The following is a 54,820-nucleotide window of genomic DNA, read 5'->3' as shown; positions in this document are numbered from 1 at the left end:
CAAGCAGCGTGACCAGACCGTAGCGGATGACCGGCCATCTGCGCCCCGGCAGGTAGCCGGTGGACGGATCGTCTTCCAAGAACTGTGGCGCGGGTACGGCCGCGCCCTTCCTGATCCTAGCCACGTCTCTTCCCCCGGCCCAAGCAACGCGCATTTCCACTCGCGCCACCGTTCTGTCATAGAACTGTCATGCAAAAGCTAGCGCCTGTGGCGAAAATAAGAAGAGCCAGCAAACGATTCGTGAGCGGTTTTCATCAGGTGTGATCGGCAAAAAGCCTTTGGGAACAGGGACTCGAGGTCAGCTCCGGTTCAAGCGAGAGCGGAAATGCCGCCTCCGGGCTTGACTTGACGGTCCGCCTTGCGTCACAGGCAGGAAAAATCAGCCGCTGGAGAGCGCCCAAATGGCCGTCGCATTCACCTTTCCGGGACAGGGCAGCCAGGCTGTCGGCATGGGCAAGGACCTCGCCGACGCCTTCCCCGAGGCACGCAGGGCGTTCGAGGAAGTCGATGATGCGTTGGGCGAAAAGCTGTCGAAACTGATCTGGGAAGGCCCGGAAGAGGCGCTGACCCTGACTGCCAATGCCCAGCCGGCGCTGATGGCGGTCTCGCTGGCGGGAATCCGCTCGCTGGAAGCGCGCGGCTTTTCGCTGAAGGACAAGGTTGCCTACGTTGCCGGTCATTCGCTCGGCGAATATTCCGCCCTTGCCGCGGCCGGTTTCGTTTCGGTCGCCGATGCTGCCCGGCTGCTGCGCATCCGCGGCAACGCCATGCAGGCGGCGGTGCCGGCCGGCGAGGGCGCCATGGCGGCGATCATCGGACTGGAACAGCCCGACGTCGAAGCCGCTTGCACCGAGGCCGCAACGGGATCCGGCAAGGTCTGCCAGATCGCCAACGACAATGGCGGCGGCCAGCTGGTGATCTCCGGCGCCAGGGCGGCGGTGGAACTCGCCGCGAAACTGTGCACCGAAAAGGGCGCCAAGCGGGCGCTGATGCTGCAGGTCTCCGCACCCTTCCATTCGGCGCTGATGGCGCCGGCGGCCGATGTCATGCGCGAGGCGCTGGCGGGCGTGACCAAGAATGCACCGGTCGTGCCCGTCGTCTCCAACGTCACTGTAGCCCCGACCCGCGACCCCGACGAGATCGCGCGCCGCCTGGTCGAGCAGATCACCGGCCGCGTGCGCTGGCGCGAAACGGTGGAGTGGTTCGGCGCCAATGGCGTCGCCACGCTCTTTGAGATCGGCGCCGGCAAGGTGCTTTCCGGCCTGGCGCGGCGGATCAGCCGCGACATCACCACATCGGCCGTCGGCACGCCGGCCGAAGTCGAGGCGGCGCTGGCCGCGCTTGCATAATCCACTGGCGATTCAACCCCTCCCGTGGGAAGGGTGTTCTCTTAAGATCAGGAGACGAAAATGTTCGAACTGACCGGCCGCAAGGCGCTCGTCACCGGCGCATCGGGCGGCATTGGCGAGGCGATTGTCCGGGTGCTGCATGCGCAAGGCGCCATTGTCGGCCTGCACGGCACCCGCATCGAGAAACTGGAGACCCTGGCCGGCGAACTCGGCGACCGGGTAAAGCTGTTCCCGGCCAATCTAGCCGACCGTGACGAGGTCAAGGCGCTTGGCCAGAAGGCCGAAGCCGAACTCGAAGGCGTCGACATACTGGTCAACAATGCCGGCATCACCAAGGACGGCCTGTTCGTGCGCATGGCGGACGCGGATTGGGACAGCGTGCTGGAGGTGAACCTCACCGCCGTGTTCCGGCTGACCCGCGAGCTGACCCATCCGATGATGCGCCGCCGCCATGGCCGCATCATCAACATCACCTCGGTGGTCGGCGTCACCGGCAATCCTGGCCAGACCAATTATTGCGCCTCCAAGGCCGGCATGATCGGCTTTTCCAAGTCGCTGGCGCAGGAGATCGCCACCCGCAACATCACCGTCAACTGCGTCGCCCCGGGCTTTATCGAATCGGCCATGACCGACAAGCTCAACGACAAGCAGAAAGACGCGATAATGGCCGCGATCCCGACGCGCCGCATGGGCACGAGTGGTGAAGTGGCGTCGGCCGTCGCCTATCTCGCCTCCAACGAGGCAGCCTACGTCACCGGCCAGACCATCCATGTCAACGGCGGCATGGCCATGATCTGACGGGATATTGCCGGGTGATAAGAAGACATGGCCGGCTTGTGAAAAGAGACCATTTCGCCTTGGACCTCAGCCATTTTTCGTGTAATGCGGCCCGCAACCCGGCGGTTCGGGCAAAAACCGGTCCGGCATCGTTGCGTTTCCGGCAGGACCATCTTTCAGCTTGATTAGCGGCATTCTGCCCGCTAACGAAGACAGACAAACAAAAGACGAGGATGCCCCAAATGAGTGACACCGCAGAGCGCGTCAAGAAGATCGTCATCGAACATCTTGGCGTCGATGCCGACAAGGTGACGGAGCAGGCGAGCTTCATCGATGATCTGGGCGCGGACAGCCTCGACACGGTCGAACTCGTCATGGCCTTCGAAGAAGAGTTCGGCGTCGAGATTCCGGACGATGCGGCCGAGACCATCCTGACCGTCGGCGATGCCGTGAAGTACATCGACAAGGCTTCGGCCTGACACTATCCGCAGTCATCACCGGGGAGGACCTGCGATGAGGCGTGTCGTCGTCACGGGCCTTGGCCTGGTTTCGCCGTTCGGCATGGGCTTCGAGCACAGCTGGAAGGAACTTCTGACCGGCCGCAGCGCCGCCAAGCGCGTCACCGAGTTCGAAGTGGAAGATCTTGCCTGCAAGATAGCCCACGTCATTCCGCGCGGTGACGGCACCAACGGCACGCTCAATCCCGAAGCCGTGCTCGAGCCCAAGGAACTGCGCAAGATCGGCGACTTCATCCTTTACGGGATTGCGGCCGCCGACGAAGCGCTGAAGGATTCCGGCTGGGAGCCCAGCACCGAAGCCGAGCGCTGCGCCACCGGCGTCATGATCGGCTCCGGCATTGGCGGCCTCGAGGGCATCGCCGAGAACGCTATCATCCTGAAAGAGCGCGGACCGCGCCGTATCAGTCCATTCTTCATTCCCGGCAACATTATCAACCTGGTATCTGGCCAGGTATCGATCCGGCATGGGCTGAAAGGCCCCAACCACGCCGTCGTCACCGCCTGCTCGACCGGCGCGCACGCCATTGGCGATGCCGCCCGGCTGATCATCTTCGGCGATGCCGACGTGATGCTGGCCGGCGGCGCGGAATCGCCGGTGACCAGACTATCGCTTGCCGGCTTCGCTGCTTGCCGGGCACTGTCCACCGACCGCAACGACACGCCTGAGAAGGCCTCGCGTCCCTATGACCGCGACCGTGACGGCTTCGTCATGGGCGAGGGCGCCGGGGTCGTCGTGCTGGAAGAACTCGAACACGCCAAGGCGCGCGGCGCCAAGATCTATGCCGAGGTCACCGGCTACGGCCTGACCGGCGATGCCTATCACATCACTGCACCGGCCGAAGACGGCGACGGCGCCTTCCGCTGCATGACGGCGGCGCTGAACCGGGCCAAGCTGACGCCCGCCGACGTCGACTACATCAACGCGCACGGCACCTCGACCATGGCCGACACGATCGAACTCGGCGCCGTCGAGCGGCTGGTCGGCAACGCCGCCTCGAAAATCTCGATGTCGTCGACCAAGTCGTCGATCGGCCATCTCCTGGGTGCCGCGGGCGCCGCCGAGGCGATCTTTTCGATCCTCGCTATCAGAGACAACATCGCGCCAGCCACCATCAATCTTGACAACCCGGAACGCGAAACCGCGATCGATCTTGTTCCGAACACGCCACGGCATCGCCAGGTCGACGTGGCGCTGTCCAACTCCTTCGGCTTCGGCGGCACCAACGCTTCGCTGGTATTCCAGCGTTATACAGGCTGATTGCGGTATCGACCGGCGCGCCAGCGGTCTGTCGTCAATTTTGCCATATTCAAGCCTACTCTGCCGCTGGGGATTCGTCGCATCGGCCTGAAACCGAAGGCGCTTTTTTTAAAAGCACGATGCGTAGGCTTGAAATGTTAGGGCACGCTGTGCGTCCAATCGGGCGCATGGTCGCTCTAAGAGATCAGATGGTAGGGCGCTAATGAACACCAATCCGGGCGGCAGCGGACAATTCGGACAAAACCAGCAGACCGGCCCGATCGTGCCGAAGACCGCGGCCGAAGCTTTGCGCCCGGAAGCCGGCACACCACCACCAAAGCGCTCGCGCGCCTCGCGCAGCCAAGTCGTCGTGTTCATGAACTTCGTCATCTCCGCGGTGATGTTGATGATCCTCGCCGCCGGCGTTTCGCTCTATTTCGGCAAGCAGGCATTCAACGAACCGGGCCCGTCGGTGGCCGGCGACACCTTCCTGGTCAAGCCGAGCACCGGCGTCCAGGATATTGCCGACCAGCTCGAACGGCGTGGGCTGATCAGCGATGCCCGCATCTTCCGCATCGCCGTGCGGGTCTATGGCAATGATTCAGCGCTGAAGGCAGGCGAATACGAGATAAAGCCGCGCGCCTCCATGCGCGACATCATGGAGCTTCTGAAGAGCGGCAAGTCGGTGATGTATTCGCTGACCATTCCCGAGGGCCTGACGGTCGAGCAGGCGCTGCAGCGCATCGCCGAGCAGGATGCGCTGACCGGCGACATGCCGGCCGCCAAGCCGGCTGAGGGCAGCCTCGCCACCGACACGCTGCGCTTTACCCGCGGCGCCACGCGCCAACAGATGGTCGACAAGCTGCTCGCCGACCAGAAGAAGTTGGTCGACGAGGTCTGGCAGCGGCGCGCGCCCGACCTGCCTCTGGCCAATGTCGACGACTTCGTCACCTTGGCCTCGATCGTCGAAAAGGAAACCGGCCGGGGCGACGAGCGCTCGCGCGTTGCCGCCGTCTTCCTCAACCGTCTGGCCAAGGGCATGCGGCTGCAATCCGATCCGACCATCATTTACGGCCTGTTCGGCGGCAAGGGCAAACCCGCCGACCGGCCGATTTATCAATCTGACATCCAGAAACAGACGCCTTACAACACCTATCTGATCAACGGCCTGCCGCCGACGCCGATCGCCAATCCCGGCCGCGCCGCGCTCGAAGCCGTCGCCAACCCGTCGAAGACCGATGATCTCTATTTCGTCGCCGACGGCACCGGCGGCCACGTCTTTGCCACCACGCTTGCCGAGCACAATGAGAACGTTGCCCGCTACCGGGCACTGCAGAAGAAGCAGGCTGAAGACGCCGCCAAGGGCGCCAAGACTCCGGGCCAGACCGATGCGCCGGCGGATGGCGACGACAACGGTGACGCAAGTGGCGATGCCGCCGGTGACAGCGGTGATGCCGGCGATACGGGTGCCGCCCAGTAGCAGGCCGGCGCTTTCAGACGGATCGACCTTAAGCGATGCGGGACAGAGGCGGACGCGCTGCTGCTTTGAACGAGTAGCGCCGTTCGAAGCGTCTTCGGTCTTGCTCGGGTGCCTCTGCTTCGCTCGATTTCAGCCCCGCGAGATCGAAACGACACCAGAAATCAAGATCTTGCCGGTATTGCGATTCTGACATTCGCGCTGCCCGTGATATCGAACGCATGCGCAATTATTAGAATCGGACCATCAGGGAGACACGAGCCGCATCATGAATTTGCAGAGCATGACCGGATTTGCACGCAATGTTGCCGAACATGACGGCGCCTCGATCGCCTGGGAGGTCAAGTCGGTCAACGGCAAGAGCGTCGAGGTCAGGTTGCGGCTGCCGCAAGGTTTCGAGCGGCTCGAACCGACTGTGCGGCAGACGCTGCAGAAGCGCTTTTCGCGTGGCAATTTCCAAGCGACGCTGACCGTCGGCCGCGCCGCCGGCCAGCAGGCGCAGCCGGTGGTCAACGAAGCCTTCCTCAGGGATCTGGCGGGCTTGGCCAAGCGGCTGCAGGACCAGTTCGGTGTTGGTCCGGCAACTGCCGACGGTCTGCTTTCCCTGCGCGGCGTGCTCGATATCCCTGAAACCAGCGAAACCGAGGAGGTGCGGGCAGCACTCGACGCGTCAATCCTGTCCGCGCTGGAAACGGCGCTTACAGGTCTCGAGCAGGCACGCCAGAACGAGGGCGAAGCGCTGCGTTCGCTGCTTTCCGGCCATATCGACGCCATTGAGGCGCTGACGCTTCAAGCCGAGGCCGACCCGTCGCGCGAACCGGCGGCGATCCGCGAGCGGATCGCCGAACAGGTGCGGCTGCTGATGGATGCGTCGGCCAATCTCGATGCCGGCCGGCTGCACATGGAAGCGGCGTTCCTGGCCACCAAGGCCGATATCCGTGAAGAGATCGATCGGCTGAAGACGCATGTGGCGTCGGGCAGAGCGCTGCTGGCAAATGGCGGCGCCATCGGCCGCAAGCTCGATTTTCTGGCGCAGGAATTCAACCGCGAATCGAATACGCTGTGTTCCAAGTCGAACGCCGCCACTGTCACCGCCATCGGGCTGGAACTGAAGGCGGTGGTCGACCAGTTTCGCGAACAGGTCCAGAATCTGGAGTAAACCCGAATGGGTGGCAAGGAGCCGATGGTTGCCAGGGATCTCGGATCCCGCATTCGCCGCCGCGGGCTGATGCTGGTCCTGTCGTCGCCGTCGGGCGCCGGCAAGTCGACGATCGCGCGCAACCTGCTGGAAAGCGACGGCAGCCTGGAATTATCCGTCTCGGTGACCACCAGGCCACGCCGCGGCTCGGAGATCGAGGGCGTCCACTATCACTTCCGCACCACGCGCGAGTTCGAGCGGCTGCGCGATTCCGACGCGTTGCTCGAATGGGCCGAGGTGCACGGCAATTGCTACGCGACGCCGCGCGAGCCGGCTGAACTGGCGCTGGCGCAGGGCCGTGACATGCTCTTCGACATCGACTGGCAAGGCGCCCAGCAGCTCAAGGAGAAGATGCGCGCCGACATCGTCTCGATCTTCATCCTGCCGCCGTCGATGAAGGAATTGAAGTCGCGCCTCAAGCGCCGCGCCGAGGACCAGGAGCACGTGATCGAGACCAGGCTGAAGAACGCCCGCAACGAGATCGAGCACTGGAAGGAATATGACTTTGTCATCGTCAACGACGATCTCGACCGCGCCTTCGCCGAAGTGCGTGGCATCGTGACGGCGGAAAGGCTGCGGCGCGACCGGCGGCCCGGGCTGTTCGATTTCGTCTCGGGGTTGCTGGACGAGAAGACTGAGTAGCTCGTCCACCGCTGGCAATCTAAATTAGCCGCATCAGCTGCCTGGCAGATCGTCCGGCCAACGCAGCGCTCCGTGAAGCACGCGCGGGATTCGAATCGTGCTGTTGGTCAGCTGATAGGCCGCGACATATGGCGTGCCGACGATGACGATCTCTCGTGTCCCTGCACGCCTGCCGATCCGGCCGCTTTGGGGAAGTCCGAAGACGGTTGATTGCGGCGACGATCCGCTCATCGGTGGCGATCGCGGCCGCAGGATTGTCGGCCTCGATATGCGCGAAGATGCCGTCGCGATCTGAATGCGCGAATGGCGACCAGACGATCTTCAAGATTTAGGTTCACCCGAACGCCGCGCCGCGGCGCGTCTCTCGGCAAAATGCGCCTCGATTTGATCATCAGGAATGTCTGGTCGGGTGTCGTCGAGCGCTTCGCGAACCTTGGCGCGAAACCATAAATCATACGCCTCGTTGTTTGTGACGAGATCGATGGGCAGCGCACCCTCGTTGGCGGTTCGGGTGAGCAATATCCGCACCGCATCCGAGACCGTCAGCCCCATGCTTTCGAGCACCGCCGAAGCTCGATCCCGGATGTCGGCGTCGATACGCGTCTGGACCAGTGCATTTGCTGGCATGGCAATCTCCTTCGACGTCAATGCAATTCGTTTGAATGACGATTGCTAGGCCGCGCCAGTGCCGCCGGTCAAACCGCGTTTGTCAGCCGCACGAATTCCTCGACGCTGAGCGTCTCCGCACGCCGGGTCGGATCGATGCCGGCGCGCGTCAGCAGTGCCTCGCCACCCAGGCTCTTCACGCTCTGCCGCAGCATCTTCCGGCGCTGGCCGAAAGCGGCTTCGGTGACGCGGCCGAGTTTTTTCACGTCGGTTGACAAAGGGTTGGCGCGCGGCACCAGATGCACCACCGACGACGTTACCTTGGGTGGCGGCGTGAACGCTTGCGGCGGCACGTCGAAGGCGATCCTCGCCTCGGTCCGCCAGCCCGCCAGCACGCCGAGCCGGCCATAAGCATCGCTGCCGGCACCGGCGACAATGCGCTCGGCCACCTCGCGCTGGAACATCAGCGTCATCGATTGATAGAAGGGTGGCCAGTCCGCCACGGTCAGCCAACGGATCAACAGCTCGGTGCCGATATTGTAGGGCAGGTTGGCGGCAATCCTCACCGGGCCGTCTTGTGACGCGGTCTTGGCAAGAGCGGCAAAATCCGTCTTCAGCGCATCGCCGCTGATCACCTCGAGCCGGCCCGGATAGTGGTTGGAGACCTCGGCCAAGGCCGCAAGGCAGCGTTCGTCGCGCTCGATGGCGACGACGCGGCCGGCACCGGCAGCGAGCAGCGCCCTGGTCAGCCCGCCGGGGCCGGGGCCGACCTCGATCACCGTGCTGTCGCTGAGGTCGCCGGCGACCCGCGCGATCTTGCCGGTCAAATTGAGGTCGAGCAGGAAATTCTGGCCAAGCGCCTTCTTTGCCTGCAGTCCATGGCGCTCGATCACCTCGCGCAGCGGCGGCAGCCCGTCAATGCTCATGAATTTTGGGCTCATGATTTGGGCTCATGATTTTGGGCTCATGCAGCTGCGGGCTTTGCGCCGGTATCGGCCAGCCGGCGGGCCAGCTTCAGCGCCGCGATCAGGCTGTCGGGACGTGCGATGCCCTTGCCGGCGATGTCGAAGGCTGTGCCGTGATCGGGCGAGGTGCGGATGAACGGCAGGCCAAGCGTGACGTTGACGGCCTCGTCGAAGGCCAGCGCCTTGGCCGGGATCAACGCCTGGTCATGATACATGCAGACCGCCACGTCGTAGCCGGCGCGGGCGCGCGCATGAAACATCGTATCGGCCGGCAGCGGCCCGAAGGCATCGATGCCTTGCGCCCGCAACATGTCGACCGCAGGACGAATGATGCGCTCGTCCTCTGTCCCCATGGCGCCGCTTTCGCCGGCATGCGGATTGAGGCCGGCAAGCGCGAGCCTCGGCCTGGCGATGCCGAAACGGCGTGCAAGATCGCCGGCGGTGATGCGCGCGATGGCAACGATCAGCTCCGTCGTCAGCGTCTTCGGCACCTCGGCCAGCGCGATGTGGATGGTGACCGGAACGGTGCGCAATTCGGGGCCGGCGAGCAGCATCACCGGCGTCACCGTGCCGCCGGTGTGGAGCGAGGCCAGATGCGCCAGATATTCGGTGTGACCGGGAAAGCCGAAGCCGGCATCGTAAAGCGGCTTCTTGGCGATCGGGCAGGTGACGACCGCGGCCGCGTGACCGGCAAGGCAGTCGGCGACGGCGCGATCGATGGCCTCGATGATACCGGCGGCATTGGCCGGGTCGGGCCGGCCGGGATCGTCGGTGAAGTGGGCCGCCAGCGGCACCACGGGCAAGGCGTGTTGAAAGACACCAGCTGCTTGGGCCGGCACCGTCTCGGCGATTGCCACCGCCGCGCCGAGCCGGCGCGCCCGCGCGGCAATCAGCGCCGGATCGGCGAGAAGATAGAAGGGCGCGGCACCGGAACCGCGGGCGCTCTGCCACGCGGCAATGGCGATTTCCGGACCGACGCCGGATGGATCGCCGACGCTCAGCGCCAGCGGAAGCTCGGTCTCACGCACGGCTGGGCCGGTTCAGCGCGTAACGATCTTGGCTTTCGCCTTCAGCTCTTCGACATATTTGGCCGAGAGCTCGTCGGCGTTCTTGTCGCCGCTGCCTTCGCTCTGGAACACCATCTGGGCCGCCTTGTCGTCGGAAACCTCGCGCGACGAGCAGATGCCGATGAATTCAATGCCGCGATCGGTCTCGCGCACGGCCGTGGCGCCGCCCAGCTTGGTGGCCTTGATCTGCTCGGCCCAGTCCGGCGGCAGTTGCGGCGCCAGCAATCGGGGGAGGTCGCGAACGGTGACGTCGATCAGGCCCTTGGCGAATTCACGCGTGGTGTTGCAGCCATTGAAGCGGGCGCGCATGGCTTCAGCCTCGCGCTTGCGTTTGGCGAGTGTGGCACTGCGCTCGGCCTTCGGCACCACGAAGATCACCTGCTGCAGCATGTACTCGGTGGCGCTTGGCTTGGCGCCGCCTTTTTCGAGCATGCGCTTGACCAGATCCTGTTCGCTCACCTCCCCGCCGCCGCCGCTGTAGCGTGCGCTCAGCGCCTGGTTCCACGCCATCTGGGAGCGGATGAATTCCTTGAAATGCTCCTTGGTCACGCCGGACTGCGCCATGACACCGTCGAGCTGCTTGAGCTGCATCTTGTTGCTCGAGGCAAAGCGCTGATAGGCAGCCTCTACCTGGGCGTCGGAGATGCGGATGCCGAGACGCCTGGCCTCCGCCATACGCAGCGTCTGGTCGATCATTTCCTGACCCGCGTCACCCTTCTTGCGCTGCAGTTTCAGGAAGGCAGCCCGGTGCGCGATGTCGCCGGTGGTGATCGGCATGTTGTTGACGACATACTTGATTTCACTGGCGAAGGCCGGCGGTACCATCGTGGTGACAGAGACCGAGGTCGCCGCGAACAGGAGCGCGAATCCTGCCGAAAACAGGTATTTCCTCATCGAAAGCATCCCAATTCTAGCCCGGTTTTGGCCGATTCCAGCCCGATATTGGTGAAATCCGTGCCCGCTTTATGCGGCAAAACGATGTCGTCAGCCGGCTCTACTGGATGGAGTCGATCGAGCTTTGGGACGAGCCGAAATCGCCGAGCGTGCGGAACGACAGGTTGAAGCCGACATTCTGCGACACTTCCTTGGTGTTGATGTCGCGTGATTCCGAGTACGTCATCAGGTAGGTGAAGCAGGAATCATTGTAGGCAAAGCCGACGCCGTCCTTGACCAGCACGCTTTGTTGCAGGTCGTAGGTGCCGGTGCCGAAGACGCGCCAGTTTTCGGCCAGGTGTGTCGAGGCGCCGAGCGTGACTTCGTGGCGGTCGGTGGTGAAACCATAGAGCGGCTGCGCCTGGATGAAGGCGTATTTGGCGCTCAGCGAAACCGGCAGGCCGGAATAGGCGGCCTTCACCTCGGCACGGCGAACTTCGAAGGTCTGCTCGTCGAAGCGGCCGCTAAAAGAGCCGGAGAAGCCGCTGGGGCTGCTGAAGCCGATAAGGCCGACATAGTCGGAGGTCGAAGTCTCCAGGCCGGAATCGGCGCCTGCATTGACCAGATCGGGTGAATCGAAGGAGTTGCGGCCGCCCAACTGGTAGGATTGGCCGAAGATCGCGTTGGTGCCCCAGCCATTGTCATAGGCGCCGGAATAGCGGAAGCCGACATTGGCGCGGCTGCCGCCTTCGACGCGATCGTAGCCGGAGAACTTGTCGCGCTCGAACAGCGTCGTGGCGTCGAAGACGAAGCTCTGTGCATCCTCGTTGGGAACGGCGAGCCCGCCGACATACTGTTCGTTCGGGCGCATGAAGACCTGCGCCATCGGCTCGACGATATGGCTGGAGCCGGTCATCGAGAACAGCACCGGCCAGCGCATCTCAAGGCCGGCGGTTGCCATATAGCGGGCAAACGAGGATCTCATATCGGCGGTGGTGTCTATTCGATGATCGGCGGCCATCGCATCAATGGCAGCGAGCGAACTTGAGGATGCATTGAGATAGTCGACGTCTCCCTGCAGAGCCAGAAGCGGCGTCAGCTGCAGTCCGCCGTCGGTGGTGAAGGTGCGCTTCCATTCGGCTTCGGCGGTGAGGCGGCCGGATTCACCCTCGATGCCGCGCACGCGCTGGACGCCCGAGTCTGGCGCATTTGGTTGATAGGGGACGAAATAGGCCTGATCGAGATCGTCGCGGCGAATGACTCGCGCATTGACGTTGAACGACAGCTGGCCGCCGGCCACCGACATGTCGGGGACGTAGGCATAGTCGAGCGACGGCAACACCCAGGGCTGCTTGTCGCTGCGCGATGCGACGTTGCCGTCCGGTGTGTTCTCCTGAACCTGGAAGCGCATGGCGCGCACATCGAAATAGTTGCGGTCGTTTAGGCCGGTCAGGTAGACCGACGATTGATGCACGGCGTCGTTGTAGCCTTCGATCGTATAGGTACGCGAAAAATTCTTGTCGGTCTGAAGCAGGATATCCCAGCCGAAGTCCCAGCGCGGATTGATGGCGAACTGGCCTTTGGTGCCCATCATGCCGCGGAATTTGTTCGGATCGCCTGCTGGCCCCGAATTGACATTGTAGCCGCCGGGGAAAGCCGCGAAATCGCGGAAAGCGCCAGGGTCCTGCTGGTTGATTCCGGCAAGCTTCAGCGTGTACTGGCCATTGTTGAAGCGCTGGCGCCACTCGGCCTCGCCGAGGAAACCCTGCTTGGTGTAGCCGCTGCCGGTAACGGTGAGGTCGTAGGTCGGCGACAAAGCGAAGTAGTAGGGGACTTTGACGCCGACGCCGAGACGGTTGTTGTAGCCGATGCTGGGGATCAGGAAACCGCTTTTGCGCTTGACCGTCGGGTCGGCGATCTCGAACGCCGGCAGATAAGCCAGCGGGAAACCGAAGAATTCGAAATTCGCGTTCTCGAAGCGAACCGTTTTCTTTTCGCCGTTCCAGATGATCTTCCTGGCTTTGATCCGCCAGGTCGGCGCCTTGTCCGGCTTGTCTTCGCAAGGCTCGCAGGCCGTATAGACGCCGTTGTGGAATGTTGTCAGCACGCCGCCCATGCGCTCGGCGCTTTCGGCGGCGAAATAGGCTTTTTCGGGCGTTTCGACGCGCAGCGCATTGACGAAACCGTCAGCGAAATCGTCGGTAATATCGATATGCTGCGAGTTGATCTTGGTGCCGTCGCTGTTGACGATCTCGACATTGCCGCTGGCAACCAGCCGCTTGGTGTTTCGATCATAGACGACGCGCTGGGCGACGAGCTTGTTGCCGCCATAGTCGATCTGGACGCCGCCGATGGCGGTGACCGTCTGGTTGTCGTTGTTATAGACGAGCGTGTCTGCCGCCAGCAGCATCTGGGAGCCGGAAGGAACCTTCGTTGCCACGTCGGTGACGTCCTGCGCCAGCGCAGGAGCCGTCAGCACGCCGCAGGCGAGCAGGCATGCCAAGGCGCTCGCCGAATAGAGGCGCGCCAAACCGGCCTGCCTATGGCTGCGCAAAGCCGCCTCCCTCACTAGCCGTCTTCCTTGTATAGCAGGAATGTCACCCCAAAGAACATAGCCACGACAACCGGAACCCATGCAGCCACGGCTGTGGGCACGAATCCCGCAACGCCGAATGCCTTGACCAATACCGAAACGACATAAAGCAGAAAGCCGGCGAGGACGCCACCCAGAATCATCGTTGCCGACTGCCCCATCCTCGCAAATCGCATTGAAACTGTTGCCGCAATCAGCGTCATGGCCACAAGCAGGAACGGTAACGCCACCAGCGAATCGAACTGCATGGCGAAGGCATTTGCCTTGAGGCCGAAGGAGCGGGCAACCTCAATCTTGCCGGGAAGGTCGTAAAACGGGATGGTTTCGGGGCGCGCCAGCCGTTCCTGCACGAATTCCGGCTTGAGGTTGGTCGGCAACTGGTCGGTCGTTTCGGAACGGATGTTGCCGTCCTTGAACACCTTGACGTCCTGCAATTCCCAGTAGCCGTCGCGCAGAAAGGCCCGCGCCGCGTCCTTGCGCTCGACGATATTGCCCTGCGGATCGAGGACGAAGAACACGGTGTCGGCCATTTCCAGGCCCTGGTTCAGGATGGCGCGGGCGCCGATGATGGTGTCGCCGGAGTTGGTTTTCTGGCGGATCCACGGCGTGGCATCGGCCGCCACCACGTTCGAATTGCCGGATCGCAGCTGGTTTTCCATCTGCTCCGACCATGAGAAGCCATGCGCGGCGATCGGATTGAGCACGCCGACCGACAATATGCCGAATAACAGCGCACCGATGCAGCAGGGCAACAGAAACTGCCAGGCCGACACTCCGGCCGATCGCGCAATCACCAGCTCGTATTTGCGGTTGAGCGACACCAGCGTCGCCATCGCCGAGAACAGGCCGACGAACGGCACGGTCTGCAGCATGATCATCGGCATCCTCAGCGCCGAGATGGCGACCGCCGTGCCGTAGGTGAAGCCCGGCAGGCCGGTGATGCGGCCGGACAGCTCGGTGAAGTCGATCAGGAACACCAGCGCCAGAAGGCCGATGAAGAACCAGATCGTGATCGACACGTAGCGAAAGAAGAAGTAGCGGCCCAGGGTCCAGCCCATCGTCAGGCTCCCTGGCCGGATGTGTAGCGCCGATTGAGGCGCAGCTTGAGCGCCGTCCAGCCATCGCTGACGCGGCCGGCGAAATTCGTCATCCAGTCGGCCCAGCTGCCGGGCAGTTCCATGCTTCGCGAGGTGACGATGAACCAGATGGCGACCGCCGAGGCGATGACCGGCACGCCATAGACCATATAGGCGTATTGCGGGATCTTGTCCGCCTTGCCGGCGGCAAAGAAGCCCAGCCAGCGCACGAACAGCGCAATGGCGATGGCTGTGATCAGCGGGTGGATGCGCGCCTCGCGGTGTGAGCGCGCATCGCCTGCCACGGCCAGCGCGATCAGCGCGAACACCAGCGAATAGGACCATTCGGAAAAGCGCTGGTCGAGCTCGGCCTTGTAGGCGCCGGGCCTGCGCTGGAAGATCTTGTCGTTCGGATCCGGGTTGAGCAGGTATTGCGTCGTTCGGTCCTTGGGCAGGAGCATGATATCGTTCGCCGCCGACATGAAGGCGGAAAGGTCGAAGGCGTAGGACGTGAAGCGGATGACCGACAGGTCGCCGGTCAGCGTCTTGCGATGAATGACGCCGTCATTCATCATCAGCACCTTCTCGTCACCCTTTTCGACGACGCTGCCGCTCTTGGCATAATAGATCAGATTGGCGCCTTCCTCGCGCGAATCGGCCACGAAGATGCCGCCGAGCCGGTTGTCCGGCAGCCGCTCGCCTATCTGCAGGAACAGCCCGTCGTCGATCTTGCGGAACGTGCCTTCCTGGATGATCAGCGACAAGAGATCGGCGCGCGAGGATGCTATCAGCTGGCGGTTCTTCTGCCTGGCATAGGGTTCGACGCCATTGTCGACCGCGAAGGAAAAGACGCTGGCCGCCAGCGCGATCAGCAGGACCGGCCGCACAATCGTCCAGCGCGAGGCGCCGGCGGCGTTGATGACGGCCAATTCCGAATCGGAGTTCATGACGCTGAGCGTCTGGGCCACCGCCACCACCAGGGCGAATGGCACCACGATCGGGATGATGGTGGGGATGATGAGGCCCGCGACCTCGAAAAAAGTGAGCGCCGATTGGCCACTGTCGGTGACCAGGTCGATGCGGGCAAGCACCTGCGTCGTCCAGACAATGGCCAGCGTCCAGATCAGCGCAGCGAGAAACACCGCCAGTGCGCGACGCATGATGTAGCGTTCAACGACCTTCATGTAAGGCTTTTCTCGATTTGCCGAACGGCATCATGCCCGCCGACAAGGTAGTCGTCCGGCTGCGGCTGTACAACTGGGTGCGTTTGGCCATTTCTTTCAGGCGGTTCGATCCGATTCTCCGTCCCACATCGCCCGTCCCGCAGGCCGGAGTGTCGGCGGCAATGGATAAGAAAGGGAGAACATCAATGGTTAACAACAGGTTGCGGCAGGAAAGCGGAGCCGTGCCGCGACGAATCGTTATCGATTCCGCTGCGCATATGAGCCCTGATTCCGGCAAAGTCTTGCCAAATCAAGGAAAACGACCAAATGTCGCGCATCTTCCCTGAGAATGCATTTTTCCTGAAAATCTGAGCCGTTTCCCGAAAGCAGGACCTGATGACTTTGAGACCATTGATCGCCTTCGCCAAATTTGCCGCACCCAAAAAGGGCAGCATCTTCGTGCTGGCGGCCGACGATGGTGGTCTTGGCGAACCGGCAAAGGCCTGCGACCCCTCAGGAACGCTGGCGCGGGCGTTTCCGGTGGCGGAGTTTTCCGGAAAATTCGCCGGTGTCGTCGAAGTGCTGGCGCCGCAGGGAACATCGCTCGACCGACTGGTGGCGGTCGGCGCCGGCAAGGTCGCCGGCCTCGATGACTTTGACTGGCTGAAGCTTGGCGGCACCATCGCCGCGTCCCTGCGCAAGGCAGCGGAGGTGGCCGTCATCCTCGATGTGCCGGGCGCAAAGATTGGCGGCAGGCAAGCGGCGAACCTTGCCGCCGGCATCATTCTGCGCAGCTACTCCTTCGACAAATACAAGACCAGGAAAGACAAGGACGATGCCGAGCCGAAGAAACCGGTCAAGGTGACCATCCACACCGCCGATCCTGCCACGGCGAAAAAGGCCTTCGCCGACGAGGTTGCGGTCATCGACGGCGTGCTTCTGGCGCGCGACCTTGTCAACGAACCGGCCAATACGCTCGGCCCGATCGAATTCGCCGCCCGCGCCAAGGAACTGGAAGCGCTCGGCGTCGAGGTCGAGATCCTCACCGAGAAGGAAATGAAGAAGCTCGGCATGGGCTCGCTCCTCGGTGTCGCGCAAGGCTCGCCACGCGGCGCCCGGATGGCTGTCATGCAATGGAAGGGCGGCAAGGCCAAGGACGCACCGGTCGCCTTCGTCGGCAAGGGCGTCACCTTCGACACCGGCGGCAATTCGATGAAACCGGCTTCCGGCATGGAGGACATGAAGGGCGACATGGGCGGCGCCGCGGCCGTCATCGGGCTCATTCAGGCGCTAGCCGCGCGTAAGGCCAAGGCCAATGTCGTCGGCATCGTCGGGCTGGTGGAAAATGCCGTCGACGGCCATGCCCAGCGCCCCGGCGACATCGTCACCTCGATGTCGGGTCAGACCATCGAGGTGCTCAACACCGATGCCGAAGGACGCCTCGTTCTGGCCGACGCGCTGTGGTATTGCAACGACCGCTTCCAGCCGAAATTCATGGTCAATCTGGCGACGCTGACCGGCGCCATCATGGTCGCGCTCGGCCAGCACTATGCCGGCCTGTTCTCCAACAATGACGAACTGTCGGACAGGTTGACGGCGGCCGGCCAGGCGACGCAGGAGCGGCTGTGGCGCATGCCGCTTGGGTCCGAATACGACAAGCTGATCGATTCCAAGAACGCCGACATGAAGAACATCGGCGGCCGCTATGGTGGCGCCATCATCGCCGCGCAGTTCCTGCAGCGCTTCGTCAAGGAAACGCCGTGGGCGCATCTCGACATCGCCGGCACCGCGATGGGCTCTCCGCCGAGCGAGATCAACCAATCCTGGGGTTCGGGCTTTGGCGTCAGGCTGCTCGACCGGCTGGTCCGCGACAATTACGAGGGATAAGGCAGGGCATGGCCGATGTCCTGTTCTACCACCTGACCGAATCGACGCTGGAGGATGCGCTGCCCGGCCTGCTCGAGCGCAGCGTCGATCGCGGCTGGCGCGCCGTGGTGCAGACCGGGACCGAGGAGCGGCGCGACGCCCTCGACCAGCATTTGTGGACGTTCAGGGACGATTCGTTCCTCGCGCACGCGACCGACCGTGAAGCCCATCCGGCCGAACAGCCAATCCTGCTCACCACAAGCGACGGCAACCCCAACCAGGCGCAGATACGCTTCCTCGTCGATGGCGCCGCTCCCGCCGATCTCGCCGGCTACGAACGCGCCGTGTTCCTGTTCGACGGCCACGATGCGGCCCAGGTCGAAGGCGCGCGGATGCATTGGAAGACGTTGAAAGAGGCCGGCCACGCGGTCACCTACTGGCAGCAGACGCCCGACCGGCGCTGGGAACGCAAGGCGTAAGCGCTTTTGCCGGCGCGTCTTGAAAACGACGCTGTTATCGCCGAACGATCCGACTTAGGAATTGCGAAAAGCGCAACTCAAGCGGCGGGCTGAGAATGCGGATCAGGATCATCGGAACCGGGCGGGCCGTGCCGGCTCGATGCGTGACGTCGCGCGCCCTCGATGCGCGGCTGGGGTTTGGCGATGGACATTTCGAGGCCGCGACCGGCGTCATCGAACGCTATGTCTGCGACGCCGAATCGCAGGTCGACCTTGCTTGTGCCGCAGCCCGTCTGGCGCTTGCCGATGCCGAACTTGAGGCAGGCAGTGTCGATCTGGTCATCGGCGGTTGCGGCGTGCCTTACCAGCCGTTGCCGTCGACGGCGCCGCTGGTCATGCAGCGCCTCGGCCTTGCCGATGGGTCGGCGGCCGCTTTCGACGTCAACAGCACCTGCCTGGGCTTCCTCACAGCCTTCGAGACCGCGTCGCGCCTGATCGAGGCCGGGCAATGCCGGACGGCGCTGGTGTTCTCGTCTGAAATCGCCTCGCGCGCGCTGCCGTGGCAGGACCAGCCGGAAATTGCGGCCCTCTTCGGCGATGGCGCGGCGGCCGCCGTGCTGCAACAGGCAGCCCCTGCCGAGGGTCGAGTCGCGGCCAACCTGATGCGCACCTACCCTTCCGCCTATGAGGCCTGCAGCATCGGCTCCGGCGGCACCCGGTTCGACTTTCATCGTGAGCCTGAGGAATTCGCCCGCCACAGCCTGTTCCACATGGAGGGTAAGGAACTGTTTCGCGTCACGTCACGCCATTTCAACGGCTTTGTAGCGGAGTTGCTCGATCGCGCCGGCTGGCGGGACGACGATGTCGACCTCGTCGTGCCGCATCAGGCAAGCCCTTTCGCGCTCGCCCACATGGCGCGCCAGACCGGCTTCGCCAGGGAAAAGCTCGTCGACATCGCGGCGCGCTACGGCAATCAGATCGCCGCTTCCATCCCGTTTGCGCTCGATGTCGCACGCCGCGAACAACGCATTGGGCCGGGCGCCAAGGTGCTGTTCCTCGGCACCTCGGCCGGCGTGTCGTTCGGCGGCATGGCGCTGGAAGCATGACCGTGGGAGGCGTCCTCGTCACCGGCGCCAGCGGCTTCCTCGGCGCGCATATCATGGCGCGGCTGGCGGCAGTGGGCACACCGGCGCTGGGTCTTGGCAGGGACGCCAAACGCTGCGCGGCGCTCGAAGCCGCTGGTCATCGGGTCGTTCGGCTCGATTTGTCTCAACCATTCGATGCAGCTGCCGCGCGCGCTCTCGACGGCGTCGATGCGATCATCCACTGCGCGGCACTTTCCGCGCCCTTCGGCAGGTTGGCGGATTTCCAGACGGCAAATGTCACAGCTACCCGCAACCTCAGCGATTTCGCGCGCGGGCAAGGCGTGCGCCGCTTCGTCCATATCTCCAGCCCGACGGTCTGTTTCGCCTATCGCGACCAGCTCGGAGTTTCCGAGAATGCGGCCTTGCCCCCTCCGGTCAACCACTATGCCCGCACCAAGCGGCAGGCCGAGGAGATCGTGCTGGCGGCGCCTGAGATCAGCCCGGTGGTGCTGCGGCCGCGCGGCCTCTACGGTCCGGGCGACCGCACGCTGCTGCCGCGTCTGCTGCAGGTGGCACGGCAGCGCCCGCTGCCGCTGTTTCGCGACGGCAAGGCGCGCATCGATCTCACTTATATAGAGGATGTCGTCGATGCGGTGCTTGCCGCGCTGTCCGCCGGCAGCGCTGCCGAGGAACAGATATTCAACATCTCCGGCGGCGAAGTGGTGCCGGTCCGCCGCATTGCCGAGGCGGCCTGCGCCCGAGCCGGCGTGCAGCCGCGCTGGCGCAGAATGCCGCTCTGGCCCGCCATGCTGGCGGCCGGGATAGCGGAGACGGTAGCGAACATATTGCCCGGCCGCCCGGAACCGCCGGTGACGCGCTACGGTCTTGGCCTGTTCGCCTATGCGCAGAGCCTCGATCTTTCCAAGGCAGGCCGCATCCTCGGCTGGGCGCCGAAAGTGTCGTTCGAGGAAGGGCTCGATCGCACATTCGGCAAGGCGACGGAAAGCAGGGAGGCTGCGTGAAGATCGTCTTCGCCAACAGCGCCTCTGTCAGCGCAGCCGAGCGCCTGATCCTGCGCGGCGGCAGCTGGGCGAAGGTCAGGCTACGTGTCCGCTACGGCCTGATCATGCATCCACAGGCCGGCCCCGTACTGATCGATACCGGCTACACGCCGCATGTGACACAAGGCAGCGAGCGCAGCACGGCGCTGCGTCTTTACAGTGCGATCCTCCGGCCCCAGCTCAACGAAGCCGAGCAGCCGCTCGCGGTACTGGCGCGCTTCGGCCTCTCGCCGCAGGACGTCCGCACCGTCATTGTCACGCATTTCCATGCCGACCACATGTCGGGCCTGTCGCTGTTTCCCAACGCTCGGCTTATCGCCAATGACACCGCCTGGGCGCGGGCGAAGGCCAAGACTTCCCTGCAGAATCTGCGCCATGGCGTCTTCAAGGAACTGTTCCCGTCTGACTTCGAGGCCCGACTCGACGGGCTGTCGTCGAAGCGGCAGGTCGAGCCGCGTGGCGGCGTACCGGGCGGCGCCGATCTGTTCGGCGACGGCAGCGTCATCGCAGTCGGTCTGCCCGGCCATGCCGATGGCCAGTTCGGCCTTTCGTTCCCAAATCTGGAGCGCCCGCTGCTCTACGCCGTCGACGCGCAATGGTTGTTCGCGGCCCTTATCGAAAACCGAACTCCCGGTCTGCCGGCAACCCTGCTGGCCGAGGATGCCGCCGCGATCGAGCCGACCAGCGTAATGTTGCGCCGGTTTCTGGCGACCGGCGGCGAGGTTGTTCTTTGTCATGATCCGGCGGTGACGGCCTACGATCTGGCCGGAGAGAGCGCATGAACGGGCCGACGGAAGCGGCCCGTTCGTTTGTGTTGACGCAATGGCTCTCGCGCAAGAGCCGTGAGAATTTCGAACGCTGGCAAGGTCATGCCTTGCGCCGCTTTCTCGACCGCGACCTGCCGCGCGCGCCGTTCTACGGCAAGACGCCGCGTCATCTCGGCGATCTGCCGGTGACCGACAAGGCGACGCTGATGGGCAATTTCGAGCGCTTCAACATCCGTGGCGTCTCGGCCGCCGAGGCCTGGAAGGCGCAGGCCGGCGATGGCCGCATTGGCGAACTGACAGTCGGCTCCAGCACCGGCACGTCGGGCAATCGCGGCCTGTTCATCATTTCCGAAGCGGAAAAATACCGCTGGCTGGGCACCATCCTGGCCAAGGCCGTGCCCGATCTGCTCTGGCGCCGGCAGCGCGTGGCGGTGATCCTGCCGCAGAACACCCGGCTCTACGACAGCGCGCGCAAATCGCGGCGTATCGACCTGCGCTTCTTCGATCTGACGCGCGGTCCGGAGAGCTGGCGCGGCGCTCTCGAAGATTTCGCGCCTACGGTGATCATCGCGCCGCCGAAGATGCTGCGGCACTTCGCGGCCGAGGGCTTTAGGCTCAAGCCGCAGCGTGTCTTCAGCGCCGCCGAAACGCTCGACCCGGTTGACCGGCCGGTCATCCAGGCATTCTTTGGTCGTCAGCTCGACCAGATCTACATGGCGACGGAAGGGCTGTTCGCCGTCACCTGCCGCCAGGGCGGGCTGCATCTGGCCGAGGATTCGGTGTTCTTCGAGTTCGAACCGGCCGGCGACGGCCTGGTCATGCCGCTGATCACCGCCTTTCGCCGCCGGACCCAGATCATGGCGCGCTACCGGATGAACGATCTGCTGCGGCTGTCCGAAAAGCCATGCCGCTGCGGCTCGCCGCTGCGCACGCTGGACGAGATCGTCGGCCGAATGGACGACGCTTTCCGGCTCGCCTCGCCGCACGGGCAGCTCCTCGTCACGCCCGACATACTACGCAATGCGGTGCTCAAGGCCGACCGGCGCATTGACGATTTTCGCCTGGTCCAGACCGCTGAAGATGCAATCGAACTCAGCCTGGCCCCCGGGCTTGCCGACGAAGCCGCCACCGCCGCCCATCAGGCCGTGCGCAATTTGCTGGCGGCGCGCCAGGCGACAGCTTCGGTCAGCCTTGTTCGCAGGGACCTGCCGTTGGAGACCGGCCGCAAACTGCGTCGGGTCGAATGCCACCTGGGAGCGGCATCATGAACCGGCTCGCTATGTTGCCACTCGATCAGACGAACCGGGTAGAAAACAACCCGCGTGAGGTCGAAGCCTTCGTTCAGCTTTTTAACGAGGTGCCGGTGCGCGACCTCGTGCGAAATCTGACGGTCGCCGTCGAGGCCTTCGAGATCGCTGGCCGCTTCTTTCCACTGACGCTGAACGACAGAAGCGAGGCGCCGAACTGCTATATCTGCTGCCCGTCCAGCGCCTATATCGACTACGCCATCGACGAGACCCGCAATTTCGTCTCGTCGCCCATGCTGCAAAGAGCGATCCGCATGTTGATTGGCCTGTGCGCGCCGCTGGTCAGGATGAGCGGCCTCGACCATCAGGTTCAGGTCAACAACTGGCTCTATTCGACCAATCCGGTGCCGCTGCTCGATCGCAACGCGGTCGCTGCGATCCGCGACGATCTCACGGCGCGTTTTCCCGATCGCGCTGTTCTCATCCGCTCCCTGAACGAGATCGCCGATCCCTCGACAATCGCAGCGCTGAAGGCAGAGGGTTTTCGAATGCTGGCGGCGCGGCAAATCTACATCTTCGCCGGCCGCGGTTCGGCTATGACCAACGACATGAAGCGCGACCGCAAGCGGCTGCGCACGACGCCGTNCGACGCCGTTCGAGCGGGTCGGCAATGGCGACTTCACCGAGGCCGACTATGCGCGCGCCGAAGCGCTCTACCGGATGCTCTATCTCGACAAATACACGCCACTCAACCCGCACTACACCGCCCGCTATATCGGCGAGACGCACCGTCGCGGCATCCTGCAACTGGCAGGCCTGCGTCGTCCCGGCGGTGAACTGGTCGCCGTCGCCGCTTTGTCTCAGAACGGCAGGACCTTGACGCAGCCAATCGTTGGCTACGACACAAGTCTTCCAGTGAGCGAAGGGCTCTACCGCATGATGATGGCGATCGCACAGGACCATGCGATGGCGCACGGCCTGTTCTTCAACATGAGCGCCGGTGCCGCCGCCTTCAAACGCTTGCGCGGCGCCGTGGCAACGGTGGAGTACAACGCCGTCTATGCCGGCCATCTTCGGCGCCGCCAGCGCGCTGCAGTGCGTATCATGGAATTTGTGCTCGCGAAGATCGGCATCCCTCTGCTCAGGAGATTTGAACTTTGAGCGAAGCCCAGCAGCAAAAAGACAAAGACTATTGGCAGGCGGTAGTGCGGTCAGTCGATATCAAAGGCAAGCCGAAGCGCATCCTGTTCGATGGCACGCCGCTGGTGCTATTCCGCTCGGCGCAGGGGATTGCAGCCCTCTTCGACCGCTGCGCTCACCGCCTGGTCGAACTCTCGACCGGCAAGGTCGTCGGTGGCGAGATCGAATGTCCCTATCATGGCTGGCGCTACAATGGGGAAGGGCGCTGCACCGCCATTCCCGGCCATGTCGGCGACGTCCCGCATTACCGTATCCGCCGCTACAGCACGATCGAGCGCGACGGCGTCGTCTTCGTCTCGGCAGGCACGCCTGAGGGCGAGCCCTATCTCCATTGCATGCAAGGCAAGGATGTCGTCGTGAAGCGGGTGCGAAGCTCGGCGCGATCGACGGTGCTCGACGCCGCCGAGAACATTCTCGACGCCACTCACACCCACTTCACCCACAAGGGTGTGCTGCGCGGCCTGACCGCAAAGCGCCATCTCGTGCGCGTCGAGGTGACCGGCGGCAAGGGTTGGGTCGAAAGCTGCTACACCGGCGAGGACCGCCAACAGGGGCTGGTCAGCCAGCTGCTGGAAGGCGAGCGCGCCAGGACCATCGGCCGCTACCGCCATCCCGGCATCGTCGAACTCGAATATTGGGGCAAGGGCGGCTTGGCGCTGGCGACCACTTTCCATTTGCGTCAGGCGGACGAATGGACCGTCGAAGGCGTCGGCTGGCTGATCGGCCCGCGACAGGGCCTGTTCGGCGAACTCAAGGCGCTTGCTTTCCGGCCGCTCTTTGCCTTTGCCCTGCAGCAGGATCGCCGTGTGCTGAAATCGGCCAGCGCCAACGCCCGTATATGGCCGCAGGTTCAGCCGGCGATCGGCCCGCTGGATTTCCTGCGCCGCGACATAGCGGCGATCATCGACGGCAAGATGCCACCGACGGCGGCAGAGCCGAGGGTGTACCAGATCGAGCTGTAGGAAAGCGCTCTATTCAGTCCTGCTCCGGCCCATTCCACTCGATATCGCGCGTCGACGCAGCCTGAAGGCTGATGCGCTGGCGCAGTGCTGTGCCGGCGATCTCGGCCAGCGTGCGCCACTGCGCCCGCTTCGGCGCGGGGTCGCCCGGCCAGTCGAGCAGCTCATCGGCATCGTGCATCGCCTGGCGAAAGCTGCCGAGACCACCGGAGCGCAGTGCCGCCGGCATCCCGTAGATCCACATCGCAAGCCTCACCGTCTGCGGCGCCGTCACGTCGGGCTTCACCTCGGCGCCATCCTCCAGGACCGCGTCGGCGAAGCGCCGCGGATCGCGAAAGAAGTGCAGGCCGCTCACGGCGCGCGGATTGCACTCCAGTGGCAGCACCCTGCCGTTGTTCTCGCGCATCAGGTCGAAGGATATCTGGCCGGTCCAGCCGGCGCCGGCGACGAAGGTTTCGACGAAGCGCCGCGCCGCGATATCCTCGACCGGCTCGAAACAGATGCCGGCGCCCTTGCCGGCGCGATAGAGCGAACGGTAGAGCGCCAGCGCTTTGAGTTCACCCTCGATCGCCACCGCATAGGCGCTGATCTCTTCACCGGCGATGTAGCGCTGCGCCACCCAAGGAGCGGCGGGCGAGGGGCGGACGGCGTCGAGTTCGTCCGGCGATGGCCGCAGCAGTACGTCACGGGCAAAACGTGACCACACAGGTTTGAACACCAATTCGCGCGATTGGCCACGAACGCCGTCGAGATCGGCCTCGCTTTGCAGCAGTATCGTTTCCGGCACGTCGAGCCCAAGGCTCTGCGCCAGCCGGATGAAGGCATGCTTGTCGTGAACGCGGGCGAGCATCGCCATCTCGGGTGCGAAGAGGCGGGCCGGCATGGCGCGGTGCTGCCAGAGACGACCGAGATAAAAGACTTCCTCGCAGGTCGGGATAACGAGTTCGATGCCTTCCGCGCGGACAAGCGCTTCCACCGCCTTGGCATAGGCGTCGGCGGCAAAGCGCGGCGGCGGCAGGCGATGGTAGGCGGCGCAGGCCGTGCTCGCTGCGGCGATCGGCCGGGCCGGGCTGTCGGCCAGGATCACCCGGCGACCGGCGCCATGCAGCAGCCGCGCCAGGTGCAGCGCCACCGGCGCGCGGGCGCCGGTGATCAGCACGGTGCTATTGGGCATGAGCCACCGGCATCGGTTGGAAAAGACGAGTCGATGCTTCTGCGGAAGGCTTCATTCGCCATAAGTGCCACATGGCTTGCGTGCCGCCAACGCACTCCACAAAGGTGGCTCCGCTGCGTCAGCCATCGCTTTTTGGCCTTCGGGGCGTTATTGGCAATCTGTCGAACACCCGGATCTCCTCAATGCGCTTTCTGTTTGTCCTGATACTGCTTGCCGGCGCCGCCATTGGCTTCGTCTATCCCTGGGCCATGAGCAATTTCTCCGGCCACGAGATCGGCACCTGGCGCGTCTACGACCAGGGACGGTTTAGGCCTGTGACGGTGACGCTGAAAGCTGGCGACGCGCCGGTCAGAGTGCTGGTCGACCTGACGGCAAAGGCCGAGCGCATTGTCTCGCAGCAGCGCACTGTGCTGACGCTGACTGCCGCCACAGCCGGCCGCACGGTGCTTGCCTCGACGCTGCAATTCAACCACGCCGACAATCCGCGCCAGGTCAGCCCACAACTGCCCGACAAGATCTTTCGCGACGAGGCCGGCGTGATCGAAACCGTCAGTCCCGGCGCCTATCTCTTCACCGCCGGCCCGGGCGACGCCGACGATATCCCGATACGCGCGGTGGATCTGATACTGCGCTCCGGCGCCGGTGAGATCGATCAACGCGCACGGCCGGTCGGCTATGGGCTGATGGCAGTCGGCCTGATCGGCTTCCTGCTTACTCTGGCTTTCGGCGGTCGCCGGCCGGAGAACCCGAACTCGAAGCCGCCACCGCCGCGTTGGGGCAGAGGCTCCTCGACATGAGCGCGGCATGAACTACCGTCACGCCTATCACGCCGGCAATTTCGCCGACGTCGTCAAGCATGTCGTGCTCAGCCTTCTGCTCGACTATCTGAAGCAGAAGGACAAGGCCTTCCGTGTCGTCGACACTCATGCCGGCATTGGCCGCTACGATCTGTCATCGGCGGAAGCGCAAAAGACCGGCGAATGGCAAGGCGGCATCGGCCGCTTGATCGACGCCCCGATCGAAAAATCGGCGGCTGCGCTGCTTGCCCCCTATCTTGAAGCGGTGCGTTCGCTCAATCCCGATGGCGGGGTGAAGAAATATCCGGGCTCGCCACTGATCGCCAGGCACCTCATGCGAAAGCAGGACCGGTTGTCGGCGATCGAACTGCACGGCGCAGATGCTGCCAGGCTGAAGACGCTGTTTGCCGGCGATTTCCAGACAAGGGTGATCGAACTCGACGGCTGGCTGGCGCTTGGCGCGCATCTGCCGCCAAAGGAGAAGCGCGGCTTGGTGTTGATCGATCCGCCGTTCGAGGAAGCCGGCGAATTCGACCGCCTGGTCGATGGCATGCAGAAAGCGCACAAGCGCTGGCCGGGTGGCATCTACGCGCTGTGGTATCCGATCAAGGATCGCAAAGCGATCATCGCCTTCCGCAAGGCGCTCAAGCAATCCGGCGTCCCAAAGTTGCTCGACATCGACTTCGAGATCCGGCCGGCATCGCGTGAACCAAGCCTCGACGGCAGCGGCATGGTGGTGGTCAACCCGCCCTTCACGCTGGAGCGCGAACTGCGCATCGTGCTGCCGGTCCTGCACAGATTGCTGGCGGTCGAAAAGCCGGCGCACTGGTCGCTGGAATGGCTGGCCGGGGAGTAGCGACGCTTCGCAGCGGGCGACGCCCGCGGCAAAGACACAAAGTCGCTAGAGGTTTTGACGGTGGCGCCATCCGCGAATGCTCAGCTGTGTTCAACGAACCGAAACCATGGAGATGCACATCTAATCGGCTCGGCGTTGACGCTAATCCCAGAATCAGATAGATAGATATCTAATTATTAGATTTCGAATCGAATGCCAAGATCGACAGAAGAGGAACTGGTCAACGCGATAGGCTTCGCGATGTCGCGCTGGCAGGATGCCGTCGAAACGTTCGATGGGCCGTCGCCGAAATCTTTGTGCTGAGCGCTGCCGAGCGCCGCTGTCTCGGTGCGATCAATCACGGCCGGCGGGGCCGGCAAACCTCGTAGCGAGGGAGACAAATCTCACGCCGGCGGCGGTCACGACGTTGATCGACCGGCTGGAAAAGCGCGGCTTCGTCAGCCGTCAGCCGGATCCCGATGACAGGCGCAAGGTCATGGTCGCGGCGGGCAAGAAGACCGAGGAACTCGTCCGGCGCTGCTACCATCCGATCCAGAGGCGGGCGCCGCATTGCTGGAGAATATTCGGCGGCCGAGATGCAGTTTTTGCTCGGCTTCATCGAAGAGGTCGAAGCGATGCAGAAGGCGTAGACCGAGAGGCTGCGCGGCAAAGCAAAACCGGTGCGTTGAGAGAAGGCATCGGAGGATGGTCCGGCGCAACGCCGGTCCGGTTTCAACTGTGTACTGTCAAGGAGACCCTATGCCCCGTATGATCTTCGTCAACTTGCCCGTCGCCGACCTCGCTGCGTCGATGGCCTTCTACAAAGCTCTCGGTTTCGACAACAACCCGCACTTCACCGACGACACCGCAGCCTGCATGGTGCTGAGCGAAATGATCAACGTCATGCTGCTCACCCATGCCAAATGGCGTCAGTTCACCGATCGCCCCATCCCACCGGCCACCTCGAGCGAGGTCATGCTTGCCGTGTCCTGCGACAGCCGCGCGGCGGTCGATGCGATGAACGAGGCGGCGGCGAAAAATGGCGGCGCCGCCGACATCAACGCCCAACAGGATTATGGCTTCATGTACAATCGCAGCCTGGCCGATCCTGACGGCCACGTCTGGGAAGCGATGTGGATGGACCCGGCCGCCATACCGCAGGGCGACGCCAAGCAAGGCTGAACCGGGTTTCGGCGGCCCGCCGGCCATGGGCAGGCCGCTTTTCCTAATGGGCAAGGCGAGCTTTTTCGAAGGTCAGGACGTGGTTTCGCAGCTTCGCACCGGCAAAACCGGTTGCGGAGCGGGAAACCATCGTCAGGGCGACCGCTTGACCGCGCGCCGCCGAATCCGCAAAGTGGGCGCAGTCGACCTTTGAGAGGCTGCCATGACTCGCTTTGCCAAATCCGCTCTTGCTGCCCTGATTTCGCTTTGCACGCCGCTGGCCGCATCCCTTGGCCAGCCAGCACAGGCCGCCGACCTTTCCGTCTATTCCGACGAGGACAGCGGCGTTTGCGGCGAGGCATGGGTGCTAAGCAAGATCTCCAGCCGCTTCTCCTACCAGGTGCATCACGTGCCGCATCTGCCGGATGTTTCGATCACCGATTTCCAACGCATCCACCAGCATCGCTATCTCCCGGCCAGCGAAGAATGGCCGATCGGCCGCCGCTATTGCGGCGCCACCGTCAGCCTTTCCGATGGCCGCGCCCGCACCATCTGGTACTTGATCGAGGAAGGCCAGGGTTTTGCCTCGATCGGCGACAATGTCGAATTCTGCGTCTCGGGCTTCGACCGCTGGATGGTCTACAACGGCCGCTGCCGCGTCCTGCGCTAAGGTCGGATAAGAACCGCCGTTGAACCTGCTATCTCCCCGCAAGGGGGAGATCTGATGTCGCTCCGGTTTCGCCAATCTCCGAACTGCTGCCGCTGCCTCACATCGCCTTCCCACCAGATACGTAAGCGCAGATCAGCTCGACCAACTGCTTCTGCAGTTCCGGCAAGTCGAGCATGTCTCGCCGCGCGGCATTGTGGATGACGCCCTCGACCGCTGAGGACAGCACCCGGGCCACGGTCTCATTGTCCTTTCTGCGCCTGCGATATTGCGCCACCGCCGCCGTGTAGTGATCAAGATAGCGCGACTGGAACGAGGCATGGGCGGCGCGTGAGCCGCGATCGCCCGGCGCCTCGTCGAGCAGCACCTGATGCAGCGTCGGATGGATGCTGTGCGCATCGATCATGCCGCGCACCAGCTCCTGCGCGAATCGCTTGAGCGGCTTGTCGCCTTCTGCTGATTCGGCGATCACCGACAGCACCTGATCGAAATGTCGCCGGCGAATTGCTTCGACCAGCGACAGCTTGTCGGGAAAATATTGATAGAGCGAGCCGATGCTGACGCCGGCCGCATCGGCCACCTTGTTGGTGGTGAAGCCGGCCCAGCCGAGCGCGCTCAGAACATGAGCACCGGCTTCGATGAGCGCCTCGACCGTCGCTCTCGAACGCGCCTGGCGCGGCTGCTTGCGCATGCGTGAGCGCGGCTTTGCAATGCGAGTAGACATGTCTGCTCCAGCAGCCAAGAATATAGATAACATACTCACATTTTTTGGAAAGGATACAGACCATGGACGCGCTGGATTTGCTCCGCAGCCTCTACGTTTATCAAATCTGGGCGAATGGTGAATTGCTGGAGAAGCTTGCGGGCCTCGACCAGCAGGAGCATGTCGATCAGCGTCACACGGCGACCCGTCTCATCAACCACAACCTCGTCGTATCGAAGATATTCGCCGCGCATCTTTCCGGCACGCGTCATGGCTATGCGTCCGACAACACCGTGGACACACCGGCACTCGATGAATTGAGCGCTGATGTCGCTGCGATGGATCGTTGGTATCTCGACTATATCGGAGCCGTCTCGCCAAAGCTCATGTCAGAGCCTGTGCTTTCACCTTCACCGATGGCGACAGGGCGATGATGTCACGCCAGGAAATGCTGACCCATGTCGTCACGCATGGCGGCTATCACCGCGGCGAGATCGGGCGGATCCTGATGCAGATCGGCATTGCGCCGCCGGGATACGTTTGCCGTCCACCTCCACCAAGCCGAGCCTTCGCGCCGGCTGCAGGTGCGCGAGCGGGTTGGCGTTTAGGGCCTGCACCTCTTGGCTTCCAAGGGATCGCGGCTTCCCGGGAGGAGGATTCCCCTATCTTTCGTTTCCCATTTCCGTTGGGCATCTCTTGCGCCGAAGCTGGCGATCTCCCTTCTCGTCTGGGAGACGTCCGACACACAACAGGCTGTCCTTCAAGTGCTGTCTTTCCTGGCTTTCATCCAACCACTTTCGATATACGAGCAAAAAGCTCGTGTTTAGTTTAGTGCTGTTCCTGCAACCGTGGGGATGAAGCAAGATCAGCCTCTGCGGTGCGATGATTGTTGCCATCCGATAGGTCGCCGATGACCGCGTGAGATCGACGGCGTTGCAAGAGAATGTGAGCTTGACGAAAAGATCGTGTGAGTCTCGATATCAGAGATTTCTCTCGCAACAGTTCGCTGCGAAGCGGGAAGAGTCTTTGCCGATTTCTGTGCCGATCATTGCGATAATGCTCTCAGCGTAACCGAAACTTAATTTGCGAAATTCTATGTAATGCTTCGCTGGCTAGATACGCACGAGTCAGATATGCATTAGCTCGCCGGGTCACTCACGGCCATTGGCACAAACGCAAGGGGCATCGCATGGCAAAGACCACGACGAAGGCGCCGGCGGCGAAAGCGCCGGCAAAGAAAGCGGCACCGAAAGCTGCCGCGAAACCTGCAGCAGTAAAGAAGGCAGCACCGAAGGCAGCGGCAAAGCCGGCCGCCAAGGCAGCGGCAAAGCCGGCAGCTAAGGCAGTTGCAAAACCCGCCGCCAAGGCAGCAGCGAAACCCGCCGCCAAGAAGCCGGCCGCCAAGGCTGTGGCGAAGCCTGCTGCGAAGGCAGCAGCCAAGCCCGCCGCCAAGAAGCCGGCAGCCAAGACAGCGGCAAAACCCGCCGCCAAGGCTCCGATGAAGGCCGCCGCCGCCAAGTCGACGGCAGCTGTGAAGAAGGCTGCACCGGCCAAAAAGCCAGCCGCCAAGAAGAAGTAACAGCGGACCATCTCAAAGCTCCCGGGAACTTTGCCGACTGGCAGATTCCCGGGAGCTTTTTTGTTGTGATTTAGGTCTTGTTTTGATGCATGTCGTTCTCTCGAAATTGACGCCACTTCTGTGAGACATGCATTGGCGATTTCATTGTCGGCGGATTGGCCGCCTGGTTTTGCCCTTCTGGCAGTTGCTCCCTCAGGGAAGATCGGCCAACACTAAGGCGGTCGCATCCGATGGGGTTCAGGCGACGCGCTCTAGACCTTTGTTTTACGCGCGTCGTTCTCAAGACCGGAGCCGCATTGTTGAGCGACATGCACTGGCCGTCCGAAAACAGGGAACCGATCATGCCGAAGCTGCTCTACGCGTCCTCATCCCCCTACAGTTCCAAGGTGCGCATGGCAGCACTCCATGCCGGCATTGCCGTCGAACTGGTGCCGGTCAAGACCGAGGACAAGCCTGCTGAACTGATGTCAGCCAATCCTCTCGGCAAGATTCCGGTGCTGGTGCTCGACGACGGCCGCTCGATCCACGACAGCCGCGCCATCACCCAGCATCTCAACCGCGCTTCGAAGAGCCTGTTGTTGCCGCGCAATGCCGACAAGCGCCTCGAGGCCGAAGTGCTGGAGGCGCTGGCCGACGGCATATGCGACTGCGCGCTGTCGATGGTCTATGAGCGGCGCACGCGTCCGGAGGAGATGGTCTATCAACCCTGGCTCGATCGCCAGTGGACCAAGATCACCGCCGCACTCGATTTCCTCAACGCCAATCCGCCGAAGCTGCCGAAGAAGATCACGCTTGGCCAGTTGGCGTTGCGTGCCTGCCTCGGCTACCTCTCTCTGCGCTTCGCCGGCAAATGGGAAAAGGGCCGCGGCCGCCTGACCCGCTGGGCAGCGCGTTTCGATGAGAAGTTTCCGGGGCTGAAGGTGGCTGTGCCGGCCTGACGGGCGAAACAAAAAAAGCCGGGCGCGAGGCCCGGCTTTCTTGTGTCGTGGCTTGAACGACAGTTAGAACTTCATACCGACGCCGAAGGTGACGCGGTTGTCGCTCTCTTTGACCTTGGTGCCGACACTGTCGAAGCTCTTGGAACCGAAGTCGGTGTAGCGGTACTCGACACGGCCGAACACATTGTCGGTGATCTTGATGTCGGTGCCGACGCCGGCCGTCCAGCCGAGCATGGTGTTGCTGTCGCTGTCGCCGGGGACCGAGACCTTCTGGTTCTTCAGGGCGCCGCCGCCGGTGCCGTAGAGCAGGATTTCCGGGGTCACGGCGTAACCCAGACGGGCGCGCAGCGAGCCTTCGAAGCCGCCCTTGGAATTGACGCCGCCGCTGTCACCCTTGACGCCGTTGTAGCCGAGATCGGCTTCAGCACCGTACACGAAGTTTTCCTGCTGCCACTGGTAGCCGCCGAAAACGCCGCCGACAAAGCCCTTGGTCTTGATGTCGGGGCCGCCGTCGTGGACTTTGGCATGACCGCTGAAGCCGTAGCCGGCGCTGAGACCGGCATACGGGCCGGCCCAGGAAGCGACGGGGAGCTCGGCGATCGGGGCTGGCGCCGGGGGCTCTTCCGAGACGACATCGGCAGCAAAAGCGGTACCGCTGAGGGCGAAGAGCCCGAGCGCAACCGCGAGCGGCGCGAATTTGAGATTGGTTTGCATTGTTGTTTACTCCTTAAGCCACAAGACACGTAGGCTTGTTTGTCCTGAGCGCCATCAACCCGTCCGGGGGTGAAACGGATCTGGCACTCAACGGTTCCGAATGTCGTGTCAAAATGCGGCGGCAGCGAACCTGAAAATGGGTCATTCCCCGGCACGAATGAGGCCGAAGCTTGACGTTGCATCTTCGCAACAGCGAAATGTCAGTACGCAGGCGATGCTGCACTGCACTCGGCTTGGTGCAACGGGTTCAGCGTCCTATATTGCGGTCCTGCCGACCCGAATCCGGGGCGGTGCCGGCGGCGAAAAAGCCGTTTCGCCACATTCCTGCCCCAGGTGGAAACGGCATTTAACCCCTGGGCGCGTCACAATGTGCCGCTAGCCGAATTGAGGCGCAGATTGAGGATTGACAGATGATCGAAGCCGCCGGAACGGCGCTGGTGACGGGCGGGGCGAAGCGGATCGGCAAGGCGATCGTCGAGGATCTGGCCGCGCACGGTTTTGCCGTCGCCATCCACGCCAACCGCTCGACCGCCGAGGCCGACGCGCTGGCTGCGAGCATCAGGGACGGAGGCGGCCGCGCCGGCGTGGTAGCCGCCGATCTGACCGACATGGATGCGGTTGGCGATCTCGTCGGCCGCGCCGCGGCAGCGCTCGGCCCGGTCACGCTTCTTGTCAACAATGCGTCGCTGTTCGTCGACGATAGCGTCGAGGACTTCGACTGGGCGGCATGGGACCTTCACTTCGCCATCCATGTGAAGACGCCGGCGCTGTTGGCGCAAAACTTCGCCCGCGCCTTGCCGCAAGGGCAGGAGGGGCTGATCGTCAACATCATCGACCAGCGCGTCTGGCGGCCGACGCCGCGCTATTTCTCCTATGCGCTGTCGAAGTCGGCCCTGTGGACGCAGACCGAAATGCTGGCACAGGCGCTCGGTCCGCGCATCCGCGTCAACGCCATCGGTCCCGGTCCGGCGCTGAAGAATGCGCGCCAGGACGATGATGATTTCCAAAAGCAGGTCGATGGCCTGATTCTGAAGCGCGGCCCGCAATTGGCCGAATTCGGCGCCACCATCCGCTATCTCTGGGAGGCGCGCTCGGTGACCGGCCAGATGATCGCGCTCGACGGCGGCCAGCATCTTGCATGGCAGACGCCGGATGTGACAGGCATGGTGGAATGAGTCCCGCAGACCAGAAACACAAGACGCGCGCCGGCGCCGCCGACGATATGCCGCCTGACATCGAGCTTGAGGATGAAGCGGTCGAGGAGATCGTCGAGCCCGAGGCCACCGGGCCCGATGTCGCCTTCACAGCGATAGACTGGGCGCCGCATGCCGGCGACGCCGACGGCATGGTCGGCGCCGAGGTCATCCAGACATTGGTCAAGCGGCTGCCCAATGCGCCCGGCGTCTACCGCATGATGAACGCTGCCGGCGACGTGCTTTATGTCGGCAAGGCGCGCAGCCTGAAGAAGCGGGTGACCAACTACGCGCAAGGCCGGTTCCACACCGCCCGCATCGGCCGCATGGTGCGCGAGACATCGACGATGGAGTTCGTCGTCACCCGCACCGAAATCGAAGCGCTGCTGCTCGAGGCCAATCTCATCAAGCGCTTGCGGCCGCGTTTCAATGTGCTGATGCGGGACGACAAGTCGTTCCCTTACATCCTGTTGACCGGCGATCACGTCTCGCCCGGCATCTACAAGCATCGCGGTGCGCGCTCGCGCAAGGGCGACTATTTCGGACCTTTTGCGTCGGCCGGCGCGGTCGGGCGCACCATCAATTCGCTGCAGCGCGCGTTCCTGCTCAGGAGCTGCACCAACTCCTTTTACGAAAACCGCACCCGGCCGTGCCTGCTCTACCAGATCAAGCGCTGTGCCGGTCCCTGCACCGGCGAAATCTCGCATGGCGACTATGCCGAGCTGGTCAGCGAGGCGAAGGATTTTCTGTCCGGCCGCAGCCAGAAGGTGAAGACCGAAATCTCTGCCGCCATGCAGCAGGCCTCGCAGGAGCTCGATTTCGAGCGCGCCGCCATTTATCGCGACCGGTTGGCTGCACTGTCCCATGTGCAGAGCCATCAGGGCATCAACCCGGCCACGGTCGACGAGGCCGATGTCTTTGCCATCCATCAGGAGGGCGGCCAGGTCTGTATCCAGGTGTTTTTCTTCCGCACCGGCCAGAACTGGGGCAACCGCGCCTATTTCCCCAAGGCCGATCCGGCACTGGAGGGGGCGGAAGTGCTGGGCTCGTTCCTGGCGCAGTTCTATGACGACAAGCCGACGCCACGGAACATTCTGCTGTCGCGAGGCGTCCAGGATCAGGAACTGCTGGCCGAAGCGCTGTCCACCCGCGCCGGCCGTAAAGTGTCGATCTCGGTGCCGCAGCGCGGCGAGAAGAAGGATTTGACCGACAACGCGCTGCAGAATGCCCGCGAGGCGCTCGGCCGCCGGCTGGCCGAAACCTCCACGCAAGGCCGGCTACTCGCCGGCTTTGCCGAGACCTTCGGCCTGCCGAAGCCGCCGGTGCGCATCGAGGTCTATGACAATTCGCATATTATGGGCACCAACGCCGTTGGCGCCATGGTCGTCGCCGGGCCGGAAGGGTTTGTGAAGAACCAGTACCGCAAATTCAACATCCGCTCGACCGAGATCACGCCCGGTGACGATTTCGGCATGATGCGCGAGGTGATGGAACGGCGCTTTTCGCGGCTGCTGAAGGAACATGGCGATGTCGTTCCCGACGACGCGGCAGCCGGTGGAGCAGGCGACGACATCGAAGAAGACATCTCCGGCAGCTTCCCGGCCTGGCCCGACGTCATCCTGATCGATGGCGGCCAGGGCCAGATGAGCGCGGTGCGCAAGATCCTCGCCGACCTCGGCATCGAGGATCGCGTGGCGGCCATCGGCATCGCCAAGGGCCAGGACCGCGATGCCGGCCGCGAGCGTTTCTTCGTCAGAGGCAGGGACTCGTTTTCGCTGCCCGTCCGCGATCCCGTGCTCTATTTCGTCCAGCGGCTGCGCGACGAGGTGCATCGCTTCGCCATCGGTTCGCACCGCGCGCGGCGCAAGAAGGAATTGGTCAAGAGCCCGCTCGACGAGATCGCCGGCATCGGTCCCGGCCGCAAGCGCGCGCTGCTGCTGGCCTTCGGCACTGCGAAGGCGGTCAGCCGCGCGGCAGTCGAGGATCTGGTCAAGGTCGACGGTATTTCAGAGCAGGTCGCCAAGCTCGTCTACAATCATTTCCATGAGAGCTGAGCGCCGGTGACGCCGCTGTCCCGATCAAATGGCAGCAGCCGTTCTTTTCTCGCAGGCCACTCGAATCCCGGCAATCGCGCGCTATTTTCGTCTGGCCAATCGAATCTCGCCTGTTGACCCCCTACATCCGGTTCTGATTTGAGTACGCAGGCAGAAAGAGTCCCTGAGATATGGCCAAGCGCGCGTTCAACCTGCCTAATATGCTTACCTATGCCCGCATCGTCGCGGTGCCGCTGGTGGTGCTGTGCTTTTTTCTCGAGGGGCATCTGAAATCGAGCGACTTCGCCCGCTGGTCGGCGTTGATCATCTTCCTGCTGGCTTCGATCACCGACTATCTCGACGGCTATCTGGCGCGCGCCTGGCAGCAGACGTCCAACATCGGCAAGATGCTGGATCCGATCGCCGATAAACTGCTGGTCGCCACCTGCCTGCTGCTGCTCGCCGCCGACACCGACCGCCATGCCGGCATCGCAGGCTGGTCGTTGTGGGCGGCAATCATCATCCTGTGCCGCGAAATCCTGGTTTCGGGGCTGCGCGAATATTTGGCGGCATTGAAAGTCTCGGTGCCGGTGACGCAGCTCGCCAAATGGAAGACCGCCATCCAGATGGTCGCCATCGCCTTCCTGCTGGCTGGGCCTGCCGGCGACAAGATCTTCCCGCTGACCACGCAGACCGGACTGGTGCTGCTGTGGATCGCAGCCCTCGTCACGCTCTACACCGGCTACGACTATTTCCGCGCCGGCCTCAAGCACATCATGGACGAGTGAGATGATCACCCGGCTCATTTATTTCGCCTGGGTGCGCGAACGGATCGGCAAGCCGGAAGAGGATGTCGAACTGCCCGCCGGTATCGAGACGGTGGCCGACCTCCTGCGCTGGCTGAAATCGCGTGGCGAGGAATATGAGCACGCGCTGCAATATCCTGATGTGATCCGCGTCGCCATCAACCAGGAACATGTCGAGCATCGCGAGAAGATAGCCGGCGCGCGCGAGATCGCGCTGTTTCCGCCGATGACCGGGGGCTGACACCATGTCCGGCGCGCCGACGGTGCGCATCCAGCGCGACGATTTCGACGTTGCCGCCGAGATCGCGAAACTGACCGGGGGTCGCGCCGACATCGGCGCCGTGGTGTCCTTCTCAGGACTTTGCCGCGACGAGCAGGGCCAGCTGTCGGCGCTGGAACTCGAGCACTATCCAGGCATGGCCGAGGCCGAAATCAGCCGGATCGCCGGCGAGGCGCTTCAGCGCTGGCCGTTGCAAGGCCTGACCGTCATCCATCGCCACGGCAAGATCGCATCGGGCGAAAACATCGTGCTGGTGGTGGCGGCGTCCTCGCACCGGCAGGCGGCGTTCGAAGCGGCCAATTTCCTGATGGATTTCCTGAAATCGCGTGCACCCTTCTGGAAGAAGGAGCACCGCGTGGACGGCACCGATGGCGGCTGGGTCGAGGCCAAGGACGCCGACGACCAGGCTGCGGCGCGCTGGAAGGCGCGGCCCGAATAAATCTCGGCGCAGCCATGTATTGACCGCATTCCCTTGGCCAAATCGCATCGGCAAAAAGGGAGCAAGGGCATGCTGGACAGGATCGCCGAATTCTTCGTCTTCGGTTTTGTGCCGCTGGTTATCGGCGTTCTGGCCGTTCCCGAGCCTTCCGTCGCCGCCGAGAAAACCCTGAAGGGCGAGGTGATGTATCGCGAGCGCATCGCGCTGCCGCCCAACGCCGTGCTGTCGGTTCAACTTGCCGATGTATCGCTGGCCGATGCGCCGGCCGCCATTGTCGGCGAGCGCAAGGTAGCGCCGGCCGGCCAGGTGCCGATCAAGTTCGAGATCAGCTTCGATCCAACGGTGATCCGGCCCAACATGACCTATGCGCTGCAGGCGCGCATCACCGCCGACGACAAGCTGCTGTTCGTCACGGACTCGCGCTATCAGGTCGATCCGCTCAGCGAGGCGCCGCACGCCATTGTGCTGAAAATGGTGGCGCCGAGCGACAAGCCGACCTCGGCCTCGCTGTTCGGCCAGAGCTGGCTAGTCGAATATATCGACGGTATCGGCGTGATTTCGGAGCCGCAGGCGACGTTCCGGGTCAGCGAAGCCGGCAAGGCGGGCGGCAGCGGCCCGTGCAACGCCTATTTCGCCACCGCCAAAGTCGATGGCGAGACCATCGTCATCAGCGACATCGGCTCGACCTACAAGGCCTGCGCGCCGGAGATCATGGCCGAGGAAAAGGCCATGTTCGAGGCGCTCGCCAAGGCGGCGTCATACCGTGTCGATGGCGGCAAGCTGATCATCGCCGACAAAGACGGCCGCGACATTTTGCGATTCAACGCAGCGAGTTGATCACGGGCAGCAACGAAAAAGGCCGGCAATGAGCCGGCCTTTTTATTCAAAGCTGATGGTCGGCTCAGCCGACGATCTCGGTGTCCGAGAACCAGTACTTGATCTCCTGGACGGCGGTTTCCGGCGCGTCGGAGCCGTGCACGGAATTCTCGCCGATCGACAGCGCGTGCACCTTGCGGATGGTGCCTTCGGCGGCGTTGGCTGGATTGGTGGCGCCCATCACTTCGCGGTTCCTGGCGATGGCGTTCTCGCCTTCCAGAACCTGCACGATGGTCGGCGCCGACGACATGAATTCCACCAGTTCGCCGAAGAACGGACGATCCTTGTGGACGGCGTAAAAGCCTTCGGCCTCGCGGCGGCTCATCCATACCCGACGTGAGGCAATGACGCGCAGGCCGGCCTCTTCCAGCATCCTGGTGATGGCGCCGGTAAGATTGCGCCGGGTCGCGTCCGGCTTGATCATGGAAAAGGTGCGTTCGATCGCCATTGGTCATCCTTGTGATGAAGAGAGGAATTGGGTGATGAAGAGAGGAATTGGGTGATGAAGAGTGGAATTGGGAGTGGCGGGCTCTATACAAGCCGCCCGGCCCATTGCCAAGGGGACGCGCCCCGGCAGCGTTATTCGGCCGCGACCGCCCGCATGGCTGTTCGCAACGCTCTGGTCAAAGGCAAGGCTTTGCGGGAAAATGGCGATTGCGCAGGCACGCACGGTTTCGAAGGGAAATCAGCGGAACGGAAAGACATCGGACCATGTTTGACGGGACGCGCTGGCCCTACCACCACCTCAGGCCGGGCGACATAAAAGGGAGCCTATTGGTTATCGGCATTTTTGCTGCCGTGGGCCTTGTTCTGCTGCTCTTTCTGGGTCGCCGCACAGATACGAACTTCGGCTTCGGCCCCGAATGGCAATGCACGCCGATGCCGAAGGGCGACCCGATCTGCGTCAAGCTGGTCGGCAAAGAAGAGACGAAGTGATGGGCAGCCTTACCGCCTGATCACCACCGGCTGCCGCCGCTGCTCCCAGCCCTCGCGTTCCAGCGTCGGCAGATCATGCTCCTCGCTGGCATAGCCGAGGCAGAAATAGCCGATCAGCGTCCACTCAGGCGGGGTGTCCAGGATTGCGGCCATCTCGGCGGCGTCGAGGATCGACACCCAGCCCATGCCGATGCCTTCAGCCCGCGCCGCCAGCCACAATGTGTGCACCGCCATGACGGCCGAATAGTCGATGGTTGCCGGCATCGTCATGCGGCCGAGCCCATGGCCCTGTTGCGTCGTGCGGTCGGCGAAAACCGCGAACTGGCAGGGCGCTTCATTGAGACCGGCGAGCTTCAGCCGGGCATAGAGAGCGGCGCGCTCGCCCGAAAAGCATGCCAGCGCCTCGGCATTGCAGCGCTCGAAACAGTCTCTCACCGCGCCCCGCCGCTCGGCGCTGTCGACCACCACGAAGCGCCACGGCTGGCTGAGACCGACGGACGGCGCGATGCTGGCAAGCTCCAGCAGCCGCTCCAGCGTACCCTCGGGCAAAGCCGTCCGCTCGAAGCGCCGCACATCCCGGCGCCAGCGCAGCAGCGTGACCAGCCCGGCGCGAAAATCATCGGTGAAATCGGGGGGTGGTGGCATGGCGATCAGGAGACTTGTGTGGGGAATAGGCAGTAGGCAGTAGGCAGTAGGCAGTAGGCAGTAGGCAGTAGGCAGTACAGCGCTCGGACCCTATTGCCTACTGCCTATTCCCTAAGCTGCTGCCGCCGCCTCCTTCCAGCAATGCGGGCTGAACGGACGGGTCGCGTCGTGTCCGACGAGTTCATGGAACAGAATGGTCATTGGCGGCTGCGCCCTCGCGGTCTAATTAGTCGCCTGCGGCTGAAGCGGAACTCGTCGGCGGGAAAAAAGATGAAACAGCATTTCATGATGTTCGCGGCCTACAATCAATGGGCCAATGGCCGCATCTACGATGCCGTGACCGAGCTCGACGAGGAAGAGTTCAACCGCAATGTCGGTGCCTTCTTCGGCTCCATGATGGGCACGCTCAATCATCTGCTCGCCACCGACCGCATCTGGATGAAACGCTTCACCGGCGAGGGTGACGCGCCGACGAAGCTCGACGCCATCCTGCACCGGGCGCTGCCTGGCCTCAGGCTGGCGCGTGAGGCCGAGGACAGGCGGATCGCCGACTGGGTGGGCGCCTTGAGCGACAAGGCCTTGTCCGGCCGCTTTTCCTACATGACCGTTTCCGACATGCGCACCGTCTCGCAAAGACTGGCGCCGGCGCTGGGCCACGTCTTCAATCACCAGACCCATCACCGCGGCCAGGCGCACGCCATCCTGACCATTCTCGGCCGGCCTTCGGTGCAGCTCGACCTGGCGTTTTTCCAACGCACCGACGAAGGCCGCGCCTACGCCTGATTTCTTGACCGCGGTTTGCGTTTGAAGACGCCGGACGCGACATCCCTCGGTGCTTTGTGCCATCTGCGACCTGGCCGCCGATACCAGTGAACCGCCTCTGGACGCGACGGACAGCGCCAAAGCCTCAACCTCCAGCCTGAATCCCAAGCCGGGTTTTTGAAGCCCGTGGTTGCACGACGCTGCCAGGTGGCTTGTGCCGCCCTTTGGCGCCGCCCCTTGCTCGGCCGGCCGCTACAACCTGCTCCATTTTTCAGTAGAGTTTCTATTTAATAAATTCAACAAAGTTTAAATATTGAAGCAAAAACATATTTTTTTTTAGAAACCGAGTACACTGATTGAGAACTACAACGGCCTATGTCGAAAAAAATAAAGAAACTATAAGGAAGACTCGTGCGTAGCTGTGAGTGCATAAGCATATGTCTGCTTTGGTTTGCTGGCATGTTGCAATGCACAAAGCAGAACGGCAACAAGGAGAGTGTCATGGTTAATATCACTCAGAAAATCGCTAGAGCACTGGCGGCGGGTGCAATTATCGTTATTTTTGCCGCTCACGCGAATGCAGGAGGCGGAATTGGCGTCGGTGTCGGCGCATCTATCGGCGGTGCTGGCGGCATCAATGCAGGTGTTGGCGCTTCGATCGGCGGAAGCGGCGGGGTCAAGGCCGGTGCCGGCGCCTCGGTCGGCGGCAGCGGCGGTATCAAGGCGGGTGCTGGCGCAACGGTCGGCGGCAATAGCGGCGTTACTGCGGGCCTCGGCGCCTCAGTCGGCGGTAGCAGCGGCATCAAGGCCGGCGCTGGCGCGACGGTCGGCGGAGCCGGTGGCATCAAGGCCGGTGTTGGGGCCACGGTCGGCGGCAGCGGAGGTATCAAGGCCGGTGTCGGCGTCAACGTCGGCAGCGGCATCAACGTCGGTGTCGGCGTCGGCATTGGCGGAACGCCGGGCACGCCCGGTACCCCCGGCACTCCAGGAACTCCTGGAACACCAGGCACCCCTGGGACACCCGGTGTCGTCGCCAGCATGTCGAACAGCCAGCTGACACGTATGAAGAAGCGCTGCGTCGATGTGCTCGCCAGCGAGGGCACCTACGACAGCGATCTGCGGCAGCTATGCCTTATGATCTCGCGTCGCTGAGACAGGTTTCGCCGGGAGTGTCGAGCCAGCCGTGAGGCTTTACGGCACTCTCCTACCGCATGGCCCAGACTTCCCGAGGGACATGCGCTGACGAGAAGCCTCCGGCCAGTCGGAAAGCCCGCCGCGCAAGTGGCGGGCTTTTTGTCGCCACTCACAAGGCAACCGATCGCGCCTTTCGATTGCCGGAGCGTTTTATCGTTTAACGGAAACGGTGAAACGCGCTATCCCTTTGTCTTGGCAATTCTCAGGGAAAGCGCTGCGCACTTTTCCCGGGAAAGTCGCTAGCGCTTTTGCTGGCATTGATCTGGTTAACCACATTCGAATTGCAGGTAAGATTTTAGGGTTTCATTTGTGTTCCCGCTGCAAAATGGCGAACACAGTGGGAGAAATGGCATGCGGGTCGATCTTTCGCCCACGAGCTTGGGCAGGGTCATAGCAGTCACGGTTGTCGGCACGGCGATCTGTATCGCGGCGGCCTTCCTTGTCGATTCCTACAATTTTCCGTCGCTGTCGCCCGAAGCGTTGCGCTGGGCGCAGCTCACCGACCTGTTGCTGCCGCTCTTGCTGGGTGGATCGTTCTTCTCTTTCCTGATGTACAAGATGCGCCAGCTGGCGATCGCCCAGAAGAATCTGAGCATCGTCGCGGCGACCGACAGCCTGACCGCGGTGTTCAACCGCGGCGCGTTTTCGATGCTGGTCGAGGCCTATCTCGAACAGGCGCGCAGCCAGGCCGTCGTCGATGCCGGCGCCCTGCTGATCGTCGACGCCGATCATTTCAAGACCATCAACGATCGATTGGGCCACGATTGCGGCGATCAGGCGCTCAAGCTGATTGCGCAGACGATCAAGGCCCAGTTGCGCGGCGCCGACATCGTCGGGCGCATCGGCGGCGAGGAGTTCGCCATCTTCCTGCCTGGCGCCGACCCGTCGCAGTCCTGGCTGGTTGCCGAGGGGATCCGGCGGCGCATCCGCGAGGTCGAGTTTGCCCCGGATGGACGGCCCTGTCCGCTCTCGGTGAGCATCGGTGGCGTCGCCTTCAGCGGACCCACCACCTATGCCGACATGTTCCTGACGGCCGACCGGCACCTCTACAAGGCCAAGTCCAACGGCCGCGACCAGGTCAGTTTCGAAACGACCGGGCCGCGCGCCCTGCTGGCCGGTGATCCGACGTTGCATTGAAATGCGGGCGCCAGGCGAGGCTCCGGTCGGGCGCAGGCGCTTTTCAAACTGATCGCGGCAATGCGACCTGGAACACGCAGCGGCGCCGTCAGCTTCCATGGTGTCGACTGCAGCAGGCCTCGTTCCTTAACGCAAGTGTTTCGGTCTAATGGTGGCGCTGCGATCCGTTGGCCTGCCGCATCGATATGATGCCTTCAGATGTACCTAAAATAGTCCTCGCTTGCTGCGTCCGCCGCTGCTTGCGGGTTGGCCGTCCATTTCTGCTTCGAGGTGTGGATCAACCCGATGGCGAAACGGTGGCTGCAGCGTCGCTCGCTATCGCGCGTGGTACCCGCCTCGGCGGCTTGTACCGTTATCCACTGCTCATAGATCGGATGAGTCAGTGATCCAGAAGTCGGCCTAAACTGTTGGAACGACAATTACTTAGAGAACAAATAATCCGTAGAGTTTCCGTTGTTCCATCCTTTCATTTTCCTGATCAGCCATAATGGATTTGTGTCTGACGTCTCAAAGGCCAGTTAATATCTCAGAAATGGGCAAGCAATGCAAAAACTCAAAGGAATTTTAACACGGCATCTAGGCCGGGGGCCTTTTTCACTCCTCGAGTTCGCCTCAAGGTATGGATGCGTGACGCGGCACCTTGTAAAGGATGAAGACATCGATCTCGTCAGTTCCGATTATCCACAAGCGATTTCTTTCCTGGCGAACGAATTCAAGGTTAAAGCCATTTAGTCGCGATCGATACCGGAGGAGGCAGTTTTTGGCCGGCTCTATGATGCAGTCTTTGCGCTTTCATTCTTTTCCACATGCCGATAACAACTGGTCGCGATGGCTGGTTCGTCTGTTCAGCTTTGTGCGGCCTGGTGGCATTCCGATTTCACAACTCACGGCTCGCGAACCCTGCCTTTTCTTCAAATGGAGACGCCACCGAGTGAATTTGGCTTTCGGTTTGCATTTGAACAGTGAACAGGCCGACATCGCGGTTGAGAAATACGGCATGGGCCATGGATCTTGGGTTCGTGATCAAACTATCTCAAGACGCTTCCAATGCCGAGTTACTCCAAGATGAAGTGGACGCTTGGTGGGATCACCAAGACGTGTTTGTCGTTCGACGTCTGCCGGCAAGTCCGAGTGATCTTTTTTGCTGGGCAGGCCTGGTCCCGGCCGTCTCAGACGGCGTAGCCGCCATAACCGTGTGCGACCGGCTTGACCGAGACGGCCGGCTGGACCGCGGGCCAGAGGATGCCTGCCGTGACCGCAAAGGTGATCAGGGCATCGCGTGCGGCCTCGGTCGAGATTTCTCCGGCGCGCGCCGCCTCGCAAGCCCTCACGGCCGCGCCATAGCTCAGGCGCCGGCGTGACGGCGGAAATTCGGTCAGGAAATCATGCATGTCGAACAGCGAGGCGAGCATGCGTTTGTGGCCGGCGCCAACGCTAACGGCAACGGGGGTGAAGAACATCGCGTCGTGCATTCTGGCCTCTCTGGATGGGCGGAAGGGCGGCGGCCGCCGCCCTCCGATCGCGGGTTGGACGCCAGAAAACGCGGCTGGCGGCCCGAGGTTCCCTGAGAGATGCCATGACAGGACGATTTGCTCTTGAGGTCGCTCCCTGCCGGCATTCACGGTTGCGGCTATTTCCACATGCCGCGCATGCGGGCGCCGAGGTCGACGCGGACTTCAGGTCTGTGGCGCGGATCGTCCTTGGCGTGGACGCTCGCCCACGAGGTCTGCTCGAAAGCGCCGAGGATCGAGGCCGGGATGAAACGGGTTCGCGAGGCGTAGACGTGGCGGTCGCCGCGCGCTGCCTGGCCGTGGGTGAAGAAGCGCTGCGGCGTCACCAGATGCAGGCCGTCCTTGGCCCGCGTCATAGCGACGTAAAGCAGCCGGCGCTCCTCCTCGATGTCTTCCTTGGTGCCGACGCCGAGATCGGCCGGGATGCAGCCATCGACGGTGTTGAGCACGAAGACGTTCTTCCATTCCTGGCCCTTGGCCGAATGAATGGTCGACAGGATCAGATAGTCCTCGTTGCGGTGCGGCGGCCCGGCCTGGTCGCTGGTCGCATCCGGTGGATCCAGCGTCAGCTCGGTCAGGAAGCGCTCGCGCGAAGCATAGCCGGAACCGATCTGCTCGAGCTGCATGAGGTCGGTCCGCCGCGTCGTCGCATCCTCGTGGATGCGCTCAAGATGCGGCTCGTACCACAGCCTGACCTGTTCGAGATCGGCCGGCCATTTCCCCGACCGGGCGCGCAGGCCGGAATAAAGCGCAACGAAGGCTGGCCAGTCCTCAGCCGCGCGTTGCGGCGGCCGGTAGCGGGCCAGCCCCATTTCCTCGTCGAGCGATGTCGCCATGGTCTCGACGATGGTGCTCGCCGCCGAAGGGCCGATGCCGGGCAGGAGCTGCAGCACGCGGAAGCCGGCGACGCGGTCGCGCGGGTTCTCGGCAAAACGCAGCACCGAAAGCACGTCCTTGACGTGGGCGGCGTCGAGGAATTTGAGCCCGCCGAACTTGACGAAGGGGATGTTGCGGCGCGTCAGTTCGATCTCCAGCGGGCCGCCGTGGTGCGAGGCGCGAAACAGCACCGCCTGCGATTTCAGCACCGTGCCGGCCTCGCGCTCGGCCAGGATGGCCTGGCAGACATAGTTCGCCTGCTCGGCCTCGTCGCGCACGCTGACCAGTTTCGGCCTTTGCGAGGATTTGCGCTCCGACCAGAGGTTCTTGGTGAAGCGCTCCGACGCCTCCGAGATGACCGCGTTGGCTGCCGCCAAAATAGTCACGGTCGAGCGGTAGTTGCGCTCCAGCATGATGACATCGGCGGCTCGCGCGAATTGTTGCGGGAAATCGAGGATGTTGCGCACTTCCGCGGCGCGAAACGAATAGATCGACTGCGCGTCGTCGCCCACCACTGTCAGTCCGGCGCCGTCCGGCTTCAGCGCCGAAAGGATCGAGGCCTGCAGCCGGTTGGTGTCCTGGTATTCGTCGACCAGCACATGGTCGAAACGCGAGCCCAGATGCGCCGCGATCTCCGGCTCGGCGGCCATTTGCGCCCAGTAGAGCAGGAGGTCGTCGTAATCGAGCACGTTCTGCGCCTGCTTGGCCTCGACATATCGGGCGAACAGAGCCTTCAGTTGTTCGGCCCAGCCGGCACACCACGGAAAGGCCGAACCCAGCACCTCGCCAAGCGGCGCCTGCGCGTTGACAGCGCGCGAATAGATCGCCAGGCAGGTGCCCTTGGTCGGAAAACGGCTTTCGGTCTTCGAGAATCCAAGTTCATGCCGGGCAAGATTCATCAGGTCGGCGGAATCCTCGCGGTCGTGAATGGTAAAGGCCGGGTCGAGGCCGATCGTCAGCGCATAGTCGCGCAATAGCCTGGCGCCGATGCCGTGAAACGTACCGGCCCAGCTCAGCGCGTCGGCGATGACGGACGCGTCTCGGCCCAGCACCTCGCCGGCGATGCGTTCGACCCGCCTGGCCATTTCGGTGGCGGCGCGGCGCGAGAATGTCATAAGCAGAATGCGTCTGGGATCAGCGCCCTTGACGATCAGATGCGCGACCCGGTGGGCGAGCGTGTTGGTCTTGCCGGAGCCGGCGCCGGCGATCACCAGCAGCGGCCCGGCGATCTGGCCGTCGCCATGTTCGACAGCGAGCCGCTGCTCGGCGTTGAGCTTCGCCAGATAGGCGGGCCGCAAGGACGAATCATTGATGGCGATGGTCATCGCCTATCAAGCATCGTTTCCGCTTTGTTCGCAACGGGCGGAAGTCGCCCTTACCGCCGTGGCGCGACACCCGTTGCCGCCGACTGGCGCCGCAAGGCGGCGCGTTCGTCGCCAGGCACCGGCAACGGATCGAAATTGTCAGGCACGTCCTTGATGATCTCCTTGGCGATGCGATAGGTCGCGTAAGCGAAAAGGCCGGTAATGAGCAGACGGATCATGGCGCGATCTCCTTTGGGCAACCAACCTCAGAGCCGCCGTTTGGTTCCAGCCGACGCGGCGTCGTTTGCGAGCGTGCAACCAAAGCCGAACCACCTCGTTGCCTTACGAAGAACCACCTCGTTGCCTTACGAAGGAGAGGGCAGACCTAGGAGGTCGCCATGAAGAGGCTTCTGATTCTGTTGGCCGCCAGCTTGGCGCTCGCCGCCTGCGACGGCGACATCCAGCCAACCAAAGCCCCGGTGCTCGATCAAACCCCGCAGACGGATTCGGCGCCAAAGCCGGCGGCCAGCGGCGATCAGCCGGCGCAATGATCGTTTTAGCGGGACGACAAGGCTGAAGGTAGCCTTCGGGAGAAGAAGGCCGGCGCCGCTTGGGAGGTGAGCTGATAGCGCCGGCCAGGCGGATATCAGGTCCGCCGCAACAACCGAAGATAGCTGAGTCTCTCGCCTGCGTCATGAGGTGGCAGTTTTCGTGCCGGTTCTGCTCGTGCCGTCTGCGCAAAACCAGCTGAAACGGCCGCAAATCCCGCAAGGCCGCGGAAAGAATCCGACCTCAGGCAATGGCCTTGCGCAGCACCGGGCCGCTGGCAATCCCGGCGTCCAGCTGGCACTGCGTCAGCGCCGCCTCGGCCATGATCCACTGTTTGAACAGTTCCACCTTGCGCGTGTAGGGCGCGGTGACCGGGCAGACGAAATACCAGCCGGCGGTGTTGGGGTGATGCACGGCAAACGGCGCCACCAGTCTCTCTGCGCGGATCTCGCTCGCCATATAGGCGCGGTTGGCGACTGCAAAGCCCATGCCGGCATTGGCCGCCTCATAGGACATCATGCAGGAATCGAAATAGATGCTCTTGGTCTCGCCGAGCACGGAACTCGCGCCGGCAAAACCCAGCCACGACTGCCAGTTCTGCGTGCAGGTGTCGGAATGCAGCAGCGTGAAATGCCTGAGGTCGTCGGGCGTCACCTTTGACGGCGGCCTATCGCCGAGAACCTCGTGGAACAGCTTCCTGCTGCACACCGGCGTCAAATCCTCCTTGAACAGCAGGTCCGCTTTGAGGTCGGGAAAGCTGCCGTCGCCATAGCGGATCTCAAGGTCGAACTCGGAGGTGGCGAACTCATTGGTGGCGTAGGAGGTCGAGACGCGCATCTCGATTTCGGGATATTGCCGCTGGAACAGCGGCAGGCGGGCAAACAGCCAGCGCGCCGCGAACGTCGGCAGCACCGAAATCTTCAGCACATGCGCCTGCGACTGTCCGGTCGCCTCCATGCTGGCCGCCACGATGCGCTCCAGCGCCTCGCGAACGCGCGACACATAGGTCTCGCCTTCGGGTGTCAGCGACACCGCATTGCCACCGCGCTGGAAGATCTTGAAGCGCAGCTGGTCCTCGAGGCTTTTAACGCGCTGGCTGACGGCGGAGGCAGTAATAAACTGCTCTTCGCCGGCGCGCGTGAAGTTACGGTGCCGGGCGGCACTTTCGACAATCTTCAGCGAATTGAGGTTGACCTGACTGAGCAGACGCACGCGTTTCGACCTTAAGCTGGGCTTACACTAGCACCAGCATTCCTAATTTTACAGGGGTGGGGAAATTAATCGACAGTTTACCAAGTGATGCCCCCATCCTGGAGAAGTAGAATGAACGCCCATACCATACCTGAACTGCGCTACGCGATGAGCCGAGAAGCCATTATCGGTCATGAGACGGCCTGGAAAGTGTCCGGTTTCGGCGTTGCGCAGTATCTGCATGGCTACGACCCGGCGCTGCTGGCGGCGATCGAAGAGGCGGCGTTGAAGCTCAAGGCCAGCCACGCCGTGCACAAGCACCTCGACCTTACCTTCATCACCGGCGCCGACCGTTTTATCCCGGAGATCAAGGAGTTGCTGCATGACAAGCTGCGCCTGGAACGTCTGTCCGACATGATGGGCACCAAGCTCGAGCCCTATCCGCTGTCGATCGTCGGCTCGACCGTCACTTTCATGAATCCCAAGGACGGCGCCGTCGATTGGCATTGCGACGGTGTCCCGGTCACCGAACTCATTCCGCTGTCGATCAGCAATCCGCTGGTCGGCGGCCATCTCGAAATCTACTGCGACGATTCCGAGACCGGCCGCGCCATCCTTGAATCCGGCCGCGAGATTCCGCGCAACCAGGTCATGCGCATCGACCACAAGATGAACTACGCCACACTCGGCCAGTTTCTCGGTGTGCTGCACCGCACCGCGCCGATCCAGCTCGGCTCGCGCGTCACGCTGGTCCTCAACCAGCGCTCTGTGGCCAAGCCCTATGTCGACGACAATCGCATGTTCTATCTCGCAGCCGATAATGATCACGATCGCGAATGGGTCAACGAACTGGCCGAAGACGTCTGGACGAACCAGCTGCCGGCCTATCGGCGCTTCGAGGAAGAACGTCCCGTTGCGGCGGCGGCCGATGCGCCGGTCCCGGGCGGGTCAAGGGAATCCTGGTAGCCAGAGCATAGAAGTGGACGCCGGTTTGGCCGTCGGTAACATCATGGTCGGCGATAAGGACAAGGCACCGTCTCGGCGATTCCGGGATGGATCGGGCTCGCCATCGGCCCTGGTCTTCGCCGCCGGCGCGGTCGCCCTGTGGTCGACCAACGCGCTGGTCGGCAAATCGCTGCTGGCCAGCCATCCGGTGTCGCTGGTGCAGTTGCTGCAATTTTGTGGAGCGGCTCTGGTGTTCGCCGTCATCCATCTGGCGAGCCGGAAGAGGGGCCTGCAAGACGCAGCCTTTTCCAAGGGTGCTGACGGCACCCTGGCGCCGGTCGCGGTCGGCTTTATTGGCCTGGTCGGCACCATGGTGCTGCAATACATCGCCTTTGCGTCCATGCCGGTGATCGAGGCCAATCTCGTCGCCTACACCTGGCCGCTGATGGTCGCGGCGGCGGTCATCGTGCTGGGCAAGCGGCAACGCCCCGTGCTGCTGGGTTTGACTGCCGTGCTCGGCTTTGTCGGCGTGGCGCTGGTGATCTCGGGTGGCCGCGGCCAGCCTTTTCTCCAGGGCAGCATCGTCGGCTATCTCGCTGCCTTCGGCTCGGCGCTGTGCATGGCCTTCTATTCGATTGCGGTCGCCCGCCTGGCCACACCGTCGGAGCGTTTGCTTTTGCCTTCGGCATTGGTCGGCGTCGGCCTGACCTTGCTGTGGTGTATTCACGACGGCGCAGCCTGGCCATCCAGCGAGCACCTCCTGCTTGGCCTCTATCTCGGCGCCGGTCCGATGGGGCTGGGATATTATTTCTGGTCGCGCGCCTTGAAGCTTGAAGGCGGCGGCAAGGTTGCGGTCATCGCCTATCTGACCCCGATCGCATCGACGCTGCTGCTGACACTTTCGGGCGAAAGGCTGACGCTGACCACGATAGCCGGTGCGGTCCTCGTCATCGGCAGCTGTATTGCGGTGGGCATAGAACGCTCGGAGGCTGAACATGCTTGACGACGATGAACGCCTCGCCAGACAGGAAGCATTCTGGCTGCTCAAGGAGTTCGGCGCCGAGGCGCCGCTCTACGCCGCCATGAAGGCCGAAAAGGCGATAGAGCAAAAAGATTTCGGCCGGTGCGCCCGCTGGAAGCGCATTCTGGACATACTGGCCGACTCTAAACCTGCGGCGTCCGTGCAGTTGAAATCTGCTGGCGCGAAGTCGGCCGTTTCCAAGTATTAGATTTTCTAATTTGCAACGTTGCAACCTGTTGTGGAAACATCCTCCTGTTCCGATTCTTGATCGTTTATTGAGACTTTAGCGACCCGTTGGGGGGTGCAGCTAGGTCGATACATCAAGAGAAGTCTTAAAAAAAGCCGGCAACTTCATGACCGGCGGGAGAAACAGAATTGCACACCATCGACAGCAAGACCGCTATTGAACTGACTGCTGACATCGTCTCGGCCTATGTCGGCAACAATCCTCTCCCTGCGTCTGGCCTGCCGGATCTGATTGCCAGCGTCAGCGCATCGGTGCGCAAGCTGGGCAGCATTGCCGCCGTGGAAAGCCCCGCGCTGAACCCGGCTGTCAATCCGAAGCGGTCGGTGTTTCCCGACCACATCGTCTGTCTGGAAGATGGCAAGAAATTCAAGTCGCTGAAGCGCCACTTGATGACCGACCATGGTCTCAGCCCGGAGGAATATCGTGGCAAATGGGGCTTGCCGTCGGACTATCCGATGGTGGCGCCGAACTACTCCGCGACCCGTTCGGCACTGGCCAAGTCTTCGGGCCTCGGCCGCAAGCCGGCCGTTCCGGCCGCCGCGGCCAAGGTGACGAAGCGCAAACCCAAAGCCTGAACCAGGCAGCCTCTGAAAAGTCAGTCTGCTGTTTGCAATGGACGGCGCGCTTAAGGCGCGCCGTCTTCATGCCTTATGCCCCCGCCGGCGCCCAGGCCCTTGCGAAGCGCCGCCCTCCCGTGCAAAAGCCCCGGCATGCTTATCATCAACGATCTTTCGCTCCGCATGGCCGGACGCTTGCTTCTCGATCATGCCTCGCTGACCTTGCCGGCCGGCACCAAGGCCGGCCTCGTCGGCCGCAACGGCACCGGCAAGACGACGCTGTTCAAGGCCATCACCGGCGACTTTCCCTCCGAGACCGGCTCGATAAGCCTGCCCAAGAACACCCGCATCGGCCAGGTGGCGCAGGAAGCGCCCGGCACCGAGGAGCCGCTGATCGAAATCGTGCTCAAGGCCGACCTCGAGCGCACCGCATTGCTCGAGGAGGAAAAGACCGCCACCGACGCGCACCGCATTGCCGACATCCATATGCGGCTGGCGGATATCGATGCGCATTCGGCGGAATCCCGCGCGGCCACCATCCTCGCCGGCCTTGGCTTCGACGACGCCGCGCAGCGCCGCCCGGCCTCGTCCTTCTCCGGCGGCTGGCGCATGCGCGTCGCGCTTGCCGCCGTGCTGTTTGCCGAGCCCGACCTTCTGCTGCTTGACGAGCCGACCAACTATCTCGATCTCGAAGGCACGCTGTGGCTGGAAAACTATGTTTCGAAATACCCGCACACGGTGCTTCTGATTTCGCACGATCGCGACCTGCTCAACCGCGCCGTCAATTCCATCGTTCATCTCGACCAGAAGAAGCTGACCTTCTGGCGCGGCGGCTACGACCAGTTCGAGCGCCAGTACACCGAGCAGAAGGAGTTGCAGGAGAAGGGCCGTGTCAAGCAGGAAGCCGCGCGCAAACACATGGAGTCCTTCGTCGAACGCTTCCGCGCCAAGGCTTCGAAGGCGAGACAGGCGCAGTCGCGCATCAAGGCGCTGGAGAAGATGAAGCCGATCGCGGCGATCGTGAACGACACGGTGAGGCCGTTCTCTTTCCCGGAGCCGGTGAAAACGGTGGCGTCGCCGATCATTGCCTTGAACAACGTCAATGTCGGCTACACCGAGGGCCAGCCGATCCTGAAGAAGATGACGCTGCGCATCGATGCCGACGACCGCATCGCGCTGCTCGGCGCCAACGGCAACGGCAAGTCGACCTTCGCCAAGCTTCTGTCGGGCCGGTTGAAGCAGGAGAGCGGCACCATGACGGTCGCGCCGGGCCTGAAAGTGGCTATCTTCGCGCAGCATCAGCTCGACGATCTCAGGCCTGATGAAAACGCCTATGAGCATGTCCGCCGGCTGATGCCGGAGGCGCCGGAATCCAAGGTACGTGGCCGCGTCGCCCAGTTCGGTCTCACCACCGAGAAGATGAACACCGCCGCCAAGGACCTGTCCGGCGGCGAGAAGGCGCGCCTGCTGATGGGCCTGTCGGCCTTCGAAGGCCCGAACCTGTTCATCCTCGACGAGCCGACCAACCATCTCGACATCGACAGTCGCGAATCGCTGATCCATGCATTGAACGAGTTTCCCGGCGCCGTCATCCTGATCTCGCATGACCGCCATCTGCTGGAAGCGACCGCCGACCGGCTGTGGCTGGTCAAGGACGGGGCGGTCAACCCGTATGACGGCGACCTTGAGGACTACAAGACGCTGGTCACCGGCGTGTCCGGCGACCGACGCGGCAAGCGCGAGGCCGAGAAGGCATCAAAGGCCGATCGCCGCCGCGATGCAGCCGCGCGCCGCGCCGCCTTTGAGCCGCTGGCCAAGGAAATACGCGCCACCGAAGCGCTGATGGACCGCATCCGCAAGCGCATCGACCTGATCGAGGACGAGCTCGCCAACCCGGCCGTCTACGAAAAGGATCCCTCGACCGCGACCCGGCTGGCCAAGGAGCGCTCGCAACTGGCACAGCAGCTTGCCGGTCACGAGGAAAAGTGGCTGACCATGTCGGCCGAGTATGAGGAAGGCACGGCGGAGTGATTTACCCTCCCCCTTGTGGGGAGGGTCGATCCGCAAAGCCGAGCGGGGCGGGGGTCTGCGCCGCACCCCACCCCGGCGCTGCGCGCCGACCCTCCCCATCAAGGGGAGGGTAAGATCTGGCCCTACACGCCGCCTGCGAAACCCGCTAAAAACGCCGCATGAACCAGCACGCCAAGCTCAGAATCGGCCACTCCGCCTGTCCGCATGATTGCCCTTCGACCTGCGCGCTCGAGGTCGAGCTGCTCGATGGCAACCGCATCGGCCGTGTCCATGGCGCCAAGTCCAATACGTATACGGCTGGCGTCGTCTGCGCCAAGGTCGCGCGCTATGCCGATCGTGTCCATCATCCGGACCGACTGCTGAAGCCGCTGATGCGCGCCGGCGCCAAGGGCGACGGCGTCTGGAAGGAATCCAGCTGGGAAGCGGCACTCGACGTCGTCGCCGAGAACTTCATCGCGGCCGAGGAAAAATACGGCTCCGAGACCGTCTGGCCTTATTTCTATGCCGGCACGATGGGGCTGGTGCAGCGCGACGGCATCGACCGGCTGCGCCATGCGAAAAAATACTCCGGCTTCTTCGGCTCGATCTGCACCAATCTGGCCTGGACCGGCTGGATGATGGGAGCGGGCGCCTTGCGCGGTCCCGATCCGCGCGAGATGGCGAAGTCCGACTGCGTGGTGATCTGGGGCACCAATGCCGTGGTCACGCAGGTCAATGTCATGACCCACGCCATCAAGGCGCGGAAGGAGCGTGGCGCCAGGATCGTCGTCATCGATGTCTACGAGAACGCGACGATGAAGCAGGCCGATATAGGCCTTGTGCTGAAGCCCGGCACCGATGGCGCGCTGGCCTGCGCGGTCATGCATGTGCTGTTCAGGGAAGGCATGGCCGACCGCGCCTATCTCGAAAGATACACCGACGATCCGAAGGGGCTGGAAGCGCATCTGGAGACGCGCACGCCGGAATGGGCTTCCGCCATCACCGGTCTTGCCGTCACCGAGATCGAGGCTTTCGCCCGCCTCGTCGGCACGACGAGGAAAACCTATTTCCGCCTCGGCTATGGCTTTGGGCGTCAGCGCAATGGTTCGGTCAACATGCACGCGGCGTCCTGCATCGCCGCCGTCACCGGCGCCTGGCAATATGAGGGTGGCGGTGCCTTCCATTCCAATTCCGGCATCTTCAAGCTCAACCAGGATGTGCTGGAAGGCACCGCGATGCGCGATCCCAATATTCGCCATCTCGACCAGTCGCGCATCGGTCCGGTGCTGACCGGCGCAGCGGACGCGCTTTACGGTGGCCCGCCGGTGACGGCGATGCTGATCCAGAACACCAACCCGGTGAATGTCGCACCCGAGCAGCGGCTGGTGAAACATGGTTTTCTGCGTGATGACCTGTTCACCTGCGTGCACGAACAGTTCATGACCGACACGGCAAAGCTTGCCGATGTCGTTTTGCCGGCAACGATGTTTCTCGAGCATGACGACGTCTACAAGGGCGGTGGCAACCAGCACATCACGCTCGGTCCCAAGCTGATC

At 63.1% G+C, this 54,820-nt stretch carries 60 protein-coding genes and 1 pseudogene (2 of these 61 cut by a window edge); 42 read left to right on the top strand and 19 right to left on the bottom strand.

All coding sequences use genetic code 11. The features are described from left to right. A protein-coding gene (locus X750_RS146770; protein ID WP_023747917.1) for an LTA synthase family protein crosses the window boundary here: on the bottom strand, window positions 1-124 show its start. Its footprint begins 1,805 nt before the window's first position; 124 of the gene's 1,929 nt are visible here — the first part of the coding sequence; the start codon lies at window positions 122-124; its stop codon lies off the left edge, out of view. Between the two features lie 277 nt (window positions 125-401). Here X750_RS146770 and fabD point away from each other — a divergent pair, with 277 nt between their 5' ends. From fabD to gmk, 7 genes are all read left to right on the top strand, one after another. Beyond that, window positions 402-1,349 carry an ACP S-malonyltransferase gene (gene fabD / locus X750_RS146775; RefSeq protein WP_023747916.1) on the top strand — a complete coding sequence of 316 codons (948 nt, stop codon included), beginning with the start codon at window positions 402-404 and terminating at the stop codon, window positions 1,347-1,349. A 60-nt stretch (window positions 1,350-1,409) separates the two neighbouring features. After that, window positions 1,410-2,147: a 3-oxoacyl-[acyl-carrier-protein] reductase gene (fabG, locus tag X750_RS146780; protein ID WP_023747915.1), complete on the top strand. Its 738-nt coding sequence runs from the start codon at window positions 1,410-1,412 to the stop codon at window positions 2,145-2,147. A gap of 221 nt (window positions 2,148-2,368) precedes the next feature. Then, window positions 2,369-2,605, top strand: a complete 237-nt coding sequence (locus X750_RS146785) for an acyl carrier protein (RefSeq protein WP_006203723.1) — start codon at window positions 2,369-2,371, stop codon at window positions 2,603-2,605. 34 nt (window positions 2,606-2,639) lie between these two features. Next, complete coding sequence (gene fabF, locus X750_RS146790) at window positions 2,640-3,902, top strand: beta-ketoacyl-ACP synthase II (protein WP_023685687.1); 1,263 nt, start codon at window positions 2,640-2,642, stop codon at window positions 3,900-3,902. Window positions 3,903-4,104: 202 nt separating this feature from the next. Beyond that, the gene (gene mltG, locus X750_RS146795; RefSeq protein WP_023715070.1) at window positions 4,105-5,361 is read left to right on the top strand and encodes an endolytic transglycosylase MltG; all 1,257 of its coding nucleotides are present in this window, start codon (window positions 4,105-4,107) and stop codon (window positions 5,359-5,361) included. A gap of 265 nt (window positions 5,362-5,626) precedes the next feature. After that, window positions 5,627-6,517 carry a YicC/YloC family endoribonuclease gene (locus X750_RS146800; RefSeq protein ID WP_023747914.1) on the top strand — a complete coding sequence of 297 codons (891 nt, stop codon included), beginning with the start codon at window positions 5,627-5,629 and terminating at the stop codon, window positions 6,515-6,517. 24 nt (window positions 6,518-6,541) lie between these two features. Beyond that, entirely contained in the window at window positions 6,542-7,198 is a 657-nt protein-coding gene (gmk, locus tag X750_RS146805; RefSeq protein WP_023689111.1) for a guanylate kinase, read from the top strand. Window positions 7,199-7,231: 33 nt separating this feature from the next. On the opposite strand, the pseudogene X750_RS1000000167040 reads toward gmk, so the two are convergent. From X750_RS1000000167040 to lptF, 8 genes and pseudogenes are all read right to left on the bottom strand, one after another. Continuing rightward, window positions 7,232-7,523 (bottom strand): annotated as a pseudogene (locus X750_RS1000000167040) (type II toxin-antitoxin system RelE/ParE family toxin). Next, on the bottom strand, window positions 7,520-7,825 hold the full coding sequence (locus X750_RS146810) for a type II toxin-antitoxin system RelB/DinJ family antitoxin (protein WP_023747913.1): 306 nt from the start codon (window positions 7,823-7,825) through the stop codon (window positions 7,520-7,522). The pseudogene X750_RS1000000167040 and the gene X750_RS146810 overlap by 4 nt, the downstream one beginning before the upstream one ends. A gap of 68 nt (window positions 7,826-7,893) precedes the next feature. Continuing rightward, the gene (rsmA, locus tag X750_RS146815) at window positions 7,894-8,730 is read right to left on the bottom strand and encodes a 16S rRNA (adenine(1518)-N(6)/adenine(1519)-N(6))-dimethyltransferase RsmA (protein WP_023747912.1); all 837 of its coding nucleotides are present in this window, start codon (window positions 8,728-8,730) and stop codon (window positions 7,894-7,896) included. A 38-nt stretch (window positions 8,731-8,768) separates the two neighbouring features. After that, entirely contained in the window at window positions 8,769-9,797 is a 1,029-nt protein-coding gene (pdxA, locus tag X750_RS146820; protein ID WP_031195193.1) for a 4-hydroxythreonine-4-phosphate dehydrogenase PdxA, read from the bottom strand. Window positions 9,798-9,809: 12 nt separating this feature from the next. Beyond that, window positions 9,810-10,739: a peptidylprolyl isomerase gene (locus X750_RS146825; RefSeq protein ID WP_023685693.1), complete on the bottom strand. Its 930-nt coding sequence runs from the start codon at window positions 10,737-10,739 to the stop codon at window positions 9,810-9,812. Between the two features lie 91 nt (window positions 10,740-10,830). Continuing rightward, entirely contained in the window at window positions 10,831-13,278 is a 2,448-nt protein-coding gene (locus tag X750_RS146830; protein WP_023747911.1) for an LPS-assembly protein LptD, read from the bottom strand. Beyond that, on the bottom strand, window positions 13,278-14,360 hold the full coding sequence (gene lptG / locus X750_RS146835) for an LPS export ABC transporter permease LptG (RefSeq protein ID WP_023702945.1): 1,083 nt from the start codon (window positions 14,358-14,360) through the stop codon (window positions 13,278-13,280). The genes X750_RS146830 and lptG overlap by 1 nt, the downstream gene beginning before the upstream one ends. Before the next feature lie 2 nt (window positions 14,361-14,362). Beyond that, window positions 14,363-15,562: an LPS export ABC transporter permease LptF gene (lptF, locus tag X750_RS146840; RefSeq protein WP_023672737.1), complete on the bottom strand. Its 1,200-nt coding sequence runs from the start codon at window positions 15,560-15,562 to the stop codon at window positions 14,363-14,365. 32 nt (window positions 15,563-15,594) lie between these two features. Between lptF and X750_RS1000000165890 the strand changes: the two genes are divergently transcribed. From X750_RS1000000165890 to X750_RS146870, 9 genes are all read left to right on the top strand, one after another. Next, complete coding sequence (locus X750_RS1000000165890; protein ID WP_155923279.1) at window positions 15,595-15,888, top strand: hypothetical protein; 294 nt, start codon at window positions 15,595-15,597, stop codon at window positions 15,886-15,888. Between the two features lie 49 nt (window positions 15,889-15,937). Next, window positions 15,938-17,428, top strand: coding sequence for a leucyl aminopeptidase (locus tag X750_RS146845; protein WP_023747910.1), 1,491 nt, complete (start codon window positions 15,938-15,940; stop codon window positions 17,426-17,428). 8 nt (window positions 17,429-17,436) lie between these two features. Then, the gene (locus X750_RS146850) at window positions 17,437-17,886 is read left to right on the top strand and encodes a DNA polymerase III subunit chi (protein ID WP_023747909.1); all 450 of its coding nucleotides are present in this window, start codon (window positions 17,437-17,439) and stop codon (window positions 17,884-17,886) included. A 143-nt stretch (window positions 17,887-18,029) separates the two neighbouring features. Continuing rightward, window positions 18,030-18,971: a 3-oxoacyl-[acyl-carrier-protein] synthase III C-terminal domain-containing protein gene (locus X750_RS146855; protein WP_245271866.1), complete on the top strand. Its 942-nt coding sequence runs from the start codon at window positions 18,030-18,032 to the stop codon at window positions 18,969-18,971. Continuing rightward, window positions 18,968-19,972: an NAD(P)-dependent oxidoreductase gene (locus tag X750_RS146860; RefSeq protein WP_031243046.1), complete on the top strand. Its 1,005-nt coding sequence runs from the start codon at window positions 18,968-18,970 to the stop codon at window positions 19,970-19,972. The genes X750_RS146855 and X750_RS146860 overlap by 4 nt, the downstream gene beginning before the upstream one ends. Beyond that, the gene (locus X750_RS12700) at window positions 19,969-20,793 is read left to right on the top strand and encodes an MBL fold metallo-hydrolase (protein ID WP_023747906.1); all 825 of its coding nucleotides are present in this window, start codon (window positions 19,969-19,971) and stop codon (window positions 20,791-20,793) included. The genes X750_RS146860 and X750_RS12700 overlap by 4 nt, the downstream gene beginning before the upstream one ends. Next, entirely contained in the window at window positions 20,790-22,046 is a 1,257-nt protein-coding gene (locus X750_RS146865; RefSeq protein ID WP_023747905.1) for a F390 synthetase-related protein, read from the top strand. The genes X750_RS12700 and X750_RS146865 overlap by 4 nt, the downstream gene beginning before the upstream one ends. A gap of 699 nt (window positions 22,047-22,745) precedes the next feature. Continuing rightward, complete coding sequence (locus tag X750_RS1000000166490) at window positions 22,746-23,186, top strand: GNAT family N-acetyltransferase (RefSeq protein WP_198020992.1); 441 nt, start codon at window positions 22,746-22,748, stop codon at window positions 23,184-23,186. Beyond that, on the top strand, window positions 23,183-24,187 hold the full coding sequence (locus X750_RS146870) for a Rieske (2Fe-2S) protein (protein ID WP_023747904.1): 1,005 nt from the start codon (window positions 23,183-23,185) through the stop codon (window positions 24,185-24,187). Before X750_RS1000000166490 ends, X750_RS146870 begins: the two co-directional genes overlap by 4 nt. Before the next feature lie 13 nt (window positions 24,188-24,200). Here X750_RS146870 and X750_RS146875 read toward each other — a convergent pair whose 3' ends face one another. After that, on the bottom strand, window positions 24,201-25,358 hold the full coding sequence (locus X750_RS146875) for a hypothetical protein (protein WP_031243043.1): 1,158 nt from the start codon (window positions 25,356-25,358) through the stop codon (window positions 24,201-24,203). A gap of 182 nt (window positions 25,359-25,540) precedes the next feature. On the opposite strand from X750_RS146875, the gene X750_RS146880 reads away from it, so the two are divergent. The 5 genes from X750_RS146880 (at window position 25,541) to X750_RS146905 (ending at window position 28,821) form a co-directional block, all read left to right on the top strand. Further along, window positions 25,541-26,155 carry a hypothetical protein gene (locus X750_RS146880; RefSeq protein WP_023684715.1) on the top strand — a complete coding sequence of 205 codons (615 nt, stop codon included), beginning with the start codon at window positions 25,541-25,543 and terminating at the stop codon, window positions 26,153-26,155. A 7-nt stretch (window positions 26,156-26,162) separates the two neighbouring features. Continuing rightward, window positions 26,163-27,011: a 23S rRNA (adenine(2030)-N(6))-methyltransferase RlmJ gene (locus X750_RS146885; protein WP_023747902.1), complete on the top strand. Its 849-nt coding sequence runs from the start codon at window positions 26,163-26,165 to the stop codon at window positions 27,009-27,011. 256 nt (window positions 27,012-27,267) lie between these two features. Next, window positions 27,268-27,762 (top strand): MarR family transcriptional regulator, encoded by a 495-nt coding sequence (locus tag X750_RS1000000164760; protein ID WP_084013015.1) that lies wholly within the window; start codon window positions 27,268-27,270, stop codon window positions 27,760-27,762. After that, entirely contained in the window at window positions 27,750-28,172 is a 423-nt protein-coding gene (locus X750_RS146900; protein ID WP_023747899.1) for a VOC family protein, read from the top strand. Before X750_RS1000000164760 ends, X750_RS146900 begins: the two co-directional genes overlap by 13 nt. A 202-nt stretch (window positions 28,173-28,374) precedes the next feature. Beyond that, window positions 28,375-28,821, top strand: coding sequence for a hypothetical protein (locus X750_RS146905; RefSeq protein ID WP_023747898.1), 447 nt, complete (start codon window positions 28,375-28,377; stop codon window positions 28,819-28,821). 97 nt (window positions 28,822-28,918) lie between these two features. Here the strand turns inward: X750_RS146905 and X750_RS146910 are convergent, their stop codons facing one another. After that, window positions 28,919-29,542 carry a TetR family transcriptional regulator gene (locus X750_RS146910; RefSeq protein WP_031202005.1) on the bottom strand — a complete coding sequence of 208 codons (624 nt, stop codon included), beginning with the start codon at window positions 29,540-29,542 and terminating at the stop codon, window positions 28,919-28,921. A gap of 62 nt (window positions 29,543-29,604) precedes the next feature. Here X750_RS146910 and X750_RS01000000163135 point away from each other — a divergent pair, with 62 nt between their 5' ends. From X750_RS01000000163135 to X750_RS146920, 4 genes are all read left to right on the top strand, one after another. Continuing rightward, entirely contained in the window at window positions 29,605-29,955 is a 351-nt protein-coding gene (locus X750_RS01000000163135; RefSeq protein ID WP_348524359.1) for a hypothetical protein, read from the top strand. Next, window positions 29,952-30,353, top strand: coding sequence for a DinB family protein (locus X750_RS1000000167605; RefSeq protein ID WP_348524358.1), 402 nt, complete (start codon window positions 29,952-29,954; stop codon window positions 30,351-30,353). The genes X750_RS01000000163135 and X750_RS1000000167605 overlap by 4 nt, the downstream gene beginning before the upstream one ends. Window positions 30,354-30,710: 357 nt before the next feature. Then, window positions 30,711-31,100, top strand: a complete 390-nt coding sequence (locus X750_RS1000000165885) for a hypothetical protein (RefSeq protein ID WP_023742331.1) — start codon at window positions 30,711-30,713, stop codon at window positions 31,098-31,100. Window positions 31,101-31,441: 341 nt separating this feature from the next. Further along, window positions 31,442-32,038, top strand: a complete 597-nt coding sequence (locus X750_RS146920; RefSeq protein ID WP_023689091.1) for a glutathione S-transferase family protein — start codon at window positions 31,442-31,444, stop codon at window positions 32,036-32,038. 63 nt (window positions 32,039-32,101) lie between these two features. On the opposite strand, the gene X750_RS146925 is transcribed toward X750_RS146920, so the two are convergent. Continuing rightward, the gene (locus X750_RS146925) at window positions 32,102-32,752 is read right to left on the bottom strand and encodes an outer membrane protein (protein ID WP_023684724.1); all 651 of its coding nucleotides are present in this window, start codon (window positions 32,750-32,752) and stop codon (window positions 32,102-32,104) included. A 410-nt stretch (window positions 32,753-33,162) separates the two neighbouring features. Between X750_RS146925 and X750_RS146930 the strand changes: the two genes are divergently transcribed. From X750_RS146930 to X750_RS146955, 6 genes are all read left to right on the top strand, one after another. Next, complete coding sequence (locus X750_RS146930) at window positions 33,163-33,927, top strand: SDR family oxidoreductase (RefSeq protein ID WP_023684725.1); 765 nt, start codon at window positions 33,163-33,165, stop codon at window positions 33,925-33,927. Beyond that, entirely contained in the window at window positions 33,924-35,999 is a 2,076-nt protein-coding gene (gene uvrC / locus X750_RS146935; RefSeq protein WP_023715084.1) for an excinuclease ABC subunit UvrC, read from the top strand. The genes X750_RS146930 and uvrC overlap by 4 nt, the downstream gene beginning before the upstream one ends. A gap of 170 nt (window positions 36,000-36,169) precedes the next feature. Beyond that, window positions 36,170-36,766, top strand: coding sequence for a CDP-diacylglycerol--glycerol-3-phosphate 3-phosphatidyltransferase (gene pgsA / locus X750_RS146940; protein ID WP_023673449.1), 597 nt, complete (start codon window positions 36,170-36,172; stop codon window positions 36,764-36,766). 1 nt (window position 36,767) lies between these two features. Next, entirely contained in the window at window positions 36,768-37,025 is a 258-nt protein-coding gene (moaD, locus tag X750_RS146945) for a molybdopterin converting factor subunit 1 (protein WP_023673448.1), read from the top strand. A gap of 4 nt (window positions 37,026-37,029) precedes the next feature. Then, a complete protein-coding gene (locus X750_RS146950) occupies window positions 37,030-37,503 on the top strand; it encodes a molybdenum cofactor biosynthesis protein MoaE (protein ID WP_023684727.1) in 474 nt (157 codons plus the stop codon). 69 nt (window positions 37,504-37,572) lie between these two features. Next, window positions 37,573-38,340 (top strand): YbaY family lipoprotein, encoded by a 768-nt coding sequence (locus tag X750_RS146955; RefSeq protein ID WP_023705336.1) that lies wholly within the window; start codon window positions 37,573-37,575, stop codon window positions 38,338-38,340. A gap of 64 nt (window positions 38,341-38,404) precedes the next feature. Here X750_RS146955 and ndk read toward each other — a convergent pair whose 3' ends face one another. Further along, window positions 38,405-38,827: a nucleoside-diphosphate kinase gene (gene ndk / locus X750_RS146960; protein WP_023747896.1), complete on the bottom strand. Its 423-nt coding sequence runs from the start codon at window positions 38,825-38,827 to the stop codon at window positions 38,405-38,407. Window positions 38,828-39,090: 263 nt separating this feature from the next. On the opposite strand from ndk, the gene X750_RS146965 reads away from it, so the two are divergent. Continuing rightward, a complete protein-coding gene (locus X750_RS146965; protein ID WP_023747895.1) occupies window positions 39,091-39,315 on the top strand; it encodes a hypothetical protein in 225 nt (74 codons plus the stop codon). 9 nt (window positions 39,316-39,324) lie between these two features. Here X750_RS146965 and bluB read toward each other — a convergent pair whose 3' ends face one another. Further along, complete coding sequence (bluB, locus tag X750_RS146970) at window positions 39,325-39,960, bottom strand: 5,6-dimethylbenzimidazole synthase (protein WP_023747894.1); 636 nt, start codon at window positions 39,958-39,960, stop codon at window positions 39,325-39,327. 270 nt (window positions 39,961-40,230) lie between these two features. On the opposite strand from bluB, the gene X750_RS146975 reads away from it, so the two are divergent. The 3 genes from X750_RS146975 to X750_RS146985 all read left to right on the top strand — a co-directional run bounded on the left by X750_RS146975 (window position 40,231) and on the right by X750_RS146985 (window position 43,053). Next, entirely contained in the window at window positions 40,231-40,743 is a 513-nt protein-coding gene (locus tag X750_RS146975; RefSeq protein ID WP_023747893.1) for a DinB family protein, read from the top strand. A 480-nt stretch (window positions 40,744-41,223) separates the two neighbouring features. Next, on the top strand, window positions 41,224-41,874 hold the full coding sequence (locus X750_RS146980) for a hypothetical protein (protein ID WP_023747892.1): 651 nt from the start codon (window positions 41,224-41,226) through the stop codon (window positions 41,872-41,874). A gap of 393 nt (window positions 41,875-42,267) precedes the next feature. After that, window positions 42,268-43,053, top strand: coding sequence for a GGDEF domain-containing protein (locus X750_RS146985; RefSeq protein WP_023747891.1), 786 nt, complete (start codon window positions 42,268-42,270; stop codon window positions 43,051-43,053). A gap of 877 nt (window positions 43,054-43,930) precedes the next feature. On the opposite strand, the gene X750_RS1000000167400 is transcribed toward X750_RS146985, so the two are convergent. The 4 genes from X750_RS1000000167400 to X750_RS1000000166485 all read right to left on the bottom strand — a co-directional run bounded on the left by X750_RS1000000167400 (window position 43,931) and on the right by X750_RS1000000166485 (window position 46,983). Next, a complete protein-coding gene (locus X750_RS1000000167400) occupies window positions 43,931-44,059 on the bottom strand; it encodes a hypothetical protein (protein WP_280790697.1) in 129 nt (42 codons plus the stop codon). Window positions 44,060-44,222: 163 nt separating this feature from the next. After that, window positions 44,223-44,525, bottom strand: coding sequence for a DUF982 domain-containing protein (locus X750_RS146990; RefSeq protein WP_023684743.1), 303 nt, complete (start codon window positions 44,523-44,525; stop codon window positions 44,223-44,225). Window positions 44,526-44,683: 158 nt separating this feature from the next. Then, on the bottom strand, window positions 44,684-46,765 hold the full coding sequence (locus tag X750_RS146995) for an ATP-dependent helicase (RefSeq protein ID WP_023705329.1): 2,082 nt from the start codon (window positions 46,763-46,765) through the stop codon (window positions 44,684-44,686). A 50-nt stretch (window positions 46,766-46,815) separates the two neighbouring features. After that, window positions 46,816-46,983: a hypothetical protein gene (locus X750_RS1000000166485; protein WP_023684745.1), complete on the bottom strand. Its 168-nt coding sequence runs from the start codon at window positions 46,981-46,983 to the stop codon at window positions 46,816-46,818. Between the two features lie 159 nt (window positions 46,984-47,142). Here X750_RS1000000166485 and X750_RS1000000166480 point away from each other — a divergent pair, with 159 nt between their 5' ends. Then, entirely contained in the window at window positions 47,143-47,295 is a 153-nt protein-coding gene (locus tag X750_RS1000000166480) for a hypothetical protein (protein ID WP_023693936.1), read from the top strand. A gap of 241 nt (window positions 47,296-47,536) precedes the next feature. Here X750_RS1000000166480 and X750_RS147000 read toward each other — a convergent pair whose 3' ends face one another. After that, a complete protein-coding gene (locus X750_RS147000; protein WP_023705327.1) occupies window positions 47,537-48,505 on the bottom strand; it encodes a LysR substrate-binding domain-containing protein in 969 nt (322 codons plus the stop codon). A gap of 111 nt (window positions 48,506-48,616) precedes the next feature. Between X750_RS147000 and X750_RS1000000166475 the strand changes: the two genes are divergently transcribed. The 6 genes from X750_RS1000000166475 to X750_RS147030 all read left to right on the top strand — a co-directional run. Further along, the gene (locus tag X750_RS1000000166475; RefSeq protein WP_023670267.1) at window positions 48,617-49,450 is read left to right on the top strand and encodes a hypothetical protein; all 834 of its coding nucleotides are present in this window, start codon (window positions 48,617-48,619) and stop codon (window positions 49,448-49,450) included. 13 nt (window positions 49,451-49,463) lie between these two features. Beyond that, complete coding sequence (locus X750_RS147010) at window positions 49,464-50,432, top strand: DMT family transporter (RefSeq protein WP_245271865.1); 969 nt, start codon at window positions 49,464-49,466, stop codon at window positions 50,430-50,432. Then, window positions 50,425-50,658, top strand: a complete 234-nt coding sequence (locus tag X750_RS147015; RefSeq protein WP_023684750.1) for a hypothetical protein — start codon at window positions 50,425-50,427, stop codon at window positions 50,656-50,658. Before X750_RS147010 ends, X750_RS147015 begins: the two co-directional genes overlap by 8 nt. A gap of 167 nt (window positions 50,659-50,825) precedes the next feature. Next, window positions 50,826-51,272 carry a MucR family transcriptional regulator gene (locus X750_RS147020; RefSeq protein WP_023670270.1) on the top strand — a complete coding sequence of 149 codons (447 nt, stop codon included), beginning with the start codon at window positions 50,826-50,828 and terminating at the stop codon, window positions 51,270-51,272. Window positions 51,273-51,407: 135 nt separating this feature from the next. After that, window positions 51,408-53,285 carry an ABC-F family ATP-binding cassette domain-containing protein gene (locus X750_RS147025; protein ID WP_023705325.1) on the top strand — a complete coding sequence of 626 codons (1,878 nt, stop codon included), beginning with the start codon at window positions 51,408-51,410 and terminating at the stop codon, window positions 53,283-53,285. 158 nt (window positions 53,286-53,443) lie between these two features. Continuing rightward, window positions 53,444-54,820: the 5' portion of a molybdopterin oxidoreductase family protein gene (locus tag X750_RS147030; protein ID WP_023695559.1), read on the top strand. Its footprint extends 732 nt past the window's final position; the window shows 1,377 of its 2,109 coding nt (coding positions 1-1,377); it begins with the start codon at window positions 53,444-53,446; its stop codon lies beyond the right edge, outside the window.

Origin of the sequence: Mesorhizobium sp. LNJC391B00, assembly GCF_000502535.1 — a bacterium.
Taxonomy (GTDB): domain Bacteria; phylum Pseudomonadota; class Alphaproteobacteria; order Rhizobiales; family Rhizobiaceae; genus Mesorhizobium.
Note: the sequence above shows the minus strand (reverse complement) of the source record. Positions and strands in the feature narration are given on the sequence as shown.

Excerpts from the sequence above, each read along its gene's own strand:
- fabD (WP_023747916.1), top strand. The coding sequence starts at position 402 with ATGGCCGTCGCATTCACCTTTCCGGGACAGGGCAGCCAGGCTGTCGGC.
- fabG (WP_023747915.1), top strand. The coding sequence starts at position 1,410 with ATGTTCGAACTGACCGGCCGCAAGGCGCTCGTCACCGGCGCATCGGGC.
- X750_RS146785 (WP_006203723.1), top strand. The coding sequence starts at position 2,369 with ATGAGTGACACCGCAGAGCGCGTCAAGAAGATCGTCATCGAACATCTT.
- fabF (WP_023685687.1), top strand. The coding sequence starts at position 2,640 with ATGAGGCGTGTCGTCGTCACGGGCCTTGGCCTGGTTTCGCCGTTCGGC.
- mltG (WP_023715070.1), top strand. The coding sequence starts at position 4,105 with ATGAACACCAATCCGGGCGGCAGCGGACAATTCGGACAAAACCAGCAG.
- X750_RS146800 (WP_023747914.1), top strand. The coding sequence starts at position 5,627 with ATGAATTTGCAGAGCATGACCGGATTTGCACGCAATGTTGCCGAACAT.
- gmk (WP_023689111.1), top strand. The coding sequence starts at position 6,542 with ATGGTTGCCAGGGATCTCGGATCCCGCATTCGCCGCCGCGGGCTGATG.
- X750_RS146810 (WP_023747913.1), bottom strand. The coding sequence starts at position 7,825 with ATGCCAGCAAATGCACTGGTCCAGACGCGTATCGACGCCGACATCCGG.
- rsmA (WP_023747912.1), bottom strand. The coding sequence starts at position 8,730 with ATGAGCATTGACGGGCTGCCGCCGCTGCGCGAGGTGATCGAGCGCCAT.
- X750_RS146825 (WP_023685693.1), bottom strand. The coding sequence starts at position 10,739 with ATGCTTTCGATGAGGAAATACCTGTTTTCGGCAGGATTCGCGCTCCTG.
- lptG (WP_023702945.1), bottom strand. The coding sequence starts at position 14,360 with ATGGGCTGGACCCTGGGCCGCTACTTCTTCTTTCGCTACGTGTCGATC.
- lptF (WP_023672737.1), bottom strand. The coding sequence starts at position 15,562 with ATGAAGGTCGTTGAACGCTACATCATGCGTCGCGCACTGGCGGTGTTT.
- X750_RS1000000165890 (WP_155923279.1), top strand. The coding sequence starts at position 15,595 with ATGCCCGCCGACAAGGTAGTCGTCCGGCTGCGGCTGTACAACTGGGTG.
- X750_RS146845 (WP_023747910.1), top strand. The coding sequence starts at position 15,938 with ATGACTTTGAGACCATTGATCGCCTTCGCCAAATTTGCCGCACCCAAA.
- X750_RS146850 (WP_023747909.1), top strand. The coding sequence starts at position 17,437 with ATGGCCGATGTCCTGTTCTACCACCTGACCGAATCGACGCTGGAGGAT.
- X750_RS146860 (WP_031243046.1), top strand. The coding sequence starts at position 18,968 with ATGACCGTGGGAGGCGTCCTCGTCACCGGCGCCAGCGGCTTCCTCGGC.
- X750_RS146865 (WP_023747905.1), top strand. The coding sequence starts at position 20,790 with ATGAACGGGCCGACGGAAGCGGCCCGTTCGTTTGTGTTGACGCAATGG.
- X750_RS1000000166490 (WP_198020992.1), top strand. The coding sequence starts at position 22,746 with ATGCTCTATCTCGACAAATACACGCCACTCAACCCGCACTACACCGCC.
- X750_RS146875 (WP_031243043.1), bottom strand. The coding sequence starts at position 25,358 with ATGCCCAATAGCACCGTGCTGATCACCGGCGCCCGCGCGCCGGTGGCG.
- X750_RS146880 (WP_023684715.1), top strand. The coding sequence starts at position 25,541 with ATGCGCTTTCTGTTTGTCCTGATACTGCTTGCCGGCGCCGCCATTGGC.
- X750_RS146885 (WP_023747902.1), top strand. The coding sequence starts at position 26,163 with ATGAACTACCGTCACGCCTATCACGCCGGCAATTTCGCCGACGTCGTC.
- X750_RS1000000164760 (WP_084013015.1), top strand. The coding sequence starts at position 27,268 with ATGCCGTCGAAACGTTCGATGGGCCGTCGCCGAAATCTTTGTGCTGAG.
- X750_RS146900 (WP_023747899.1), top strand. The coding sequence starts at position 27,750 with ATGCCCCGTATGATCTTCGTCAACTTGCCCGTCGCCGACCTCGCTGCG.
- X750_RS146905 (WP_023747898.1), top strand. The coding sequence starts at position 28,375 with ATGACTCGCTTTGCCAAATCCGCTCTTGCTGCCCTGATTTCGCTTTGC.
- X750_RS146910 (WP_031202005.1), bottom strand. The coding sequence starts at position 29,542 with ATGTCTACTCGCATTGCAAAGCCGCGCTCACGCATGCGCAAGCAGCCG.
- X750_RS01000000163135 (WP_348524359.1), top strand. The coding sequence starts at position 29,605 with ATGGACGCGCTGGATTTGCTCCGCAGCCTCTACGTTTATCAAATCTGG.
- X750_RS1000000167605 (WP_348524358.1), top strand. The coding sequence starts at position 29,952 with ATGATGTCACGCCAGGAAATGCTGACCCATGTCGTCACGCATGGCGGC.
- X750_RS1000000165885 (WP_023742331.1), top strand. The coding sequence starts at position 30,711 with ATGGCAAAGACCACGACGAAGGCGCCGGCGGCGAAAGCGCCGGCAAAG.
- X750_RS146920 (WP_023689091.1), top strand. The coding sequence starts at position 31,442 with ATGCCGAAGCTGCTCTACGCGTCCTCATCCCCCTACAGTTCCAAGGTG.
- X750_RS146925 (WP_023684724.1), bottom strand. The coding sequence starts at position 32,752 with ATGCAAACCAATCTCAAATTCGCGCCGCTCGCGGTTGCGCTCGGGCTC.
- X750_RS146930 (WP_023684725.1), top strand. The coding sequence starts at position 33,163 with ATGATCGAAGCCGCCGGAACGGCGCTGGTGACGGGCGGGGCGAAGCGG.
- uvrC (WP_023715084.1), top strand. The coding sequence starts at position 33,924 with ATGAGTCCCGCAGACCAGAAACACAAGACGCGCGCCGGCGCCGCCGAC.
- pgsA (WP_023673449.1), top strand. The coding sequence starts at position 36,170 with ATGGCCAAGCGCGCGTTCAACCTGCCTAATATGCTTACCTATGCCCGC.
- moaD (WP_023673448.1), top strand. The coding sequence starts at position 36,768 with ATGATCACCCGGCTCATTTATTTCGCCTGGGTGCGCGAACGGATCGGC.
- X750_RS146950 (WP_023684727.1), top strand. The coding sequence starts at position 37,030 with ATGTCCGGCGCGCCGACGGTGCGCATCCAGCGCGACGATTTCGACGTT.
- X750_RS146955 (WP_023705336.1), top strand. The coding sequence starts at position 37,573 with ATGCTGGACAGGATCGCCGAATTCTTCGTCTTCGGTTTTGTGCCGCTG.
- ndk (WP_023747896.1), bottom strand. The coding sequence starts at position 38,827 with ATGGCGATCGAACGCACCTTTTCCATGATCAAGCCGGACGCGACCCGG.
- X750_RS146965 (WP_023747895.1), top strand. The coding sequence starts at position 39,091 with ATGTTTGACGGGACGCGCTGGCCCTACCACCACCTCAGGCCGGGCGAC.
- bluB (WP_023747894.1), bottom strand. The coding sequence starts at position 39,960 with ATGCCACCACCCCCCGATTTCACCGATGATTTTCGCGCCGGGCTGGTC.
- X750_RS146975 (WP_023747893.1), top strand. The coding sequence starts at position 40,231 with ATGAAACAGCATTTCATGATGTTCGCGGCCTACAATCAATGGGCCAAT.
- X750_RS146980 (WP_023747892.1), top strand. The coding sequence starts at position 41,224 with ATGGTTAATATCACTCAGAAAATCGCTAGAGCACTGGCGGCGGGTGCA.
- X750_RS146985 (WP_023747891.1), top strand. The coding sequence starts at position 42,268 with ATGCGGGTCGATCTTTCGCCCACGAGCTTGGGCAGGGTCATAGCAGTC.
- X750_RS1000000167400 (WP_280790697.1), bottom strand. The coding sequence starts at position 44,059 with ATGGCCCATGCCGTATTTCTCAACCGCGATGTCGGCCTGTTCACTGTT.
- X750_RS146990 (WP_023684743.1), bottom strand. The coding sequence starts at position 44,525 with ATGCACGACGCGATGTTCTTCACCCCCGTTGCCGTTAGCGTTGGCGCC.
- X750_RS146995 (WP_023705329.1), bottom strand. The coding sequence starts at position 46,765 with ATGACCATCGCCATCAATGATTCGTCCTTGCGGCCCGCCTATCTGGCG.
- X750_RS1000000166485 (WP_023684745.1), bottom strand. The coding sequence starts at position 46,983 with ATGATCCGTCTGCTCATTACCGGCCTTTTCGCTTACGCGACCTATCGC.
- X750_RS1000000166480 (WP_023693936.1), top strand. The coding sequence starts at position 47,143 with ATGAAGAGGCTTCTGATTCTGTTGGCCGCCAGCTTGGCGCTCGCCGCC.
- X750_RS1000000166475 (WP_023670267.1), top strand. The coding sequence starts at position 48,617 with ATGAACGCCCATACCATACCTGAACTGCGCTACGCGATGAGCCGAGAA.
- X750_RS147015 (WP_023684750.1), top strand. The coding sequence starts at position 50,425 with ATGCTTGACGACGATGAACGCCTCGCCAGACAGGAAGCATTCTGGCTG.
- X750_RS147025 (WP_023705325.1), top strand. The coding sequence starts at position 51,408 with ATGCTTATCATCAACGATCTTTCGCTCCGCATGGCCGGACGCTTGCTT.